The sequence below is a fragment of the Variovorax boronicumulans genome (assembly GCF_040544675.1).
GTDB lineage: Bacteria > Pseudomonadota > Gammaproteobacteria > Burkholderiales > Burkholderiaceae_C > Variovorax > Variovorax boronicumulans_D.
Window position 1 is genome coordinate 389,806 of record NZ_JBEPKK010000001.1, and the last position, 57,059, is coordinate 446,864.

Annotated in this window: 50 protein-coding genes, 1 tRNA gene and 1 pseudogene (2 of these 52 only partly in view); 33 read left to right on the forward strand and 19 right to left on the reverse strand. The window is 66.8% G+C overall.

The window, feature by feature from the left end; genetic code table 11:
• Positions 1–1,376: the 3' portion of a thiamine pyrophosphate-binding protein gene (locus ABIC90_RS01810; RefSeq protein ID WP_354352322.1), read on the forward strand. The gene continues 349 nt to the left of window position 1, outside the view; 1,376 of the gene's 1,725 nt are visible here — the last part of the coding sequence; its start codon lies off the left edge, out of view; its stop codon occupies positions 1,374–1,376.
• Here the strand turns inward: ABIC90_RS01810 and ABIC90_RS01815 are convergent.
• On the reverse strand, positions 1,342–1,635 hold the full coding sequence (locus ABIC90_RS01815) for a hypothetical protein (RefSeq protein WP_354352323.1): 294 nt from the start codon (positions 1,633–1,635) through the stop codon (positions 1,342–1,344). The genes ABIC90_RS01810 and ABIC90_RS01815 overlap by 35 nt on opposite strands.
• Before the next feature lie 103 nt (positions 1,636–1,738).
• On the opposite strand from ABIC90_RS01815, the gene ABIC90_RS01820 reads away from it, so the two are divergent.
• Positions 1,739–2,530, forward strand: coding sequence for a helix-turn-helix transcriptional regulator (locus tag ABIC90_RS01820; protein WP_354352324.1), 792 nt, complete (start codon positions 1,739–1,741; stop codon positions 2,528–2,530).
• Positions 2,531–2,556: 26 nt separating this feature from the next.
• Here ABIC90_RS01820 and ABIC90_RS01825 read toward each other — a convergent pair whose 3' ends face one another.
• Together ABIC90_RS01825 and ABIC90_RS01830 are read right to left on the reverse strand one after the other, a co-directional pair.
• The gene (locus ABIC90_RS01825) at positions 2,557–3,003 is read right to left on the reverse strand and encodes an SWIB/MDM2 domain-containing protein (protein WP_056579726.1); all 447 of its coding nucleotides are present in this window, start codon (positions 3,001–3,003) and stop codon (positions 2,557–2,559) included.
• 155 nt (positions 3,004–3,158) lie between these two features.
• Positions 3,159–4,022, reverse strand: a complete 864-nt coding sequence (locus tag ABIC90_RS01830) for a DMT family transporter (protein WP_354352607.1) — start codon at positions 4,020–4,022, stop codon at positions 3,159–3,161.
• 95 nt (positions 4,023–4,117) lie between these two features.
• On the opposite strand from ABIC90_RS01830, the gene ABIC90_RS01835 reads away from it, so the two are divergent.
• From ABIC90_RS01835 to ABIC90_RS01890, 12 genes are all read left to right on the forward strand, one after another.
• Positions 4,118–4,540 (forward strand): gamma-glutamylcyclotransferase family protein, encoded by a 423-nt coding sequence (locus ABIC90_RS01835; RefSeq protein ID WP_354352325.1) that lies wholly within the window; start codon positions 4,118–4,120, stop codon positions 4,538–4,540.
• Positions 4,541–4,747: 207 nt separating this feature from the next.
• Complete coding sequence (gene aceA, locus ABIC90_RS01840) at positions 4,748–6,067, forward strand: isocitrate lyase (protein WP_354352326.1); 1,320 nt, start codon at positions 4,748–4,750, stop codon at positions 6,065–6,067.
• Positions 6,068–6,404: 337 nt separating this feature from the next.
• Positions 6,405–8,312 (forward strand): threonine--tRNA ligase, encoded by a 1,908-nt coding sequence (gene thrS / locus ABIC90_RS01845; protein WP_354352327.1) that lies wholly within the window; start codon positions 6,405–6,407, stop codon positions 8,310–8,312.
• Between the two features lie 101 nt (positions 8,313–8,413).
• Positions 8,414–9,037, forward strand: coding sequence for a translation initiation factor IF-3 (gene infC / locus ABIC90_RS01850; RefSeq protein ID WP_354352608.1), 624 nt, complete (start codon positions 8,414–8,416; stop codon positions 9,035–9,037).
• 152 nt (positions 9,038–9,189) lie between these two features.
• Positions 9,190–9,393, forward strand: coding sequence for a 50S ribosomal protein L35 (rpmI, locus tag ABIC90_RS01855; protein ID WP_007832497.1), 204 nt, complete (start codon positions 9,190–9,192; stop codon positions 9,391–9,393).
• Between the two features lie 24 nt (positions 9,394–9,417).
• Positions 9,418–9,777, forward strand: a complete 360-nt coding sequence (gene rplT / locus ABIC90_RS01860) for a 50S ribosomal protein L20 (protein ID WP_007832499.1) — start codon at positions 9,418–9,420, stop codon at positions 9,775–9,777.
• Positions 9,778–9,890: 113 nt separating this feature from the next.
• Complete coding sequence (gene pheS, locus ABIC90_RS01865; protein WP_354352328.1) at positions 9,891–10,967, forward strand: phenylalanine--tRNA ligase subunit alpha; 1,077 nt, start codon at positions 9,891–9,893, stop codon at positions 10,965–10,967.
• Between the two features lie 38 nt (positions 10,968–11,005).
• Positions 11,006–13,447 carry a phenylalanine--tRNA ligase subunit beta gene (pheT, locus tag ABIC90_RS01870; RefSeq protein WP_354352329.1) on the forward strand — a complete coding sequence of 814 codons (2,442 nt, stop codon included), beginning with the start codon at positions 11,006–11,008 and terminating at the stop codon, positions 13,445–13,447.
• A gap of 2 nt (positions 13,448–13,449) precedes the next feature.
• Entirely contained in the window at positions 13,450–13,824 is a 375-nt protein-coding gene (locus ABIC90_RS01875; protein WP_354352330.1) for an integration host factor subunit alpha, read from the forward strand.
• Positions 13,825–13,897: 73 nt separating this feature from the next.
• Complete coding sequence (locus ABIC90_RS01880; protein ID WP_354352609.1) at positions 13,898–14,353, forward strand: MerR family transcriptional regulator; 456 nt, start codon at positions 13,898–13,900, stop codon at positions 14,351–14,353.
• Positions 14,354–14,379: 26 nt separating this feature from the next.
• A tRNA-Pro gene (locus ABIC90_RS01885) sits at positions 14,380–14,456 on the forward strand.
• 186 nt (positions 14,457–14,642) lie between these two features.
• Positions 14,643–15,515, forward strand: coding sequence for a glucose 1-dehydrogenase (locus tag ABIC90_RS01890; protein WP_354352331.1), 873 nt, complete (start codon positions 14,643–14,645; stop codon positions 15,513–15,515).
• Here ABIC90_RS01890 and ABIC90_RS01895 read toward each other — a convergent pair.
• Entirely contained in the window at positions 15,508–16,128 is a 621-nt protein-coding gene (locus ABIC90_RS01895; protein ID WP_354352332.1) for a cysteine hydrolase family protein, read from the reverse strand. The two genes, ABIC90_RS01890 and ABIC90_RS01895, sit on opposite strands and share 8 nt — an antisense overlap.
• 184 nt (positions 16,129–16,312) lie before the next feature.
• Here ABIC90_RS01895 and ABIC90_RS01900 point away from each other — a divergent pair, with 184 nt between their 5' ends.
• Entirely contained in the window at positions 16,313–16,798 is a 486-nt protein-coding gene (locus ABIC90_RS01900) for a DUF421 domain-containing protein (protein WP_354352333.1), read from the forward strand.
• A gap of 18 nt (positions 16,799–16,816) precedes the next feature.
• On the opposite strand, the pseudogene ctaD reads toward ABIC90_RS01900, so the two are convergent.
• The 3 genes and pseudogenes from ctaD to ABIC90_RS01915 all read right to left on the reverse strand — a co-directional run bounded on the left by ctaD (position 16,817) and on the right by ABIC90_RS01915 (position 20,690).
• A pseudogene (gene ctaD / locus ABIC90_RS01905) lies at positions 16,817–19,360 on the reverse strand (cytochrome c oxidase subunit I).
• Positions 19,339–20,274: a cytochrome c oxidase subunit II gene (locus tag ABIC90_RS01910; protein WP_354352334.1), complete on the reverse strand. Its 936-nt coding sequence runs from the start codon at positions 20,272–20,274 to the stop codon at positions 19,339–19,341. Before ABIC90_RS01910 ends, ctaD begins: the two are co-directional and overlap by 22 nt.
• Positions 20,271–20,690, reverse strand: coding sequence for a c-type cytochrome (locus ABIC90_RS01915; RefSeq protein WP_354352335.1), 420 nt, complete (start codon positions 20,688–20,690; stop codon positions 20,271–20,273). The genes ABIC90_RS01910 and ABIC90_RS01915 overlap by 4 nt, the downstream gene beginning before the upstream one ends.
• A 74-nt stretch (positions 20,691–20,764) precedes the next feature.
• Between ABIC90_RS01915 and ABIC90_RS01920 the strand changes: the two genes are divergently transcribed.
• Positions 20,765–21,628, forward strand: coding sequence for a c-type cytochrome (locus tag ABIC90_RS01920; RefSeq protein ID WP_354352336.1), 864 nt, complete (start codon positions 20,765–20,767; stop codon positions 21,626–21,628).
• Between the two features lie 48 nt (positions 21,629–21,676).
• Here the strand turns inward: ABIC90_RS01920 and ABIC90_RS01925 are convergent, their stop codons facing one another.
• From ABIC90_RS01925 to acs, 4 genes are all read right to left on the reverse strand, one after another.
• On the reverse strand, positions 21,677–22,114 hold the full coding sequence (locus tag ABIC90_RS01925) for a PPC domain-containing DNA-binding protein (RefSeq protein ID WP_354352337.1): 438 nt from the start codon (positions 22,112–22,114) through the stop codon (positions 21,677–21,679).
• Positions 22,115–22,327: 213 nt separating this feature from the next.
• Positions 22,328–22,525, reverse strand: a complete 198-nt coding sequence (locus ABIC90_RS01930) for a YgaP family membrane protein (protein WP_436318159.1) — start codon at positions 22,523–22,525, stop codon at positions 22,328–22,330.
• 15 nt (positions 22,526–22,540) lie between these two features.
• Positions 22,541–22,969 (reverse strand): universal stress protein, encoded by a 429-nt coding sequence (locus ABIC90_RS01935; RefSeq protein WP_354352338.1) that lies wholly within the window; start codon positions 22,967–22,969, stop codon positions 22,541–22,543.
• A 6-nt stretch (positions 22,970–22,975) separates the two neighbouring features.
• Complete coding sequence (acs, locus tag ABIC90_RS01940; protein WP_354352339.1) at positions 22,976–24,952, reverse strand: acetate--CoA ligase; 1,977 nt, start codon at positions 24,950–24,952, stop codon at positions 22,976–22,978.
• 135 nt (positions 24,953–25,087) lie between these two features.
• On the opposite strand from acs, the gene ABIC90_RS01945 reads away from it, so the two are divergent.
• Entirely contained in the window at positions 25,088–25,408 is a 321-nt protein-coding gene (locus ABIC90_RS01945; RefSeq protein ID WP_354352340.1) for a DUF485 domain-containing protein, read from the forward strand.
• 17 nt (positions 25,409–25,425) lie between these two features.
• Positions 25,426–27,132, forward strand: a complete 1,707-nt coding sequence (locus ABIC90_RS01950; RefSeq protein WP_354352341.1) for a cation acetate symporter — start codon at positions 25,426–25,428, stop codon at positions 27,130–27,132.
• Between the two features lie 74 nt (positions 27,133–27,206).
• Here the strand turns inward: ABIC90_RS01950 and ABIC90_RS01955 are convergent, their stop codons facing one another.
• Positions 27,207–27,467, reverse strand: coding sequence for a hypothetical protein (locus ABIC90_RS01955; protein ID WP_354352342.1), 261 nt, complete (start codon positions 27,465–27,467; stop codon positions 27,207–27,209).
• 318 nt (positions 27,468–27,785) lie between these two features.
• Here ABIC90_RS01955 and ABIC90_RS01960 point away from each other — a divergent pair, with 318 nt between their 5' ends.
• Both ABIC90_RS01960 and ABIC90_RS01965 read left to right on the forward strand, forming a co-directional pair.
• Entirely contained in the window at positions 27,786–27,941 is a 156-nt protein-coding gene (locus tag ABIC90_RS01960) for a hypothetical protein (protein ID WP_354352343.1), read from the forward strand.
• Positions 27,938–28,243, forward strand: a complete 306-nt coding sequence (locus ABIC90_RS01965; RefSeq protein ID WP_354352344.1) for a high-potential iron-sulfur protein — start codon at positions 27,938–27,940, stop codon at positions 28,241–28,243. The genes ABIC90_RS01960 and ABIC90_RS01965 overlap by 4 nt, the downstream gene beginning before the upstream one ends.
• A gap of 29 nt (positions 28,244–28,272) precedes the next feature.
• Here ABIC90_RS01965 and ABIC90_RS01970 read toward each other — a convergent pair whose 3' ends face one another.
• On the reverse strand, positions 28,273–28,461 hold the full coding sequence (locus ABIC90_RS01970; RefSeq protein ID WP_354352345.1) for a hypothetical protein: 189 nt from the start codon (positions 28,459–28,461) through the stop codon (positions 28,273–28,275).
• Positions 28,462–28,907: 446 nt separating this feature from the next.
• Between ABIC90_RS01970 and ABIC90_RS01975 the strand changes: the two genes are divergently transcribed.
• Positions 28,908–29,114, forward strand: a complete 207-nt coding sequence (locus ABIC90_RS01975; protein ID WP_354352346.1) for a hypothetical protein — start codon at positions 28,908–28,910, stop codon at positions 29,112–29,114.
• 34 nt (positions 29,115–29,148) lie between these two features.
• On the opposite strand, the gene ABIC90_RS01980 is transcribed toward ABIC90_RS01975, so the two are convergent.
• From ABIC90_RS01980 to ABIC90_RS01995, 4 genes are all read right to left on the reverse strand, one after another.
• Positions 29,149–30,345 carry a glycoside hydrolase 100 family protein gene (locus ABIC90_RS01980; RefSeq protein WP_354352347.1) on the reverse strand — a complete coding sequence of 399 codons (1,197 nt, stop codon included), beginning with the start codon at positions 30,343–30,345 and terminating at the stop codon, positions 29,149–29,151.
• Positions 30,346–30,412: 67 nt separating this feature from the next.
• Positions 30,413–31,702 carry a phospholipase D-like domain-containing protein gene (locus tag ABIC90_RS01985; protein WP_354352348.1) on the reverse strand — a complete coding sequence of 430 codons (1,290 nt, stop codon included), beginning with the start codon at positions 31,700–31,702 and terminating at the stop codon, positions 30,413–30,415.
• A 31-nt stretch (positions 31,703–31,733) separates the two neighbouring features.
• Complete coding sequence (locus ABIC90_RS01990; protein WP_354352349.1) at positions 31,734–32,366, reverse strand: response regulator transcription factor; 633 nt, start codon at positions 32,364–32,366, stop codon at positions 31,734–31,736.
• Positions 32,367–32,565: 199 nt separating this feature from the next.
• A complete protein-coding gene (locus tag ABIC90_RS01995) occupies positions 32,566–32,802 on the reverse strand; it encodes a hypothetical protein (protein WP_354352350.1) in 237 nt (78 codons plus the stop codon).
• Between the two features lie 197 nt (positions 32,803–32,999).
• On the opposite strand from ABIC90_RS01995, the gene ABIC90_RS02000 reads away from it, so the two are divergent.
• The 12 genes from ABIC90_RS02000 to ABIC90_RS02055 all read left to right on the forward strand — a co-directional run bounded on the left by ABIC90_RS02000 (position 33,000) and on the right by ABIC90_RS02055 (position 55,009).
• Positions 33,000–35,429, forward strand: coding sequence for a catalase (locus ABIC90_RS02000; RefSeq protein WP_354352351.1), 2,430 nt, complete (start codon positions 33,000–33,002; stop codon positions 35,427–35,429).
• Between the two features lie 161 nt (positions 35,430–35,590).
• Positions 35,591–35,917: a hypothetical protein gene (locus ABIC90_RS02005; RefSeq protein ID WP_354352352.1), complete on the forward strand. Its 327-nt coding sequence runs from the start codon at positions 35,591–35,593 to the stop codon at positions 35,915–35,917.
• Positions 35,918–36,113: 196 nt separating this feature from the next.
• Entirely contained in the window at positions 36,114–38,009 is a 1,896-nt protein-coding gene (glgB, locus tag ABIC90_RS02010; protein WP_354352353.1) for a 1,4-alpha-glucan branching protein GlgB, read from the forward strand.
• On the forward strand, positions 38,009–40,099 hold the full coding sequence (locus ABIC90_RS02015) for an alpha-1,4-glucan--maltose-1-phosphate maltosyltransferase (protein WP_354352611.1): 2,091 nt from the start codon (positions 38,009–38,011) through the stop codon (positions 40,097–40,099). The genes glgB and ABIC90_RS02015 overlap by 1 nt, the downstream gene beginning before the upstream one ends.
• 12 nt (positions 40,100–40,111) lie before the next feature.
• Positions 40,112–43,432, forward strand: a complete 3,321-nt coding sequence (treS, locus tag ABIC90_RS02020) for a maltose alpha-D-glucosyltransferase (protein ID WP_354352354.1) — start codon at positions 40,112–40,114, stop codon at positions 43,430–43,432.
• A gap of 34 nt (positions 43,433–43,466) precedes the next feature.
• Entirely contained in the window at positions 43,467–44,225 is a 759-nt protein-coding gene (locus ABIC90_RS02025) for a mechanosensitive ion channel family protein (RefSeq protein ID WP_354352355.1), read from the forward strand.
• Positions 44,226–44,281: 56 nt separating this feature from the next.
• A complete protein-coding gene (gene glgX, locus ABIC90_RS02030; protein ID WP_354352356.1) occupies positions 44,282–46,444 on the forward strand; it encodes a glycogen debranching protein GlgX in 2,163 nt (720 codons plus the stop codon).
• Entirely contained in the window at positions 46,441–48,294 is a 1,854-nt protein-coding gene (gene treZ, locus ABIC90_RS02035) for a malto-oligosyltrehalose trehalohydrolase (protein ID WP_354352357.1), read from the forward strand. The genes glgX and treZ overlap by 4 nt, the downstream gene beginning before the upstream one ends.
• The gene (locus ABIC90_RS02040; protein ID WP_354352358.1) at positions 48,287–53,473 is read left to right on the forward strand and encodes a malto-oligosyltrehalose synthase; all 5,187 of its coding nucleotides are present in this window, start codon (positions 48,287–48,289) and stop codon (positions 53,471–53,473) included. The genes treZ and ABIC90_RS02040 overlap by 8 nt, the downstream gene beginning before the upstream one ends.
• Positions 53,474–53,603: 130 nt before the next feature.
• Positions 53,604–53,900 carry a proteophosphoglycan ppg4 gene (locus ABIC90_RS02045; protein WP_354352359.1) on the forward strand — a complete coding sequence of 99 codons (297 nt, stop codon included), beginning with the start codon at positions 53,604–53,606 and terminating at the stop codon, positions 53,898–53,900.
• 37 nt (positions 53,901–53,937) lie between these two features.
• A complete protein-coding gene (locus ABIC90_RS02050) occupies positions 53,938–54,570 on the forward strand; it encodes a L,D-transpeptidase (protein ID WP_354352360.1) in 633 nt (210 codons plus the stop codon).
• A 55-nt stretch (positions 54,571–54,625) separates the two neighbouring features.
• On the forward strand, positions 54,626–55,009 hold the full coding sequence (locus tag ABIC90_RS02055) for a response regulator (RefSeq protein WP_354352361.1): 384 nt from the start codon (positions 54,626–54,628) through the stop codon (positions 55,007–55,009).
• Positions 55,010–55,049: 40 nt separating this feature from the next.
• On the opposite strand, the gene ABIC90_RS02060 is transcribed toward ABIC90_RS02055, so the two are convergent.
• A complete protein-coding gene (locus ABIC90_RS02060; RefSeq protein ID WP_436318160.1) occupies positions 55,050–55,943 on the reverse strand; it encodes an amidohydrolase family protein in 894 nt (297 codons plus the stop codon).
• A 5-nt stretch (positions 55,944–55,948) separates the two neighbouring features.
• A protein-coding gene (locus tag ABIC90_RS02065) for an alpha/beta fold hydrolase (RefSeq protein WP_354352362.1) crosses the window boundary here: on the reverse strand, positions 55,949–57,059 show its 3' portion. Its footprint extends 590 nt past the window's final position; only the last 1,111 of its 1,701 coding nucleotides appear in the window; its start codon lies off the right edge, out of view; it ends in the stop codon at positions 55,949–55,951.

Sequence of the window (57,059 nt, forward strand, 5' to 3'; positions counted from 1 at the left end):
AGGTGGACTACGGCAGCTTCTTCGGCCCGAGCACCAAGGGCTTTGCCAAGCGCGTCGAGCGCATCGACGATGCGGACCGCATTCCGGAGTACATCGCGCGGGCCTTTGCCACGGCAATGAACGGCCGGCCGGGGCCGGTGGTGCTGGTGCTGCCCGAAGACATGCTGCGCACGCAGACCTCAGCGCGGCCGTTGCCGCGCGTGGAGGCGGTGCAGCCGTGGAGCGATCCGGGTGCGCTGCGCACCTTGCGCGAGCTGCTGCTCAAGTCCGAGCGGCCGCTGGTGATCGCCGGCGGCGGTGGCTGGACCACCCAGGCCGCGCAGGCGCTGCAGCGCTTCGCCGAGAACTGGCGCCTGCCAGTGACCAACGCCTTCCGCTACCAGGACACTTTCGACAATCACCATCCGCTGTATGCGGGCGATGTCGGCATCGCGATCAACCCGAAGCTCGCGCAGCGCGTGAAGGATGCGGATCTGATCCTCGCCATCGGCCCGCGCCTGGGCGAGATGACGACAGGTGGCTACACGCTGCTCGAAGCGCCGAAGGCCAGGCAGGTGCTTGTGCACATCCACGCGAGCGCCGAGGAACTCAATCGCGTCTACCAAGCCGACCTGGCGATCAACGCCGGCATGAGTGCAGCGGCGCGCAGCCTGGAGGTGCTGAGCGCGCCGCCCACCTTGCCGTGGGAAGCGTGGGCCGCGCAGGCGCATGCGGACTACGAAACCAACCTCGTGCCGCAGGCGCTGGCGGGCATGCCGGCCGAGATGCCGCGCGGCCCGGTCGACATGGCCGAGGTCGTCGCGCTGCTGCAGAAGCACCTGCCGCCGGATGCGGCCATCACCAACGGCGCCGGCAATTTCGCGAGCTGGGTGCATCGCTACTTCCGCTATCACGGGCTCACCAAGGGGCACAAGACGCAGCTGGCGCCGACCAGCGGTGCGATGGGCTACGGCGTGCCGGCCGGCATCGCGGCGAACCTGGCGACGGGGCGCGTGGCTTTCACGATCGCGGGCGACGGCGATTTCCTGATGACCGGGCAGGAACTGGCAACGGCGTCGCAGCACGGCGGCAAGAGCATCGTGCTGCTGCTCAACAACGGCATGTTCGGCACGATTCGCATGCACCAGGAGCGCGAGTACCCGGAGCGCACCAGCGGCACCGCGCTGCGCAACCCCGATTTCTGCGGTCTCGCCCGCGCCTACGGCTATGCCGCCGAGCGCGTGACAGAGACGGAGCAGTTCGAAGCCGCGTTGCTGCGCGCGCTGGCGGCCGATACCGGCACGCTGATCGAGATTCCGCTGGACCCCGAGGTGATCACCACGCGCGGCACGCTGGCGTCGATCACGCGCTCGGCGAAGCAGCAGGCGCGCGGCTGAGCGCGGCGCGATGACGGGCCACCTCGTCGCGCAACGTGGGCGAGCGCAACTCGAACACGTCGAACAGGCCCAGCGCTTCGAGGGCGGGCAGCAGGGCGATCAGGTCGCGCTCGGCGGCCTGCTTCGCATCTGCGCTGGCGTTGGGGTCCTGCAGCAACTGCGCGTTGATGAGGAAGGCGCCGACCGATCCCTTGCGCAGCGCGAGTCCGTTGCGGACGACGAAGTCCTGTCCGTCGGGCAATACATCCTGGGCTTGCATGAGCGGTCCTTTGAAGTCGTTGTGAAGAGGAGGCCGATGCTAGGCAGCAGGGCGCTTCCCGGCTTGCGGCGCGGGGCCAATCGATACCTCTGGCAGGCCAGCCATGCGTGCTGAGGCACCGATCGCGCTGTGGATCAACGCCTACGAGGCGCCGCGCGTGACGGGCTATCACGTGCACGAGGAAGGCCAGTTGTTCGCCTTGCGTGAAGGCTTGCAGGTCATAGAGACGCCCGCCGGGCGCTGGGTTCAGCCCCCGGGCTGGATCGGCTGGATCGCACCGCGCTGCGCGCATGCGGCACAGAGCTTTGGCGCCACGGCGGGCTGGAGCCTGCACATCGAGCCGGGCATGGCAGCTGGGTTGCCCGACGGGCCGCATGTGTTTGCGACGACGCCGCTGATGCAGGGGCTGATCGACAGGCTCACGTCGCTGGAGTCAGCGTCTGCTGGCTTCGAGGAGCGCCGGGCGCGCCTGGTCGGCGTGCTGCTCGACGAGCTCGCTGCGAGCACGAAGCCATCGCTGCATCTGCCGATGCCGCAGGACAAGCGCCTGGCCGCGATGGCCGCTGCATTGGCGAGCGACCCCGCAATGCACTACACCATCGACCAGTGGGCCGATCGCATCGGCATGGCAAGAAGGACCTTGACGCGGCGCTTCGCTGCAGAAACCGGCCTGAGCTTTGCGCAATGGCGGCAGCAGTCGCGCCTGCTCAAGGCCATCGAATTGCTGAGCTTGGCCGAGCCCGTGACGGCGGTGGCATTGACCGTGGGCTACAGCTCGGTGAGTGCGTTCATCGAGACCTTCCGCAAACACTTCGGCTGCACGCCGGCGCGTTTCCTCGACAGCCGCATGGCTCTGCCGCAGGCAAAAAAAAGCCGGCGTGAGCCGGCTTCTTGATTCAGGAGCGCAAGGCCCCTGAGCGCTTACTTGACGTGCTTGCCAATCAGCGCGGCCAGTTCGAACATCGACACTTGGGCCTTGCCGAAGATTTCCTTCAGCTTGGCGTCGGCGTTGATGTTGCGCTTGTTGGCCTTGTCTTGAAGATTGTTCTTCTTGATGTAGTCCCACAGCTTGCTCACGACAGCGGTGCGCGGCAGAGGCGTCGAGCCGACCACAGCGGCGAGTGCCGGGCTGGGGGTCAGGGCCTTCATGAACGCAGCGTTGGGGGTGCGCTTCTTGGCGGGAGCGGCCTTCTTCGCGGGAGCAGCCTTCTTTGCGGGAGCTGCCTTCTTGGCCGGTGCGGCCTTCTTTGCAGGAGCCGCAGCCTTCTTGGCCGGTGCCGCCTTCTTTGCCGGAGCCGCAGCCTTCTTGGCGGGAGCGGCCTTCTTTGCCGGAGCTTTCTTGGCCGGAGCCTTCTTTGCAGTTGCCATGGTTGATTTCCTTTTTTGATTGAACATTCACCAATGAAAAACTTGCGTCTCCAGTGGCAATGCGGATGCTAAAGGAGAAAAAACGCGTTTCCAAGGGGAAAAACGGTTTTTTCATTGGGAGCTGTTGTTTTTTCAGAGGGGAGAAGCGGTGTTTTTCACGTCCGACGTCCGGGCCACGTCGCGAGCACCACGCCCACGAGTGCGATCGCGAATGCAAGCAGCTGCGGCCCGGAGAGGCTTTCTCCGAGCACGAGCACACCGACAAGCGCTGCGCTCAGAGGCAGCAGCACAGCGAAAACACCGGCCTGCGCAGCGGGGACATGGCGCAATCCGGTCATCCAGAGCCACACCGTCCAGATACTCGCGGCGAGTGCGTAGACCACGAGCAGCGCCCAGATGCCGCCGCGCACGGCACCGAAGTCGAACGACAACGCGAACCAGATGCCGAAGGGCATCGAGAGCACGAACCCCCAGAGGTTGATGAGCGACGCGATGCGCTTGGGCCCCAGTCGTCCGGTGAGCGACTTGCCGATCACCGCATACGCGGTTTCGCAGAGCACCGCGCAGAACACCAGCAGGTTGCCCAGCCATGGCATCGACGCAGTGGCGTTGCCGGGCGATGCGGGCGCATGGGCGGGTGTGAGCGCCATCAGGCCGATGCCGAGCGCGGCACACGCGATGGCCAGGCCGATGCGGAGCGTGATGCGTTCGCGCAGGAACATCCAGCTCGCCACCGCGACCACCGCGGGGATCGACGCCATGATCACGCCCGCCGACACCGCGCTGGTCATGCTCACGCCGAACAGCATGCAGATCGAGAACAGGAAGTTGCCGAGGAAGGATTCGAGAAACACGAGCCAGCGCGTGCGCGCGGTCATGGGCGGCTCGTCGGCGCCGCGCTTGAGCCAGTGCGGCATCGCCAGCGCCGCGATGCCGAAGCGCAGCCACGCGAGCAGGAGCACCGGAAAGGCGGCGACCAGGGGCTTGGAGAGGGCGACGTAGCCGCCGACGAGCGACATGCTCAAGGCAAGGCAGCCATAGGCCACGAGGCGGCCAGATGCGGGGGCGGCGGAGTTCAATAGACTGAAGTTTTGTGTTTCGGAAAGCGGATTCGATGATGCCCCACGTTTTTGTCTACGGCACGCTGCGGCGCAATGGACGCAACGACATCGCGCGCTATCGACCCTTGCCTGTGTTCGTGGGCGAGGCGCACATTGCCGGGACGCTGCACGACCTTGGGAGCTATCCGGGTGTGGTGCTGGGCGGGGCGGGGCGCGTGAAGGGCGAGGTGTACCGCATCGAGCCGGCGGTCGAGGCGGCGCTCGACAAGCTGGAGGAAGTGGCCGAGGACGATTCGGGCGAGTACATCAGGCGAAGCGTGCGCGTCCAGGTCGGTGCGCACTGGATCGATTGCCTAGTCTACGAGATCCATCCTTCGCGGATCGGTGGGCGGCCGGTGATCGGCAGCGGCGATTGGATTGCACACGCAGAGCGCGGAGGGTGCGGATCGGACGGGTTTTCATCACTGAAAGACTGATTGCACATCGTGGAAGACGCACGTGTTGCGGCGCAATATTTTTTCTCAATACGAGAAAAATAATTTTGCATTGAGAAATACGACTATAAGTTGTTGATTTTATTGAGTGAAAAATATGTCTTCTATAAGACATAAGAGTCTGCGATCCGATTACAGTTGATCCCAAGGCCGCAGCGCCCAACCCTCAATCAACCTCACGGAGTGACCATGCCCCAGACCCTCACAGAACAACTGAGCCGCGAACAGCAGATTGCCGCCCTCGAAAAAGAATGGGCCACCAATCCGCGCTGGAAGGGCATCAAGCGCGGCTACAGCGCCGCCGACGTCGTGCGCCTTCGCGGCTCCTTTCCCATCGAGCACACGTTGGCCCGCCGCGGCGCCGAGAAGCTCTGGGAACTGGTGAACAACGAGCCCTACGTCAACTGCCTCGGCGCGCTCACCGGCGGCCAGGCGATGCAGCAGGTCAAGGCCGGCGTGAAGGCCATCTACCTGTCGGGTTGGCAAGTCGCCGCCGACAACAACAGCTACGCCTCGATGTACCCCGACCAGTCGCTGTACCCGGTGGACTCGGTGCCGACCGTGGTCGAGCGCATCAACAACACCTTCCGCCGTGCCGACGAAATCCAGTGGTCCAAGAACGTGAACCCCGGCGACAAGGGCTACGTCGACTACTTCGCACCCATCGTGGCTGATGCCGAAGCCGGCTTCGGCGGCGTGCTCAACGGCTTCGAACTCATGAAGGCCATGATCAAGGCCGGCGCCGGCGGCGTGCACTTCGAAGACCAGCTCGCTTCGGTCAAGAAGTGCGGCCACATGGGCGGCAAGGTGCTCGTGCCCACCACCGAAGCGGTGCAAAAGCTCATCGCGGCGCGCATGGCTGCCGACGTTTGCGGTACCCCGACGCTCGTGATCGCCCGCACCGACGCGGAAGCCGCCGACCTCATCACCAGCGACTACGACGAGAACGACAAGCCCTTCCTGACCGGTGAGCGCACCGCCGAAGGCTTCTACAAGACGAAGAAGGGCATGGACCAGGCCATCAGCCGTGCAGTGGCCTACGCCTACTACGCCGACCTGGTGTGGTGCGAAACCGGCACGCCCGACCTCGAGTTCGCCCGCAAGTTCGCCGAAGCCGTGCACAAGGTGCACCCGGGCAAGATGCTGGCCTACAACTGCTCGCCGTCGTTCAACTGGAAGAAGAACCTCGACGACGCCACCATCGCCAAGTTCCAGAAGGAACTGGGCGCCATGGGCTACAAGTACCAATTCATCACGCTGGCCGGCATCCACTCGATGTGGTTCAACATGTTCGACCTGGCGCAGGACTACGTGGCACGCGGCATGTCGGCCTATGTCGAGAAGGTGCAGGAGCCCGAGTTCGCAGCACGCGACCGCGGCTACACCTTTGTGTCGCACCAGCAGGAAGTGGGCACGGGTTACTTCGACGAAGTGACCACCGTGATCCAGGGCGGCAAGTCCAGCGTCACCGCACTGACCGGCTCGACCGAAGAAGAACAGTTCCACTGATCTGCCGACGGCAATTTGCCGTCACGCTCGATCAAGCCCGGCTTCGTGCCGGGTTTTTTTGTGGGCGCCCTCCAACGAGGCAGCCAAGCCGGAGAAGGTCCGAGCCCGCGCCCAAGGCGGGCAGAAGTTAGAATCGCCGCCTCTGCACTCAACAAGAGCGAGAAAGGCACCTTGGTTATGACACCGCGAACTACTCCGCAAGGATTCAGCGGCTTTTTCCTCTTCGAAGCGGTCGAAGGAAAGAGCCGGTAGCCCGCGCTCGCTGGTTTCTTCCAGCTTCCAACCAAGCAAAGCGCGGCATCCACCGCGCTTTTTTGTTTTTCTCCCGAGGTTTCACATGATCCAGATCACGCTCCCCGACAACTCGCGCCGCGAGTTCCCAGGCCCGGTTTCGGTGGCCGAAGTGGCCCAGTCCATCGGCCCCGGCCTTGCCAAGATGACGGTGGCCGGCAAGATCGACGGCCGGCTCGTCGATGCCAGCGACTTCATCGACCATGACGCCAAGCTTCAGATCATCACGCCCAAGGACGAAGAGGGCCTGGAAATCATCCGGCACTCGACGGCCCACCTGGTCGGTCACGCGGTCAAGCAGCTCTACCCGACGGCCAAGATGGTGATCGGGCCTGTGATCGACGAGGGCTTCTACTACGACATCTCCTACGAGCGCCCTTTCACGCCCGAGGACATGGTCGCCATCGAGGCCCGCATGCGCGAGCTGATTGCGCAGGACTACGACGTGGTCAAGAAGATGACGCCGCGTGCCGAGGTGATCGAGGTCTTCACGTCGCGCGGCGAGGACTACAAGCTGCGCCTGGTCGAGGACATGCCCGACGAGCAGGCCATGGGCCTCTACTACCACCAGGAATACGTCGACATGTGCCGCGGCCCGCATGTGCCGAACACGCGCTTCCTCAAGGTCTTCAAGCTCACGAAGCTGGCCGGCGCCTACTGGCGCGGCGACGCCAAGAATGAGCAACTGCAGCGCATCTACGGCACGGCCTGGGCCGACAAGAAGCAACTCGACCAGTACATCCAGCGCATCGAAGAGGCCGAGAAGCGCGACCACCGCAGGCTGGGCAAGGAACTCGACTTGTTCCATATCGATGAAGTGGCGCCGGGTGTGGTGTTCTGGCACCCCAAGGGCTGGGCGGTCTGGCAGCAGGTCGAGCAGTACATGCGCGGCATCTACCGCGACACGGGCTACTGGGAAGTGAAGGGTCCGCAAATCCTGGACAAGAGCCTCTGGGAGAAGACGGGCCACTGGCAGAACTACCGCGACAACATGTTCACGACGGAGTCGGAAAAGCGCGAGTACGCGCTCAAGCCGATGAACTGCCCGGGCCACGTGCTGATCTTCAAGAGCGATCTGCGCAGCTACCGCGACCTGCCGCTGCGCTACGGCGAATTCGGCCAGTGCCACCGCAACGAACCCAGCGGCGCGCTACACGGGATCATGCGCGTGCGCGGCTTCACGCAGGACGACGGGCACATCTTCTGCACGGAAGACCAGATCCTCGATGAATGCATCGCGTACACGGAGCAGTTGCAGAAGGTCTATGCCGACTTCGGCTTCACGGACATCCTCTACAAGGTCGCCACGCGGCCCGAGAACCGCGTGGGCTCCGACGAGCTGTGGGACAAGGCCGAGCATGCGGTGATGGAATCGCTGCGGCGCTCGGGCGTCGACTTCATCATCTCGCCCGGCGACGGTGCCTTCTACGGCCCGAAGATCGAGTACACGCTGCGCGACGCCATCGGCCGCCAGTGGCAGTGCGGGACGATGCAGGTCGACTTCAACACGGCCGAGCGCCTGGGCGGCGAATACGTCACGGAGTCGAGCGGCCGCGCCCACCCCGTGATGCTGCATCGCGCGATCGTGGGCAGCCTGGAGCGCTTCATCGGCATGCTGATCGAACACCATGCCGGGGCGATGCCCGCATGGCTCGCTCCAGTGCAGGTGGCAGTGCTCAATATCAGCGAAGGGCAGGCCGATTACGCTGCGCAAGTTGCGAAAACGCTGCAAAATCAAGGGCTTAGGGTTCAGCTTGACCTGCACAACGAGAAGATTACGTATAAAATACGGAAGCATTCGTTGCAAAAGCTCCCTTACATCCTCGTCGTGGGCGACAAGGAAAAGGAAGCAGGTGCCGTCGCAGTGCGCGCCCGGGGAAATCAAGACCTCGGAGCAATGTCCCTCGAATCGTTCGTGCAACGGCTCGTCCAGGACGTTGCAGACAAGCGTTGATTTGCCTCTGAAACACCCCATATGTTTCCCAGCCAGATCGTGCCGCTTGTTCGCGAGGACTGACCGGCGTTCGCTACAGATTTTGTAGCAAATTTTGAAGGATTCTGACCATCGCTACTGCATTTCGCGACCGCCGCCACCGCGAGGAACGCCAACACCGCCTGAACCGGGAAATCATGGCCCCGGAAGTCCGCCTTGTAGGCCCGGAAAACGAGCCAATGGGTGTTATGAGTCTCTCCGAGGCCTTGCGCCTCGCTGGCGAGGCCGATGTGGATCTGGTGGAGGTCGTCGCGGCGGCCAACCCGCCGGTATGTCGCCTGATCGAGTACGGCAAGTTCAAGTACCACGAGCAGAAGAAAGCGGCCGAGGCGAAGTCGAAGCAGAAGGTCATCGAGGTCAAGGAAATCAAGTTCCGGCCCGGTACCGACGACGGCGACTACAACATCAAGATGCGCAACATCAAGCGCTTTCTTGATGAGGGCGACAAATGCAAGATCACGCTGCGCTTCCGCGGCCGCGAGATCACGCACCAGGAGCTCGGTCTGGCACTCTTGCAGCGCATTCGCGACGAACTGGGCGACCTGATCATGGTCGAGCAATTCCCGAAGCTGGAAGGCCGGCAGATGATCATGATGATCGCGCCGGGCCGCAAGAAGGCCGGTGGCGGAGCGCCCAAGCCGGCAGCAGATGCTGCGCCGGCAACGGCACCCGCTGCAACCGCCTGAGGCGTTAGCAGCAGTTGAGGTTTTGAAGGGTTTCGCCGTTGCCGGCGCTTTGAAAGAAGCGCAGGCAGGGGCGAGATAAGAAGTGTCTCGGGGCCAACAAGTCCGTGGAGTATCCGCGGCGCCTCACGAGCACAAACTAAAGGAGCATTCACATGCCCAAAATGAAGACCAAGAGCAGCGCGAAAAAACGTTTCCGCGTTCGTCCCGGTGGCACCGTCAAGCGCGGTCAAGCCTTCAAGCGTCACATCTTGACGAAGAAGACCACCAAGAACAAGCGTCACCTCCGTGGTGCAGTCGCAGTGCATGAGACCAACATGGTTTCTGTCGCCGCCATGCTGCCCGGCCGTGGCATTTAACTCAGACGAACAAGGAGTACACACATGCCTCGCGTCAAACGTGGTGTAACGGCTCGCGCCCGCCACAAGAAAGTTCTCGCACTCGCCAAGGGTTTCCGCGGTCGCCGCGGCAATGTCTTCCGCGTCGCCAAACAGGCGGTGATGAAGGCGGGCCAATACGCCTACCGTGACCGCCGTACCAAGAAGCGCGTGTTCCGTCAGCTGTGGATTGCGCGTATCAACGCCGCCTCGCGTGAACTGGGCCTGACCTACAGCCAGTTCGCCAACGGCATCCGCAAGGCCGGTATCGAGATCGACCGCAAGATGCTTGCGGACATCGCCGTGCACGACAAGGCCGCTTTTGCCGGCATCGTGGAGCAGGTCAAGGCCAAGCTGGCTGCTTGATTCTGCACAGCAGGGGTGCTGCCTCCGGGCAGCTTCCTGCGCCCACGGCTCAAGGGCTGGCGCTTGAAAAGGCTCCAGCTCTTTTTTATTTCCCCTCGAAGATTTTTGTTGCCATGAACGAGTTGGACTCCCTTGCAGCCACCGCACGCGCCGCCTTCGCCGAAGCGAAAACGCCCGCCGAGCTCGAAAACGCCAAGGCCCAGTTCCTCGGCAAGTCGGGCCGCATCACCGAGTTGATGAAGGGCATGGCCGCGCTGAGCGTCGAAGAGAAAAAGTCCCGCGGCGCCGCAATCAACGTGGCCAAGCAGGCCATCGAGTCCGCATTGACCGATCGCCGCCAGCAACTGGCCGACGAAGAACTCTCCCTCCAACTGCGCGCCGAAGCGCTCGACGTGAGCCTGCCCGGCCGTCGCCATGCCTCAGGCGGGCTGCACCCCGTGAGCCGCACCCTGGAGCGCATCGAAGAGATCTTCTCGAGCATGGGCTTCGACGTGGCCGACGGCCCCGAGATCGAGAGCGACTGGCACAGCTTCACCTCGCTCAACAACCCGCCGAACCATCCTGCGCGTTCGATGCAGGACACCTTCTACGTCGACATCCACGGCGAAGACGGCATTCCCTACAACCTGCGTCCGCACACCAGCCCGATGCAGGTGCGCTATGCGCATCAGCACATCAAGAAGCACGCGGCCGAATTCGCAGCTGCTGCCGCCGACACCACCGGCACCGCCAAGGCGCCCGAGATCCGCGTGATCGCGCCCGGCCGCACCTACCGCGTCGACAGCGACGCCACCCACTCGCCCATGTTCCACCAGTGCGAAGGCCTGTGGCTCGGCGAGAACGTGAGCTTCAAGGACCTGAAGGTGGTCTTCACCGACTTCTGCCGTACCTTCTTCGAGCGCGACGACCTCGTGCTGCGCTTCCGACCCAGCTTCTTCCCGTTCACCGAGCCCAGCGCCGAGATCGACATCCAGTTCGCCAGCGGTCCGCTGGCCGGTCGCTGGCTCGAGGTCGCGGGCTCGGGCCAGGTGCATCCGAACGTCGTTCGCAACATGGGGCTGGACCCCGAGCGCTACATCGGCTTCGCCTTCGGCATGGGCCCCGACCGGCTCACGATGCTGCGCTACGGCGTGAACGACCTGCGCCTCTTCTTCGACGGCGACCTGCGTTTTCTCTCGCAGTTCCAGTAAGCACCCATCCATAAAAAAACCAGATCGAGATCGAAGAGATGCAATTCCCGGAATCCTGGCTGCGCGAGTTCTGCAACCCGCCCCTCGACAGTGCCGCACTGGCCGAAACGCTCACCATGGGCGGCTTCGAGGTCGAAGAGCGCCGCCCGGTGGCGCCGCCTTTCACGCGCATCGTGGTCGGTGAGATCAAGGAAGCGGTGCAGCACCCCAACGCCGATCGCCTGCGCGTGTGCCAGGTCGATGCGGGCCAGGGCGAGCTGCTCAACATCGTGTGCGGCGCACCCAACGCGCGCGTCGGCATCAAGGTGCCGTGCGCACTCGTTGGCGCAGAGTTGCCGCCGGGTGAAGACGGCAAGCCCTTCCTCATCAAGCTGGGCAAGCTGCGCGGCGTCGAGAGCCAGGGCATGCTGTGCTCGGGCAGTGAACTGAAGCTGAGCGAAGACCACGGCGGCCTGCTCGAACTCGACGCCGACGCGCCCATCGGCGCCGACGTGCGCGATGTGCTCAAGCTCGACGAAGCGCTGCTCACGCTCAAGCTCACGCCCAACCTCGCGCACGGCCTCAGCGTGTACGGCGTTGCGCGCGAACTCGCGGCGCTGACCGGCGCGCCGCTCAAGACGCCGGCCATCGCGCCCGTGGCCACGTCGTTCAACGACGTGCTGCCGGTCAAGGTCGAAGCGCCCGAGCTCTGTGGCCGCTTCTCGGGCCGCATCGTGCGCGGCGTGAACACCCAGGTCGCCACGCCGGCCTGGATGGTGGAGCGCCTCGCGCGTTGTGGCCAGCGCAGCGTGACGCCGCTGGTGGACATCTCGAACTACGTGATGTTCGAGTACGGCCAGCCCAGCCACATCTTCGACCTCGACAAGATCCATGGGGGCCTCACGGTGCGCTGGGGCAAGGCCGGCGAGCAGCTCAAGCTGCTGAATGGCACGACCATCACCGTCGACGACAAGGTGGGCGTGATCGCCGACGACCGCGAAGTCGAATCGCTCGCCGGCATCATGGGCGGCGATGCCACCTCGGTGTCCGACGACACCCGCAACATCTACGTCGAGGCGGCGTTCTGGTGGCCCGAAGCCGTGCAGGGCCGTTCGCGCCGCTTCAACTTCTCGACCGACGCAGGCCATCGCTACGAGCGCGGTGTCGATCCAAGCCGCAGCGTTGAGATCATCGAGCGCATCACGCAGCTCGTCATCGACATCTGCGGCGGTGAAGCCGGCAAGATGGACGACCAGACGCTCAATGTGCCCGCGGCCGTGCCTGTCACGCTGCGCGTGGCGCGCGCCGCACGCGTGATCGGCATGCCGCTGACGCAGGCGCAATGCGCCGATGCGCTGAGCCGTCTCGGCTTCGACATCACCGAAGGCGAAGGCACGTTGACCGTGACCCCGCCGCCGCACCGCTTCGACCTGCTGATCGAGGAAGACCTGATCGAGGAAGTCGCGCGCCTGATCGGCTTCAACAACCTGCCGACCACCGCGCCGCTTGCGCCCATCACCGCCCGCGTGCGGCCTGAAGCGCAGCGCAGCCGATTTGCCGTGCGCCGCAGCATCGCGGCACTGGGCTATCAGGAAACCATCAACTTCAGCTTTGTCGAAGCGCACTGGGAGCAGGACCTCGCCGGCAACGCCAACCCGGTCAAGCTGCTGAACCCCATCGCCAGCCAGATGAGCGTGATGCGCTCATCGCTCATCGGCTCGCTGCTGCAGGTGCTCAAGTTCAATCTCGATCGCAAGGCGCCGCGTGTGCGCGTGTTCGAACTGGGCCGCGTGTTCATGCGCGACGACAGCGTCGTCACCACCGACAGCACCGTGCGCGGCGTCAACCAGCCGATGCGCGTGGCGGGCCTCGCATGGGGCGATGCCGGCGAGTCGCGCTGGGACGGCAAGGGCCAACGCGTGGATTTCTACGACGCCAAGGGCGACGTCGAAGCGCTGCTCGCACCGCTGGTGCCGAGCTTCGAGCCGGCCGAGCATCCTGCGCTGCACCCGGGCCGCTCGGCTTGTGTCCTCATCGACGGCAAGCGCATTGGCTTCGTCGGCGAACTGCATCCGCGCTGGCGCCAGAAGTGGGACTTCGCGCAGGCGCCGGTGCTGTTCGAACTCGACCTGGACGCCGTTGCCGCACGCCCGGTGCCTGTGGCACAACCGGTGCCCAAGCACCAGGCGGTGGAGCGCGACATCGCCATCGTGGTCCCCGAGGCCGTCACGCACGATGCGTTGATGCAGACCATTCGCGCCGTCGTGCCGGCGCAGGGCCTGCTGCGCGACGCGGCGCTGTTCGACATCTACCGTCCGCAGCCACTGCGCGATGGCGCCGTCGCGGCACCCGGCGCATTGGCGCAGGGCGAGAAGAGCATGGCGGTTCGCTTGAGCTTCCAGAGCGACAGCGCCACCCTGACGGACGAGCAGGTCGAGCCTGCGGTCCGCGCAATCGTCGAACAATTGGGCGCCAAGCTGGGCGGCCGCTTGAGGGGATGAAGATGAACGCCGCCGAATTCACGCTCGAAGCCCTCGAAACGCCGGCGCTTACCAAGGCGCATCTGGCCGACCTGCTGTTCGAGCAGATCGGCTTGAACAAGCGCGAGTCCAAGGACATGGTCGAGGCCTTCTTCGAGCTCGTGGCCGGCAGCCTGATCGAAGGCACCGACGTGAAGATCTCGGGCTTTGGCAACTTCCAGATCCGCGTGAAGGCGCCGCGGCCCGGTCGCAATCCGCGCACCGGCGAAGCCATTCCGATCGGCGAGCGCCGCGTTGCCACCTTCCATGCGAGCGCCAAGCTCAAGGAGCAGATCCATGGAAGCATCGAGCAGCAGGGTGGCCCTTCGGAAGTCGAGTGGAGCCTGGGCGCCGAATAGTGCTTGGTGCTCGGCGGTTGCGTAGAGTAATCTCTCAGGTTTGCCGCGCACCGTATTGATTTCAATGGAAATAATGGAGAAAGCGCTCCCGCCGATTCCCGTCAAACGCTACTTCACCATCGGTGAGGTCGGCGAACTCTGCGGCGTCAAGCCGCATGTGCTGCGCTACTGGGAGCAGGAGTTCACGCAGTTGCGGCCGATGAAGCGTCGCGGCAACCGTCGCTACTACCAGCACCACGAAGTGCTCATGATCCGCCGCATCCGCGACCTGCTCTATGACCAGGGTTTCACGATCAGCGGCGCACGCAACAAGCTTCAGGAATTGGCGCAGGGCGAGCGCGATCGCCGCAAGGCGGGCGAAGTGCCGCTCGAAGGCATGGAAGCGATCGAGATCGACCAGGAAGAATTCGAAGCCGCTTTGCACGACAACCCCGACCAGGGTGCGCCGCGCACCGTCGATCTGTCGCAGTTGTTGCACCTTCGGCGCGAACTCTTTGAAATTCGTGAGCTGCTGACCGTCGGACACTGATTTCCGCCGGCTATAATTGCGGGCTTCGGTGTGTGGCGCAGCCTGGTAGCGCACTTGCATGGGGTGCAAGGGGTCGAAGGTTCGAATCCTTTCACACCGACCAATGATTGACAGGGGTTAGCAGCGTAATAGTTGCTAACCCCTTTGTCGTTTTTGACATCCGGCGCTTTCGGCGTTTCGTCGAACCTCGCGGACAGTCGGGCATTTGTCCGACTGAAGCATGCCGCTCGGTGCGTAGTTTTCAACGTTCGACTTGTTATAGAAATCGACCACTGAAACGGAGCGCACCATGACAGAGCCCCTGCACGCAGGCCCCCGGCCGCCATTCGATACGCCCGAACAATCGCCACCCGGCCTGGAGTCGGAGATGAACCCCCGCCCGGATTTCGGCGAGTCCTCCTATGTCGGCACCGGCAAGCTCAAGGGCAAGGCCGCGCTCATCACCGGCGGCGACAGCGGCATCGGGCGGGCTGTGGCGCTCGCCTTCGCGCGAGAGGGGGCGGACATCCTCATCTCCTACCTGCCGGAAGAAGAGTCGGACGCGCAAGTCTGCAAGCAGCTCGTCGAGGCGGAAGGGCGCGTGTGCGTCGCGGTGCCCGGCGACATTTGCGAAGAAGCGCAGTGCAACCGCCTCGTGGCCACCGCGATCGAGCGCTTCGGCAAGCTCGACGTGCTGGTGAACAACGCCGCCTTCCAGATGTCCCACAAGGACCTGGGCGAGATCACTGCCGAGGAGTTCGACCGCACCTTCCGCACCAACGTCTACGCCAACTTCTTCCTCTGCAAGGCGGCATCGGCGCACATGCAGCCGGGCAGCGCGATCATCAGCACCGCGTCGGTCAACGCGGACAAGCCCAATGCCACGCTCGTCGCCTACGCGGCGACCAAGGGCGCCATCCAGAACATGTCGGGCGGCATGGCGCAGTTGCTGGCGGACAAGCGCATCCGCGTGAACTGCGTGGCGCCGGGGCCGTTCTGGACGCCGCTGATTCCCTCGACCATGCCGCCGGAAAAGGTCAAGGAGTTCGGCACGCAGACGCCCATGAAGCGGCCCGGCCAGCCGGCAGAGCTGCAGGCGGTGTATGTGCTGCTCGCGTCCGATCAGGCGAGCTACATCTCGGGCGCGACCATTCCGGTGACGGGCGGTGTGCCGTTCATTTGAGGCCGCGTGACCGGCGTGGAACCAGCCGGATGCGAGACCCGGGCGTCGTGGGCAGCTTCTGGAACTGCTCGATCTGGCGCAGCACGGTGTCGTTCCGCGCCACCGATTGCGACGCCACGCAATCGCGCGGTATCACGACCGCGTAGTCGCGCATCACCGCCTCCATCGCTGTCGCCAGCACGCACTGGTCGCTGGCCACGCCGGTAAGGATCAGGCGGCGCGCATCCAGGTGCTGCAGCAGCAAGTCGAGCGGCGTGCCGAAAAAGGCAGAGTGCTTGGGCTTCAGCACGAAGTAGTCGTCCGCATCGGGCTGCAGCGAGCTGGTGATCGCCGCGCCCGCGCCGCCTTGGCCCAGCGACAGGCCCACCAGCGCCGGAAAGTCCGAGCGCCACCGGCCGCGGTTGTCGTTGGCGTAGATCACGGGCACGCTCGCGCTGCGGCAGCGGGCCTTGAGCGCGGCGATGCGGGGTGCAATGGCCGCCGCGCGCGGCAGCAGTTTGTCGGCATCGGGAAAGTCCCAGCAATTGATCATGTCGATGATCAGCAGCGCGGTGTGGCCCGCTGCGTTTTCGGGGGCGAGCATGCCGGACGAACTGGAAGGACGGGAAGCCATGCGCCGTATTTTTCCATCGGCGATGTCGCGGCGGGGCTTCGTGGGCGCATCTTGCGGTGCCGTCCGACAGCGCAGCCCGCGTCAAAGGATTCCTGCCTGAGTGGGTCAAGCCGGCCGACAGCCAGCCCCCTGCGAGCGCCGCAAGGTGTGCAGCTTCGCGAAGAGAAGAAAGCGGAGGTCGCCCATGGATTCCTTGTCAGAGCTTTTTCGCATGGAGATGGATCCCTGGCACATGGTGCTCAGGGGCACATTGATCTACTGGTTTTTGTTGCTTGTGTTCCGCTTCCTGTTGCGGCGCGATGTAGGTTCTCTGGGCGTGGCAGACCTGCTTTTCGTGGTGCTGGTCGCGGATGCCTCCAGCAACGCCATGCAGGGCGAATACAGGACGGTCACGGACGGCGTGGTGCTGATCTGCACGCTGGTGGGCTGGAACTACCTCATCGACTGGGCCAGCTATCGCTCGCCCACCGTCTGGCGCATTCTTGAACCGCCACCCCAGCCCTTGGTGAAGCACGGACGCATCGTTCATCGAACGCTGCGGCGGGAGCTGATCACGGTGGATGAGTTGATGTCCAAGCTCAGGGAGAAGGGCATCGCCGAGCTGTCCGAAGTGCGCCTGGCAATGCTCGAAAGCGACGGCGAGTTGAGCGTTCGGAAGTACGGGCGTTGAGCGATGCGGGGTTCTCGATCAGCCGAGCACGACCGGTACAAGCTGCACCGTGAGCGCGCCGATGAGGCCCTGCGCGGTGACGCAGTGCCACATGAGCGCGGTGTTATCGAGCGTGGCGCGTGCCGTGGGCTGCAGCCTGCCGGTCCATGAACGCGCCAGCACGTAGCCGCCCATGAGCATCAGCAGGGCGACGTGAAAGGCCTGGTAGCCGAGCAGCATGCCGACCGTTGCACTCCAAGCCTGGTCGCGCGGGTCCAGGCCGGCCTTCCAGTGGCCCGCGAATTCGAATGCCAGCGCGCACGCCGCACAAAGCATGGCAAAGGCCACGAGCAGCCGCACGACACGCTGGCCGCCGTGGCAATCGCGTCCGCCGGGCGGAGGCCGTCTCAGCGTCCGCACCGCCACCGCCATGCCGGCAGAGCCCAGCAGCAGCAGCAGCATCGACGCAAGCGGCCAGCGCAGCGGCGGGAGCGCCGCGCCCGGCGGCGGGCACACCTCGGCCGCCATCGACAGGTGGATGTGCGCGAACAGGAAGGACACGAAGATCGTCATGTCCACCGCGATCAGCACGATCACGGCCCACCACGAATGCGAGGCGCGCCCCGTGGCGCCGACCGGGAGCCGCACGCCGTGTCCCACGTCGGCGGTGGCCGTCGGCGGCGGTTGGTCGGAGCCCCACAGCCAGCGAAGGATGGCGACGATGGCCAGCAGCCCGAAGGCGAACGCGAGCACCACCTGCGACGCGGTCAGGAGCAGGAAGAACCCCGCGGTGCCCACGGCCGCCACCACCGGCCACCAGCCGTCGGTGGGCAGCCTCAGCAGGTGCATCGGCCGCGCATCGCGCATGCTGGTGACCAGCGTCTCGCGTCCCCCGAACACGGTGCCCGGCAGCCAGTGCCGCCCGGCCTCGACCTGTTGCGGCAGGTCGGGCTCGCGCCACAGCGGGTAGAGCGAATCGACCTGGGGAATGCTGCGCACGCCGTAGTCGCGCGCGGGCAGCCATTCGAGCGTGCCCGCGCCCCAGGGGTTGCCGTGGTCCTTGTCGGGGCGGCGCAGGGTGCGCACCGCGTCGATGAGGAAGAGCAGCACGCCGGCCGCGAGCACGAAGGCGCCCACGGTCGAGGCCATGTTCAGCCCGTTCCAGCCCAGGTCGTCCGGGTAGGTGTAGATGCGGCGCGGCATGCCCATGAGCCCCGCGATGTGCATCGGAAAGAACGTGAGATTGAAGCCGCCGAACATCAGCCCGAACACCCAGCGGCCCCAGCGCTCCGAGAGGCGATGCCCGTTGAACACCGGTGCCCAGTAGTAGAAGCCCGCGAACACCGGGAACACCATGCCGCCGATCAGCACGTAATGCAGATGGGCCACGATGAAGTAGCTGTCGTGCGCCTGCCAGTCGAAGGGCAGCACCGCCACCATCACGCCGGTGAGCCCGCCCAGCACGAAGATGAAGTGAAAGCCCAGCAGGAACAGCGTGGGCGCATCGAGCGTGACGCGGCCGCGCCAGAAGGTGGCGATCCACGCGAACACCTGCATGCCGCTCGGAATGGCCACCATGAAGCTGGCCGCCGACACCACCAGCATCGAGACGTTGCCCAGCCCCGTGGTGAACATGTGGTGCGCCCACAGCAGGAAGCTCACCACGCCCACGCCGATGAGCGCCATCACCACCGCGCGGTGGCCAACGAGCGGCGTGCGCGCGAGCGTTGCCACCATCACCGAGACCATGCCTGCGGCGGGCAAAAAGATGATGTAGACCTCCGGGTGCCCGAAGAACCAGAACAGGTGCTGCCACAGCACCGGATCGCCGCCGCGCGCGGGAATGAAGAAGGGCCAGTCGAAGGCGCGCTCCATCTCCAGCAGCGTGGTGGCCGCGATCACTGCCGGGAACGCGAACACGATCATCAGCGCGCTCACCAGCATCGCCCACGCGAACACCGGCATGCGCATGAGCGTCATGCCCGGCGCGCGCGTGAAGAGGATGCCGATGATCAGCTCGATGGCCCCCGCGATGGCCGAGATCTCGATGAAGCCGATGCCCAGCAGCCACCAGTCCGCGCCCCGGCCCGGCGAGAACTACTTGCTCGTGAGCGGCGGGTACATGAACCAGCCGCCGTCGGGCGACTCGCCGAAGAAGATCGTGCAGAAGAAGGCCAGGCCGCCGATCGCATAGGCCCAGAACGCATAGGCCGAGAGACGCGGAAACGGCAGGTCGCGCGCGCCCAGCATGCCCGGCAGCAGGTAGACCGCGATGGCCTCGACGATGGGCACCGCGAAGAGAAACATCATCACGGTGCCGTGCATCGTGAAGAGCTGGTTGTAGGTTTGCGCGCCGATGAGGTCGTTCCCCGGCACCGCGAGCTGCGCACGCATCATCAGCCCCAGGATGCCGGCCAGCACGAAGAAGAGCATCGCCGTCGCGATGTAGAAGACGCCGATGTGCGTGTTGTTGACCGCCGAGAGCAGGCGCCAGCCGCGCGGCGCGCGCCACGCGCGTTCCAGCGCTTCGCGTTCGCCTTCGGGGCGTTCGGTGGAATCGGTCATTTCAGTTGGACTAGCCATGCGGCAATGGACTGCAGGGTCGCCGCGTCGATGCGGCCGCTCGACGAAGGCATGCGCGCGCCGGGCTTGAGCTGCTGCGTGTGGGCGACCCAGGCGGCGAGCTGTTCGGGTGTGTTGGGCACCGTGCCCGCGCCCAGGTACAGGCGGCTTCCGATGTGGGTGAGGTCGGGGCCGAGTCGGCTCTCTTCGCTCACGCCGCGCACCGTGTGGCAGGCATTGCAGCGGTTCGCGAGAAAGGCTTCGCGGCCGCGTTCGATGTCGGGGGAGGGCGGCGGTGCCGCGGGCCTGGCCTGCGCGGCCAGCCATGCATCGAAGGCCGCGGGCTCTTCGGCCACCACATGCAGCGCCATGCGCGCATGCTGCTCGCCGCAGTATTCGGCGCACTGCCCGCGGTAGGTGCCGGGGCTGCCGGCCTGCAGCAGCAGGTGCTGCACGCGGCCGGGCAGCATGTCCATCTTGCCGCCCAGCGCGGGCACCCAGAAGCTGTGGATCACGTCCGCGCTGCCGAGGCCAAAGTACACCGGCCGCCCGACGGGAATGCGGATCTCGTTGGCAGTGGCGATCTCGGCGCCCGTGGCTGGGTCGCGGTAGCGCACCTCCCACCACCACATGTGCGCGGTGATGCCGACGATGAGCGCATCCTTCGGCGGCACGGCCCGCCATGTCGGGCGGTGCCACTCGCTGTACGCAAACAGCGCCACCAGCACCACCACCGGAAAGACGACCCCGCCGCCGATGACCCACAGGCGCGCGTTCAAGGTGCCGGCATGCCTGCGGGCCGCCAGCGCGAGCAGCGCCATCACGCCAATGAAGATCACCGTCGCACCCACGACGAGCACGCCGGTGACGCCCAGCAGCGTGTCGGCGACCGGCCCCGCGGCCTGGAGTGCGGATTGCGAAGGCGAGTTGCTCATTCGAGCGCCAGCAGGTAGGCCGCCATGTCGCGAGCGTCGGCGGGAGACACGCCCATGGAAGGCATCACGGTGCCGGGCACCAGCGAGGCGGGCGCAACGATCCAGTGGGCCAGCGTGTCCGGGCGGTTCGGCACGCGGCCGGCGATGTAGCTGCGCCGCCCGAAAGCGGTGAGCGGCGGGCCGGCCGCGCCCTGTGCGATCGGCACGCCGGGAATGGCATGGCAGCTTCCGCACTGGTATTGCCCGAGCAGCCGCTGGCCCGCGATGCGTTGCGCCGAGGATGCGCCGCCGTACGGCAACGCGCGCTCGGTGAGTTCGCAGCCGCTCGCGAAGGCTGCGAGCAACAGCACGGCAGACACCGGAAGCGCCCGATGCATGAGCGGGGCACCGGTGACGGCGGCGGCGTAGAAGGCCATCTTCAGATTCTGCGAGCGCGGACGCGGCTTGCGCCGACACGGATGCGCTGGTCCGCGTCAGACAATGCCGCCAAATGGGCACGCCCAAGACCATTCTTCTCACCGTCGCGGCGCTCGGCCTGGCTGCGGGCGCGGGTGCGGCATGGATGGTGTGGGGCGGCCTCTACAACGTCTCCGCAACAGTGCAGCACACGCAGCCGGTGTACTCGCTGCTGGAGACGGCGATGCGGCAGTCGGTTCGCCTGCGGGCGCGCGGCATCGAGCCACCGAAGCTCGACGACGACGGGATGGTGGTGCGCGGCGCCGCCTGCTACCGCGAAAAGTGCGTGCAATGCCATGGCGCACCGGGCGTGGCCCAGGGCGACATCGGCAAGAGCATGCAGCCGCTGCCCGGCCCGCTCGTGGATGCACGCCAGCGCTGGAATGCGCGCGAGCTCTACTGGGTGACGAAGAACGGCATCAAGATGAGCGGCATGCCCGCATGGGAGTACCGCCTGTCCGACGAAGACCTGTGGACGCTGGTCGCATTCGTCGAACGGTTGCCCGACATGACGCCAGAGCAGTACGCGGAAGCGAGCGCGCCCATGGTGCCATCGGGGCAGGGCGCTCCCACCGGGCCGGCGTGCGGACCGGGGCCGCGCGCTGCCGGCGATGCACACGACAGCGTACGCCGCGGCCAGCGCGCCCTCACGCAATACGCCTGCAACGCGTGCCACACGATTCCCGGCACCACGGGTTCTTTTCCCAACGTCGGGCCGCCGCTGGACGGCATGGCCAGGCGCGCGATGATCGGCGGCAAGCTCGCCAACACGCCGGACAACATGGTGCGGTGGTTGCGCCACACGCGCACCGTCGATCCACTCACCGCCATGCCCGAGATGGGCGTGACCGAGCAGGACGCGCGGGATATTGTGGCCTATCTGGCGACGCTCGACTGACGCTGCCGGTTCCGCACGACGTCGCTGTCTGCTGCCTTTCCGGCCCGCTCAGGCGTCGATGTCGATCAGGGCCAATCCGGTTTCGCGGTTGCAGGTCTTTCGCAGATAGCCCGGTGACTCGATCAGCAGCACCTCGAGCGTCGGTCGCACGGTGGCCTGGAGCAGATGCCCGCCGACCGTGCTGCCGTCGCGCCGCCCAAGGACCACATGCGCATGCACCGTCGGCTGATCGCCATCGAGCGCGATGTCGCCGTTGAGAGAGAGCACCTCGACCTGCTCGTCGACGGCGATGCGGTCGTAGTCTTTTCGCTCCCAGTCGAAGTAGCCGAGCACCGCTGTCTGCAGCGCACCGATTGCGCTGAAGCGGCTGGCCGACAGCGCATGCTCCTTCGCGAATTGCTCGAGGATGGGGACGACCTCGTCTCCCTTTTCGAACACCAGAGCGATGGTTCGCTCGGGCCCCTTGTTGAGAATCTTGGATTTCATCAGGACGAGTTCCTTTGGTTTCGAGCGCGTGCAGATTGCAGGTCTATTCTTCTGCGGGCGCCGATGTGTAGGACAAGGTCCAGAAAGCCGGTGGTGCAAACAAGGCGTTGACCTGTGAAGTGTCGCGGCGGCGCGTGGCTGCAAGAACGCGCTCCATGACCAGCACACGATGCCCCGCGATACGACCATGGAGGCCGTATCCGATCTACAGCCTCACCTGCGCGCGCAGGTGCTGAAGCCAAGCAGCGAGTAGGCCGGGCAACTGCCAAGCACGCCTGTCAGCAGCGGCACCACGCCGATGTAGCCCCATGGACCGACGATCTCCATGGCGGCCAGCCCGATCAGCAAGACACCCCCGCCGATGCGCAAAGCGCGGTCGAGGGTTCCGACGTTGTTCGACAGGAAGGACATGGTTTTTCTCCGTATTCACTTGACGATCACGACGGGCTGCTTCGCGTTCGCGAGCACGCGTTGCGCTACCGAGCCGAGCAGCAGATCCGCCACGGCGCTGCGGCCCTTCGAGCCCAAAACGATCATGTCGAACTTGCCTTGATTGGCGCAGTCGACGATCTCCTGCGCCACGTGGCCGGTGCGGATCTCCATGTCATAGCCGATGCCGTCGGCCTTCAGCAGCTTTCTGGCAGGTTTGAGTTCCTTCTCGCTGAGCTCGCGCAGATAGTCCGCGACCTCCGCCTTGCCGACGAAGGCCCTGGCATGGCGCAGGCCGGTGTCGTCATGCACGCTGATGAGCGTGATCTTGTTCGACGCGGTGCGCAGCAGATGCGCGAGCCTGATCGCGTACTTGACGGCGCGCTGCGAGTTCCTGGATCCGTCGATCGCAACAAGTAATTTCATGAGTGCTCAATGCGCCTCGGTCAGTTGATCGAGGATCGCGGGGTTTTCCAGCGTCGAGACGTCCTGCGTGATCGCTTCGTCCTTGGCCACCGAACGCAGCAGGCGACGCATGATCTTGCCGCTGCGCGTCTTGGGCAGGTTGTCGGCAAAGCGGATCTCCCGGGGCTTGGCGATGGGGCCGATTTCCTTGCCGATCCAGGCGCGAAGCTCAGCCGCCAGGCGGTCGGCTTCCGCGCCTGTGGGGCGTGGCTGCTTGAGCACCACGAAGGCGCAGATCGCCTCGCCCGTGGTCTCGTCGGGCCGGCCGACCACCGCGGCCTCGGCCACCAGGGCGGTGCAGGCCACCAGCGCCGATTCGATTTCCATCGTGCCCATGCGGTGGCCGCTGACGTTCAGCACGTCGTCGATGCGCCCGCCGATGGTGAAGTAGCCGGTGGCCGCATCGCGCGCGGCGCCGTCGCCGGCCAGGTAGTAGCCGCGCAGCTCCGGCGGGTAGTAGCTCGCGCGGTAGCGCGCGTCGTCGCCCCACACTGCGCGGATCATGCTGGGCCACGGCTTCTTGATGACCAGGAGGCCGCTCTCGCCGTTGGGCACATCGTTGCCGGTCTCGTCGACGATGGCCGCGGCGATGCCGGGAAAGGGCAGGGTGCAGGAGCCCGGCACCAGATCGGTGGCACCCGGCAGCGGCGTGATCATGTGGCCGCCGGTCTCGGTCTGCCACCAGGTGTCGAGCACCGGGCAGCGGCCGCCGCCCACATGCTTGTGGTACCACTCCCACGCCGCCGGGTTGATCGGCTCGCCGACCGAGCCCAGCACGCGCAGGCTGCGCAGGTCGTAGCGGTCGGGGTGGATGGCCGAGTTGGATTCGGCGGCCTTGATGAGCGAGCGGATGGCGGTGGGCGCGGTGTAGAAGACCGTGACCTTGTGCCGCTCGATCATCTGCCAGAAGCGCCCCGCATCGGGGAAGGTGGGCACGCCCTCGAACACCACCTCGGTCGCGCCGATGGCCAGCGGGCCGTAGGCGATGTAGGTGTGGCCGGTGACCCAGCCGATGTCGGCCGTGCACCAGAACACATCGTCGTCGTGCATGTCGAAGGTCCACTGGGTGGTGAGCGCCGCATGCAGCAGGTAGCCGCCGCTGCTGTGCTGCACGCCCTTGGGCTTGCCGGTGGAGCCCGAGGTGTAGAGCAGGAAAAGCGGATGCTCGGCGCCCACCCATTCGGGCTCGCAGCTGTCGCCTTGCGCCTCGGTGACTTCGTGCATCCACACGTCGCGCGGCGTCCAGGCAATGGCTGCACCGGTGCGGCGATAGACGATCACCGAGGTCACCGCCTCGCAGCCGCCGAGCGCCAGCGCCTCGTCGACCATCGCCTTGAGCGGCAACTGCTTGCCCGCGCGCACTTGCTGGTCGGCGGTGATGACCACCTGGGCGCCGGTGTCCGCGATGCGGTCGCGCAGCGCGTGCGCCGAGAACCCGCCGAACACCACCGAATGCACCGCACCCAGCCGCGCGCAGGCCTGCATGGCCACCACGCCTTCGACCGACATCGGCATGTAGATGACGACGCGGTCGCCCTTCTTCACGCCGCGCGCCTTCAGCGCGTTGGCCATGCGGCAGGTCTGCGCGAGCAGCTGCGCGTAGGTGGTGCGGGTGACCTTGCCGTCGTCCGACTCGAAGACGATCGCCACCTTGTCGCCCTTGCCGGCGGCCACCTGGCGGTCCAGGCAGTTCCACGACACGTTGAGGGTGCCGTCCTCGAACCAGCGGTAGTAGGGCGCGTCGCTGCTGTCGAGCACCTTCGTGAACGGCGTTTTCCAACCGATGAATTCGCGCGCCAGGCGGGCCCAGTAGCCCTCGTGGTCGGCCTCGGCTTCGGCCGCCAGGGCGTCGTACGCGGCGCGGCCGGCGATGTGGGCGGTGCGGGCAAGTGCTTGCGGCGGGGCGTAGGTCGCAAGGCGGGACGGGAGATCGGGTGCGTTCATGTCTCGTGTCTTTCGTGGGGGTGATGCGATCTTGCCGGCATCGATGAAGAAAACATTGCGCCAGCGCAAGCTTCGGCGCGGAGGTGCCGTTCCTAATTCGGTGGACACCGTTCGACATCCACCAGGAAATACCCCATGCAAGACGATCTGGTCGCGCGCATTGCCGCGCATCCGCAATACAAGCAACTCAGGCGCCGGCGCGACCGCTTCGGCTGGACGCTGGCGGTGCTCATGCTCGTCGTCTACTACGGCTTCGTGCTGCTGGTGGCCTTCGACAAGGAGTTCCTGGCGCGGCGCATCGGCGACGGCGTCATGACGCTGGGCATGCCGGTGGGCTTCGGCGTCATCGTCTTCACCGTGGCCATCACCGGCTACTACGTGCGCCGCGCGAACGCGGAGTTCGACACGCTCTCCGACGCCGTGGTGAAGGCCGTTCAGAAGGCGGTCAAGCCATGAACGCCGGTCTCCTTCGCATGCGATCCGTGCTCCTCTTTCTCGCGCTGGGCGCTGCCTCGGCAGCGGCACTCGCCGCGGGCGCGGACCTGGGCCAGCTCCAGCGGCAGCCCACCAACTGGACCGCGATCGGGATGTTCTCGATCTTCGTGGTGGGCACGCTCTTCATCACCAAGTGGGCCGCGGCGCGCACCCGCTCGGCATCGGACTTCTACACCGCCGGCGGCGGCATCACCGGCTTCCAGAACGGCCTGGCGATTGCCGGCGACTACATGTCGGCGGCGTCGTTCCTGGGCATCTCGGCCGCGGTGATGGCCACCGGCTTCGACGGGTTGATCTACTCCATCGGCTTTCTGGTCGGATGGCCGGTGATCACCTTCCTCATGGCCGAGCGGCTGCGCAACCTGGGCAAGTTCACCTTCGCCGACGTGGCGGCCTTTCGCTTCAAGCAGGCGCCGGTGCGCATCTTCGCGGCCTCGGGCACGCTGGTGGTGGTGGCGTTCTACCTGATCGCGCAGATGGTGGGGGCGGGGCAGCTGATCAAGCTGCTGTTCGGCCTGGAGTACTGGATCGCCGTGGTCATCGTGGGCTCGCTCATGATGGTCTACGTGCTCTTCGGCGGCATGACCGCCACCACCTGGGTGCAGATCATCAAGGCCTGCCTGCTGCTGGGCGGCGCGAGCTTCATGGCCCTGTCGGTGCTGTGGCACTTCGGCTTCAGCCCCGAGGCGATGTTCGCGGGCGCCGTCAAGGTCAAGACCGACCTGGCGCTCAAGGACGGCAAGACCGCGCAGGTGGCCGCGAGCATCGGGCAGTCGATCATGGGTCCGGGCAACTTCGTGAAGGACCCGATCTCGGCCATCTCCTTCGGCATGGCGCTGATGTTCGGCACGGCGGGCCTGCCGCACATCCTGATGCGGTTCTTCACCGTGCCCAGCGCCAGGGAGGCGCGCAAGTCGGTCATGTGGGCCACGGGCTGGATCGGCTACTTCTACCTGCTGACCTTCATCATCGGCTTCGGCGCCATCACCTTCGTGCTGACGAACCCCGACTTCCTCGACGCCAAGGGCGTGCTTCAGGGCGGCGGCAACATGGCGGCGATCCACCTGGCCAATGCGGTGGGCGGCAATGTGTTCCTGGGCTTCATCTCGGCGGTGGCCTTTGCCACCATCCTGGCGGTGGTGGCGGGCCTCACGCTCTCGGGCGCCTCGGCGGTGTCGCATGACCTGTATGCCACCGTCATCAAGAAGGGCGACGCGGGCAGCGCGGCCGAGTTGCGCGTGTCCAAGATCACCACGCTGGCGCTGGGCGTGCTGGCCGTGCTGCTGGGCATCGTGTTCGAGAAGCAGAACATCGCCTTCATGGTGTCGCTGGCCTTCGCCATCGCCGCCTCGGCCAACTTTCCGGTGCTTTTCATGTCGGTGCTCTGGAAGGGCTGCACCACGCGCGGCGCGGTGATCGGCGGCTTCCTCGGGCTGGTGTCCTCGGTGGGGCTGACGGTGCTTTCGCCTTCCGTCTGGGAGGCCACCTTCGGCTACCCCGTGGGCTCGGCGCCGTTTCCGTACACCTCGCCATGCCTGTTCTCGATGAGCATCGCGTTCGTGGGCATCTGGCTGTTCTCGGTGCTGGACCGCAGCGCGCGCGCCCGGGTCGACCGCGGCGGTTTCATCGCCCAGCAGGTGCGCTCGGAGACCGGCATCGGCGCGCATGGCGCGAGCGGGCATTGAGCCCACGGCTGCCGGAACGCCGGCAGCACCATCCGTCGAGGCGCGCCAGGGGCGGCGTGTTTACCTCTGGCTCCTCAGCAGGCTCCCTGCGCAGCCGATATGCGTTCGGGCGCTGCCGTGGACGGTGCCAGTCCCGCGCTGCCGGTGTCGAACCAGCGGAAGATCGAGTCGCCGCCGATCCTGACGGGCTTGCGCTCATGCAGGAAGCCCCTGGCAGGCTCGCCGCTGCTGTCCAGCGGGACGCCGGCGGCCAGGAGCATGGCGGTGCGCCGCAGCTCCGTGGATCCGAAGGGAATGCGGACGGTGATGTCGGGCGTCCAGTAGTGCGGCTGCATTTTCTTCTCCTGGGTAGGAGCGACCCGTCCATGGCGGCGCCGAAGTGCGGATCGCGGTTGCGAACGGCAACACTCTAGAAGTGCGCGCAGCCGGCGGCCTTGCGCTGGATCAAGGTCGCGCGCCGGGCTTCGGCTATTGCGGGAGCGCCATCGGGGGGGCTTGCGCCGCATCCCGGTGCGCGAAGACGGGGGCAACGCTAGCGGCATTGATCCTGCGCAAGGTCTCACGGGGGCGAGCGTTCAAGAATCAATGAACGACCGAACGCCGTCCCGGAATTCCCCGGCGACGGATCGACGACCCCACTCCGAGGCTGTGCCATGAACATCACGTTGAACGCGACCCTCCAGCTCCTGGGCTTCAGCATCGTCACCTTGCTGGCGACAGGCGCTCTGGTGCTCGGCGGGCTGAACGAGCTCAACCCCGCATCGGACAGCCCGGTCTTCGTTTCGCACATCGACAAGGAACCACGATGAACACCAGCCGCCGTACTTTCATGATCACGCTCGTCGCGGCGGGGGCGTCCGCGTCCGCGACGAACTCGCTGGCGCAGGCAACGCTCGATGAAAAAAATCCGCAGGCCATGGCCCTGGGCTATGCCGTCGATTCGTCGAAGGTCGATGCGAAGAAGTACCCGAAGCATGACAAGGCCCAGCTGTGCAATGGCTGCGCCCTGTGGCAATCGAAGCCGACGGACGCGCAGGGCAACTGCCCCTTGTTTGCGGGCAAGCAGGTCAGCGCCAAGGGCTGGTGCAGCGCTTGGGCCAGGAAGGCCTAGCTAGCGGGGGCCGAAGCGCGCAGGGGTTCTCAGGCGCGGGACACCTCGGGCGCCGGGTCTGCGGGCGGACAAGTCCGCTCTTCGATCCAGTGGGTCCCTGCGCCGAACACCTCGTTGCCCACCTCGGCCATGATTTCCAGGTCCCGGCGCAAGGCGGGCGTCTCGGGTGCCCAGCTCGCCGCTGCCTGTATCTGGTGCTTGAGGTGACTGACTTCCATCGCCCAACCCAGACGGATCTCCTTCGTTCCCGGTCTGGCGAGCTCAGGCATGTCTGGGGCCCACCCGGCAGAACAGAGGCCGGCGTGTGAAACGCACGATGTGGGCGATGGGATGCGCCATCAGTGTCGGGTCCTCCGGGTGGGGCGCGGGCGCGCCCATGGTTTCTGCGCGCCAGTATGTCCCAACATGGTGCGCCGAACCCCATATGCACCTTCCGATGACGTGGCTGCGGCCCGCGTCACCGTCATCTGCGGGGCGGGCCCAATAAAAAGCCCGCACGAGGCGGGCAAAGGTAGCCCTGAGAAGGGAGGAGGGAGAAAACGGCGGGCTACCGAAATGAAGTCTAACGCACTACATTCCAAAATTGTCAATTCTTCGTAACTGCGTATACATAGCGGTTAATTAGCGCTTCCCATTTGCGTGAGATAGAGGCAAAGTTCGCAGAATGAACAGAGCAGATGTGGCGAAACGACTTTCCAACCTGGCCGGCCCCGAGGTCGCAAAACCTTCCGATGAGACTGTCGCCCATGTCGTGGCACTGATTGGCAGCCTGAATACACAGAGTCCCCTCTACCAGCCCAATGTCGAAACACTCCTGAGCCTGGAGGCCACGATCTGGGCGCGGGAATGCGGCGCCAAGCTGCAGAACTGACGGTAAGTACCCGGGCAAGCACCGCCAGTCGGCGCTACCAGCTCGCGCCGTCCTTCTGCAGGGCGCGCCGGGCCAGCAGAAAAGCAGCCGCATTCCAGCTCTGCCCCGCCATGCCCATCGGCGCCAGCGTGTGGCCGTGGAACCACTCGGTAAAGCGCCAGTCGTCCAGCGCATTGACGTGCGCCAGCCGCACGAGCTCCGACCAGGCCAGCGCATGCTCCCCCAGCGTGGCCAAGGCCATCACCCAGAAGCCGCCCACAAAAGGCCAGATGCCGCCGTTGTGATACTGGTGCACGCTGTTCTGCTGATGGCGCGCCATGTAAGGGCGCCACAGTTCGTGCTGGCGCGACAGCGGATGCAGCACCACGCGCACCGGGTAGGGCTGCGAGGCATTCGCCTCCCCGATGGTCTGCACGATGCGGCGTCCCATCTCCGCGTCGGCCAGGCCGCTCTGCACTGCCAGCACATTGCCGAACACATCCCCCTCGTCGCCGACGACGGCCAGGTTGACGAAGCTCAGGTACAGGCCCGGGTCTTGCCGGCCACGGCGCGCGTAGTGCCGCAGCAAGCGGGCCCGGTGATATTCGGGCAGGTCCTGCTGGAAGGGGTTGAACAGGTGGTTGAAGTGGTGCCGCGTCGCTTCGGCGTGGTCCAGCGCAAAGCGGCGCTTCACGTCGTACCAGAGCGCGTTGGTGTACAGCACATAGCCCGAGCGCGGCATGATGTCGGCCCAGTCGCTGGCCTCGTTCTGCTGCAGCAGGCGAAAGTGCTGGTGCTCCTGCGCCAGCAGCCAGCCGATGGCGCGGCCCACGCCGTCCTCCCAATGCGAAGGCCCCACGCCGCCGTGCCGGCGCACATGGTCCACCGCAATCAGCCACCACAGCGTGGCGTCGATGCAGCCCAGATACCAGAAGTCCGCGTCCAGGCCTTCGGGGTCCACGTACTTGGGAATCTGTCCGTTGGCCGCCTGCTGCGCCGCGAGCGCATCGAGGCTGGCCACCGCGCCCTGTTCGAGTGCGGGCACGCCGCTGCCGCACATCGCCATCACGCAGATCGCGGCGTCGCGTCCGAAGATGCGGGTATAGCGCCGCGCCACCGCCGCCTCGGTGCGGCTGGCCGCCAGGATGCCGTGCGGCGTCAGGTTGCTTTGCAGCAGCTCGAGCGACGCCCGTGAGCAGGCGTCGATCAGGGCGATGTCGGAGGCGGAGAGGGAAGCGTCTGGGTTCGTCATGAGTGGCGTGTCGCGTCTCGGTGCGGTTCTACACCGGCATTCTCGCGACACCCGGCCGGGCGCGGCCTCAGAGCTGCGCGGACAGCAGCGACGCCACGTTTTCCATCGCCTTCTCATGCAGCGGCCGGTTTTTCCAGGCCTCCAGCGTGAGCCGCTTCGATTGCTTGAGGTCCGCTTCGAACTGCGCCGTTTCCGCCGCCGCGAAGGCCTCGTCGTAGATGTTGAGGTTGGCCTCGTCGTTCAGGCGGAAGGAGCGGTTGTCGAAGTTGGTGGAGCCCACCGACACCAAAAGCCCGTCCACCACGAAGACCTTGCAATGGAACATCGTCGGCTGGTATTCGCTGATCTCGGCGCCGGCCTCCAGCAGCGGCCCCCAGCTCGCGCGCGAGGCGGCGCGCACTGTCTGCGAATCGATGATCGGCCCGGGCGTGATGATGCGCAGCCGCACGCCGCGCTGCATGGCGGCCACCAGCGCCCCCACGGTCAGGTCGTCCGGCACGAAGTAGGCGCTCGACAGGTCGATGGTCTTGGTGGCCGCCGCAATGGACAGCAGATACATCAGATGCATGCTCTCGCTGCCGCCCGAGGGCGAGCTGCTGAACATCTGAGCGCGACCCTCTGCCGCGGAAGCCACCGCGGGCAGCGGCGGAAAGTAGCGCTCGCCGTGCAGCACATCGCCCGACACCTTCACCCAGTTGTCCATGAACACCGCCTGCATCTGCGCCACCACCGGCCCTTCGGCCTTGTAGTGCGAATCGCGCCAGTGTTCGGGGTCTTGCGCATTGCCGGTCCACTCGGGGGCAATGCCCACGCCGCCGGTGAAGCCGATGCGCCCGTCGACCACCAAGAGCTTGCGGTGGGTGCGGTTGTTCATGCGCGCGATGTCGTACCAGTCGGGCTTGTGGAATTTGCGGATCTGCACGCCCGCGCCCTCCATCTCCCGGATGAACTCGTCGTCCACCTTGGCACTGCCCACCCAGTCGAGCAGCACATGCACCTTGACGCCGGCCCGCGCGCGTTCCGACAGCGCATCCGCAAATGCGCGGCCGATGTCGCCCGACCAGTAGATGTAAGTCTCGAAGGTGATGCTGTGCCTGGCGGCGCGGATGGCCGCGAGCATCGGCGGAAAGATCGCGTCACCGTTGTACAGCGCCTCGAAGCGGTTGCCGCCGGTGATGGGCGGGCCGAGCATCACGCCCAGCGCGCGCTGGTACTGCGCATCGTGCAGCGCGTACTCGCGGCGCACCTGCTCGTCGAGTTTTTTCTCGCCGCTCGCAAAGTTGAGCACCAGCAGCGTCGCCGCGACCGTCAGAACGAAAGTCCAGAAGATCGTCTTGAACGTTCCGCGGTGCCTCACTTTGAAACGGGCCGGGTGCTCGATCAATCGATCAATCGATCAGTTGGGTCTTGATGGCGTAGTAGGTCAGGTCGCTGTTCGTGGAGAGGTTCATCTTCTCCATGAGCCGCGTGCGGTAGGTGCTGATGGTCTTGACCGACAGCGACAGCGCCTCGCCGATGCTGCCAACCGATTCGCCCTTGGCCAGCTTCAGGAACACCTGGAACTCGCGCTCCGACAGGTGCTTGTGCGGCGGTTCGCTGTCCTTGCGCTCCAGCTGCCCCGCGAGCAGTTCGGCCACCGACGCCGAGATGTAGCGGCGACCCAGCGCGACCGTGCGGATGGCATTGGCGATTTCTTCCGGCGCGCATTCCTTGTTGAGGTAGCCCGAGGCGCCCTGGCGGATCAGGTTGACCGCGTAGTGCTCTTCCGGATAGCCGCTCAGGATCAGCACGCCCAGCTGGGGCGCCTTCGCGCGGACCATCGCGAGCGCGTCGATGCCGCTTTGTCCGGGCATCGAGAGGTCCATCACCAGCACGTCCATGTCCGTCGTGCGAACCATGTCGATCGCTTCGCGGCCCGTGCCGGCTTCCCCGACGACGCGGAAGTCAACAAAAGTGGAGAAGAAAGCCTTGAGGCCTGAGCGGACGACCGCGTGGTCGTCGACGATGCCGATCTTGATCATGGGTGGTTGCTCCAGTGGGTTGGCCGAGGAACCGCGTGGCGCGGGGAGGTCGGAACAATGCCACAGGGGAGAGGCGTTTCAACGCCGCCGGAACAACACGGGATGTTGTCCTGCGCGACCTTGCAGGGCCGTCCTCCATGCGCGTAGGAATCCCGCCCGCCTTGGCCGCAATCAACCTGAGATGAGCCCAGGAAGAGGCTCAGCTCTCGCCCAGCACGATTGCGCCCGATTCTATGAATCGGTCGAATTCGATCTTGGGAATCGCGGCCGTCATCGGCTGGTCTTCCTCGATCCAGGTGAGCACCGCGCTGTCGGCGTCGATGATGACCTGGCATTCGCCCTCGGGAATTTCCAGCAGCGGGCCGTCGCCCGCGCGAAATTCGACCTGGGAGGTGATGCGGGCGGTGATCTGGGTAGGGTTTGAAGACAAGTTCACACGATGCCACCGTCGCTCGGCGGGCGCGTGGGACGGGGCCGCTTCACGCTGCCATCAGCCTGCATTTTTTGTTGCCTGGGTGCGCCGCCGCGTCCGACATCGCAGCCACCGAGAAATTTGCTGCCGCGTCCTACAAAACCGCCACAGGCACGGGACTAGGTTGAAGTTTCCACCTCACGAACCCGGACGAATCCTTCATGGCCAAAACCCCCAAAGAACCCAAGACGAGCGCGGCGCCGACAGCCGCACTCGACGCCGCACGCGCGGCGGCACGCAACACCGACAGCGCACCCGCACATCCCGCGCCCGCCGCCGCAGGCAAGGGCGATGTGCCCGCCCAAAAGGCAATCGACACGCAGGCGCTCGCCGCGGCGATGCCCGCCAACACCAACAAGCCGATGGAGCACACGCCCGAGGCGCCCGTCGGGCTCATTGCGAAGCCGGCCTCGCGCTTGCCAGGCGGCAGCACGCTGTCGGAAGCGAACGCCTCCGACAAGACCGGCTCGGCGATTTCCGAAGGCGAGAACGCCACCATCGATACGCTGACCCGGGTGCGGGTCGACTCCGGCGGGCAACGCCTCACCACCAACCAGGGTGTCCCGATCGCGGACAACCAGAACTCGCTGAAGGCTGGCGCGCGCGGCCCGGTGCTGCTCGAAGACTTCATCCTGCGCGAGAAGATCACGCACTTCGACCACGAGCGCATTCCCGAGCGCATCGTGCATGCCCGGGGCTCGGGCGCGCACGGCTTCTTCGAGTGCTACGAGCCGCTGACGAAGCACACCCGCGCCGCGCCTTTCCAGGAGGCCGGCAAGGTCACGCCGGTGTTCGTGCGCTTTTCCACCGTGGCCGGCGAGCGCGGCTCCAAGGACACCGCGCGCGACGTGCGCGGCTTCGCCGTCAAGTTCTATACCGACGAAGGCAACTGGGACCTGGTGGGCAACAACATGCCCGTCTTCTTCATCCAGGACGCGATGAAGTTCCCCGACCTCGTCCATGCGGTCAAGCCCGAGCCGCACCACGGCATGCCGCAGGCCGCGTCGGCGCACGACACCTTCTGGGACTTCGTCTCACTCATGCCCGAATCGACCCACATGCTGATGTGGCAGATGAGCGACCGCGCCATTCCGCGCAGCTACCGGATGATGCAGGGCTTCGGTGTCCACACCTTCCGCCTCGTGAACGAAGCCGGAGAGTCGGTGCTCGTCAAGTTCCATTGGCAGCCCAAGCTGGGCACGCATTCGCTGGTGTGGGACGAGGCGGTGAAGATTTCGGGTGCCGACCCTGACTTCCATCGCCGCGACCTGTGGGAGGCCATCGAGGCCGGCGAGTACCCCGAGTGGGAACTGGGCCTGCAGATCTTCACGGAAGAGCAGGCCGAGCAGTTCAGCTTCGACATCCTCGACGCGACCAAGATCATTCCCGAAGAGCTGGTGCCGGTGCAGATCGTGGGGCGCATGGTGCTCAACCGCAACCCCGACAACTTCTTTGCCGAAACCGAGCAGGTGGCGTTCTGCACCGCGCATGTGGTGCCCGGCATCGACTTCACCAACGACCCGCTGCTGGCAGGCCGCATCCATTCGTACGTGGACACGCAGATCACGCGCCTGGGCGGCCCCAACTTCCATGAGTTGCCGATCAACGCGCCGATTGCACCGGTGCACAACAACCAGCGCGACGGCATGCATCGGCAGGCCATCCATCGCGGGCGCGTTGCCTACGAACCCAATTCGCTGGCCGGCGGCTGCCCGTTCCAGGCGGGTGCGGGGCAGGGCTTCGCGAGCATCGCCAAGCGCATCGACGCCAAGGAGAGCAGCGACAAGCTGCGCGTGAAGCCCGAGAAGTTCGCCGACCACTACACGCAGGCCACACTCTTCTTCGAGAGCCAGACGCCGGCGGAGCAGGCGCACATTGCCGCCGCCTTCCGCTTCGAGCTGTCCAAGGTGACGGTGCCCGCGGTGCGCGAGCGCGTGGTGGCGAGCCTGCTCAACGCTTCGCCTGCGCTCGCGGCGATGGTGGCAAAGGGGCTGGGCATGGAACTGCCGGCGCCCTTGCCCAAGGCGATGGAGACACCGGCCGCGCCCGAGGTCGACAAATCGCCTGCGCTGTCGCTGCTGGCCCGCCCCGGCGACGGCGGCATCCGCACGCGCAAGGTTGCGATCCTGGTGGCCGACGGTGTCGAAGGCGCATCCATCGGCAAGCTGGTGAGCGCGCTGGTGCAGGCAGGCGCCGTGCCGCGCCTGGTCGGGCCGCGCCTGGGTGCCTACAAGGCCGCCGGAGGCGAAACCCTGGAAGCCGACGCGAGCATGGAAAACAGCCCCGGTTTCCTGTTCGATGCCCTGGTGCTGCCCGACGGTCTTGCGGCGGTAGAGGCGCTGGCCGCCGATGGCCATTCGATGGAGTTCGTCAAGGACCAGTACCGCCATTGCAAGACCATCCTCGCGCTCGGTGCCTCGCAGGCGCTGCTGGCCGAAGCGGGCATTCCGATGAGCCTGCCCGACGGTTCGGACGACCCCGGCCTGATCCTCGCGGACGCCGCGCAGGCGGACGCTGCCGCGGTTGATTTCATCGCCGCCGTGGGCCTGCATCGCCACCCGGCGCGCGACACCGATCCGCCCCGCGTGTAGGCGCCAAGAGGTGCCGCGCGCCATGTCTGTAGGCCGATTCCTGCACGAACACGGGCGCACGTCCATCCCGGCACTCGCCGGGATGGGTGCTCAATGCTCACCGCACCGAATGGCGCGCGGGCGCGAATGAAACGGCGCACCACATAAGGACAGGAGACAACATGGATTTCGAAGGCATCTACTGTTTCGACACCGCGACGGTGCGCTTCGCCGTCTACCCCGACGGGCCGGGCGGCCCGCGCGTGGTGGCCCAGATTTCCGAGAACACGCTGCGCGACGAATTCGGCGCGCGCGAGGCGGGCGACCGGCTGCTGGACGTGTGCATCAGGCATTTCGACCAGATCGGTGGTGCGGCGATTGCCCGCTACCGCTCGCGTGCGCGGCAGCCGATCACGCTGACGCTCGACGATTTTTCCGTGCGGCGCGATGCCGCGCCCGCCATGCACCAGGCTGGCGCGGGCCTGCAAGCACAGCCGGCCTGCGCCTGATCCGGGCTGCGGCGCTGCACGCGGGCGCCCCGCGGGCCTGAGGTCGGGCACACGGGCCACACGGGCAACTCTCCGACACGGCGCGTCGGTGCAGACCGTAACCGCGGCCTGCGCCGGCCTTGCAAATTGATCTGGAGCCACGCGAGAGGCGGAGTCGTTCATTGAACAACCCCTCCGCTGGCCTTCAATTCAAGGAATGCCGGTGCCGTTGAAACATTCACTCCAGAGCGAGCAAGACGCTTATCTTTTCCGGGAGGGAACCCACTCCCGCCTTCACAACCTGCTGGGCTGCCATCCGTCTGAAGAGGGCGGCGCCCATTTCGCCGTCTGGGCGCCCAATGCGGAGTCGGTCAGCGTGGTGGGAGACTGGAACTACTGGTCCGGCGACGCCGATCCGCTGACGCCGAGTGCCGACGGCTCGGGCATCTGGCAAGGCCATGTGCCCCATGCCGCGATCGGCCAGGCCTACAAGTACCGCATCCGCTCGCGCCATGGCAACTACACGGTGGACAAGGCCGACCCCGTCGCCTTCAGCGCCGAGCCGCCACCCGCGACCGCGTCCCGCATCTGCGAGCTTTCCTACGAATGGGGCGATGCCGACTGGATGGCAACCCGCGCCGCGCGCAATGCGCTCGATGCGCCGCAGTCGGTGTACGAGGTCCACCTGGGCTCCTGGCGCCGCCGCGACGGCGAGTTTCTCGGCTACCGCGAACTTGCGCACCAGTTGGCCGACTACGCCAACAAGATGGGCTTCACCCATGTGGAGCTGATGCCCGTGACCGAGCATCCCTTCTACGGCTCCTGGGGCTACCAGACCACCGGCTACTTCGCGCCCACGTCGCGCTTCGGCTCGCCGCAGGACTTCATGTACATGGTCGACCACCTTCACCAGCAGGGCATCGGCGTGCTGCTGGACTGGGTGCCCTCGCACTTTCCGACCGACGAGCACGGCCTGGGCTACTTCGACGGCACGCACCTGTACGAGCACGCGGATCCGCGCCAGGGCTTCCACCCCGAATGGAGCTCGGCCATCTTCAACTACGGCCGGCCCGAGGTGCGCAGCTTCCTGGTGTCGTCGGGGCTTTTCTGGCTCGACATGTACCACCTGGACGGCCTGCGCGTGGATGCGGTTGCGTCGATGCTCTACCTGGACTACGCGCGCAAGCACGGCGAGTGGATTCCCAACCGCAACGGCGGCCGCGAGAACCTGGAGGCCATCGATGTCCTGCAGACGCTGAACCGCGCGGTCTACCGCGAGCACCCCGACACCCTCACCATCGCCGAGGAGTCCACCGCCTGGCCGCGCGTCTCGCGCCCCACCGACATGGACGGCCTGGGCTTCGGCGAGAAATGGAACATGGGCTGGATGCACGACGTGCTCGACTACATGGCCGAGGAGCCGGTGCACCGCAAGCACCATCACCACAAGCTGACCTTTTCGCTGGTGTACGCCTTCAACGAGAACTTCGTGCTGCCGCTCTCGCACGACGAGGTGGTGCACGGCAAGGGCTCGCTGATCAACAAGATGCCGGGCGACACCTGGCAGCAGTTTGCGAACCTGCGCGCGCTCTACGGCTTCATGTGGGCGCATCCGGGCAAGAAACTGCTCTTCATGGGCGGCGAGTTCGCCCAGCGCCGCGAGTGGACGCACGACGGCGAACTCGAATGGTGGGTGCTGGAGCAGGAAGGCCATGGCGGCATGCAGCGGCTGGTGGCCCAGCTCAACCGCGTGTACCGCGCCTCGCCCGCGCTGTACCAGCTCGACTTTTCTTCAGACGGCTTCGAGTGGGTTGCGGCCGACGAAGCCGACACCAGCGTCTTTGCGTTCTTGCGCAAGGCCAGCGACGGCAGCCCGCCCTTGCTGGTCGTGAGCAACATGACCCCGGTGCCGCGCACCAACTACCTGCTCGGCGTGCCGCTGGGCGGGCACTGGCGCGAGCTCATCAACACCGACGCCGCCGAATTCGGCGGCTCGGGCTGGGGCAATTTCGGGGGCGTCGAAGCGGCGCCCGTGCGTTCCCACGGACACAGGCATTCGGTGTGCATCACCTTGCCGCCGCTGTCCACGCTGATCCTGGAGCATCGTCCGTGATGAAGAATCTTTTCTCGACGAAGACCGCCGCCAACGCGGCGACAGACACCGGTACCGCTGCCGCTTCCACATCCAACGCCACCGCCGACATCCAGCTGACCAACGGCGCCGTCCGTGCCGTCATCGATGCGGTGCTGCCCTGCGTGGACAACGGCCGCTTCCCCGTGAAGTGCGTGGCCGGCGAGCGCGTGGTCGTGCGCGCCCATTGCTTCACCGACGGGCACGACGTCGTGCGCGTGCAGCTGTGTTGGCGCGCCCATGAGCAGGCCGAGTTCCGCGAAGTGCCGATGAAGCCGTTGGGCAACGACGTGTGGGAAGCCGCGTTTTCGCCACCGTCGCTGGGGCGCTATGTGTATTCCGCCGTCGCCTGGGTCGACCCCTTCGATTCGTGGCGCAGCGAGATGACGCGGCGCGTGGATCCCGACGACGTGCGCATCGCCGCGCAGGTGGGCGCATTGGAAATCGCCGCCGCCGCCGCGCGCGCCGAGGGCGCCGACAGCGCCGCGCTGCAGCGCTGGGCCACCGAGCTCGATGCGAGCGCCGCCAACCCGGCCGCGGACGTGACCTCGCTCAAGGCCCTGGCGCTGGACGACGAATACGCCGAGCTGGCCCGCCGCCATCCCGACCGCCGCCATGCCGTGCGCCACCCGGTCGAGCTGCCGCTGGTGGCCGACCGCGAGCGCGCGCGCTTCAGCACCTGGTACGAGCTCTTTCCGCGTTCCACCGGCGAGCCCGGCGTGCACGGCACCTTCCGCGACGTCGAAAAGCGCCTGCCGGCCATCGCCGCCATGGGCTTCGACGTGCTGTACTTCCCGCCGATCCACCCGGTCGGCCGCGTGCAGCGCAAGGGCCCCAACAACACGCTCGTGGCCGGCCCCGACGACGTGGGCAGCCCCTGGGCCATCGGTGCGGCGGAGGGCGGCCACAAGTCGATTCTTCCGGCGCTGGGCACCGCCGAAGACTTTCGCCACCTGGTGGCGAGCGCCGCCGCGCAAGGCCTGGAGATCGCGCTGGACATCGCCTTCCAGTGCGCGCCCGACCACCCCTACGTGAAGGCGCATCCCGACTGGTTCCGCTGGCGCCCCGACGGCACCGTGCAGTACGCGGAAAACCCGCCCAAGAAGTACCAGGACATCTACCCCTTCAACTTCGAGTGCGAAGACTGGCGCGGCCTATGGGCCGAGCTCAAGAGCGTGTTCGACCACTGGATCGGCGAGGGCGTGCGCATCTTCCGCGTCGACAACCCGCACACCAAGGCCTTCCCGTTCTGGGAGTGGGTCATCGGAGAGGTCAAGCGCGAGCACCCTGAAACCATCTTCCTGGCCGAAGCCTTCACGCGGCCGAAGGTGATGCACCGCCTGGCCAAGCTGGGCTTCTCGCAGTCGTACACCTACTTCACCTGGCGCAACACCAAGGAAGAGCTGCAGGACTACTTCACCGAGCTCTCCAGCGGCCCCGGCGTCGATTACTTCCGACCCAACGCCTGGCCCAACACGCCCGACATCCTGCACGAGCAGCTGCAGACCGGCGAGCCTTCGGTGTACATGTCGCGCCTGGTGCTGGCCGCCACGCTCGCGGCCAACTACGGCATCTACGGCCCGACCTACGAGCTGCGCGAGCACCTGCCGCGCGGACCGGCGAGCGAGGAATACCTGGACTCCGAAAAGTACCAGCTGCGCCACTGGAACCACGACGACCCCGCGAGCCTCGCGCCCTTCATCGCGCGGGTGAACCGCATCCGGCGCGAGAACCCCGCGCTGCAGTGGGACCGCGGCCTGCGCTTTTTGCATGTGGACAACGACAAGCTGCTGGCCTACGCCAAGGAATCGCCCGACGGCGAGAACGTGATCGTCACCGTGGTCAACCTCGATCCGCACACCCCGCAGTCGGGCTGGGTCGGGCTGGAGCCCGGCAGCGTGGGCGTGAAACCCGGCCAGGCGTTCCAGATGCACGACCTCCTGAGCGACCAGCGCTTTTTGTGGGAGGGCGACTGGCACTACGTGCGCCTGGACCCCCACAGCGCGCCCGCGCACATCTTCGTGGTCCGTCGCCGCCATGGCGACGAGCGCGACTTCGATTACTTTCTCTGAGGTCGATTGCCAATGAATGCACCCGTATCCCACATTGCCCTGGAAACCGTGGAGATCGACACCAGCGACGATCCGCTGTGGTACCGCGACGCGGTCATCTACCAGCTCAACGTCAAGGCCTTCTTCGACTCCAACAACGACGGCATGGGCGACTTCCAGGGCGTCACCGCCAAGCTCGACTATGTGAAGGAACTGGGGGTCAACACCATCTGGCTGATGCCTTTCTATCCGTCGCCGCTGCGCGATGACGGCTACGACATTTCCGAGTACGAAGACGTGCACCCGCAGTACGGCACGCTCGCGGACTTTCGCCAGATGATGGACGAGGCCCACAAGCGGGGCCTGCGCGTCATCACCGAGCTGGTCATCAACCACACCTCGAACGAGCATCCGTGGTTCAAGGCCGCGCGCCTGGCGCCGCCCGGATCGCCCGAGCGCGACTTCTACGTGTGGAGCGACACCGACCAGATCTACCAGGGCACGCGGATCATCTTCACCGACACCGAAACCTCGAACTGGACCTGGGACCCGGTGGCCAAGCAGTACTTCTGGCACCGCTTCTTCAGCCACCAGCCCGACCTGAATTTCGACAACCCGAAGGTGATGGAAGCCATCCTGAAGACGATGCGCTTCTGGCTGGACATGGGCGTGGACGGCTTCCGCCTGGACGCCATTCCCTACCTGGTGGAGCGCGACGGCACCAGCAACGAGAACCTGCCAGAGACGCATGCGGTCATCAAGCAGCTGCGCGCGGCCATCGACGCCGAATACAAGAACCGCTTTCTGCTGGCCGAAGCCAACATGTGGCCCGAGGACGTGCGCGAATACTTCGGCGACGGCGACGAATGCCACATGGCGTACCACTTCCCGCTGATGCCGCGCATGTACATGGCCATCGCGCAGGAAGACCGCCACCCCATCGTGGAAATCATGGCGCAGACGCCCGACATTCCCGAAGGCTGCCAGTGGGCCATTTTCCTGCGCAACCACGACGAGCTCACGCTCGAGATGGTGACCAGCAAGGAGCGCGACTACATGTACACCATGTACGCCGCCGACACGCGCGCGCGCATCAACCTGGGCATTCGCCGGCGCCTCGCGCCGCTGATGGAAAACGACCTGGACCGCGTCAAGCTCATGAACGGCATGCTGCTGTCGATGCCGGGCTCGCCCATCATCTATTACGGCGACGAGATCGGCATGGGCGACAACGTGTTCGTGGGCGACCGCAACGGCGTGCGCACGCCCATGCAGTGGAGTCCCGACCGCAATGCCGGCTTCTCGCGCGCCGACCCACAGCGCCTGTACCTGCAGCCCATCATGGACCCGATGTTCGGCTACGAAGCCCTCAACGTCGAGACGCAGGCGCGCGACAGCAGCTCGCTGCTGAACTGGACCAAGCGCATGCTCGCGGTGCGCAAGACCAGCCACGCCTTCGGCCGCGGCAAGCGCCGGTTCCTGAAGCCTGGCAACCGCAAGATCCTGGCGTACCTGAGCGAGTACGAAGGCGACGTGATCCTCACCGTCTTCAACCTCTCGCGCGCCGCGCAGCCGGTGGAGCTCGACCTGTCGGAGTTCAAGGGCTTCGTGCCCATCGAGATGCTGGGCCGCGCGCCCTTTCCGCCCATCGGCGAACTGCCGTATCTGCTCACGCTGGCCTCGTACGGCTTCTACTGGTTCAAGCTCACGGCCGAGGCCGATGCGCCCAGCTGGCACGAGCAGGGCGTGGCGCTGCAGGAGTGGCCCACGCTGGTGCTGTTCGACGGTTGGACCAGCTTCTTCCGCGAGCGGGTGATGCCGTGGCGCATCGGCATGTCCGAGCGCATGCGCACCCAGTTCGAGCTGGAGACGCTGCCGCGCCACATCGAGATCCAGCGCTGGTATGCCTCCAAGGGCACCGCCATCCGCCGCGCGCGCATCGTCGATCACGCGGTCTGGGAAGCGAACGGCCAGAGCTGGCTGCTGCCCTTGCTCGACCTGGAGCTGGACGGCTCGTCCGGCGGCGCCGCCTACTTCATGCCGCTCGCGCTGGCCTGGGAAGAGCGCGACGAAGAACGGATGGCCGGCGTGGCGCAGGCCGCGCTTGCCAGGGTGCGGCAACAGGCGCAGGTCGGCCTGATGGGCGACGCCTTCTACGACGAGGCCTTCTGCCGCGAACTGGTGCGCACCATCGGCACCGGCGCCGAACTCGCGACCAACGGCGGCAAGCTGGTCTTCAAGCCGACGGCGGCATTCGCGCAGATGGCGGTCGATGTCGATGCGCTGTCCGTCGGTCGTCCCAGCGGGGTGAGCAGCAACACGGTGCTCACGCTCGACGAAACCCTGTTCCTCAAGGGCTACCGCCACGTGCGCGAGGGCATCAACCCCGAGCTGGAGATGGGCCGCTTCCTCACCGAGGTGGGCTATCCGCACTGCGTGCCAGTATTGGGCGGTCTGGAGTATCTGAGCAACGACGGACGCACGATCACGCTCGCGATGGTGCAGAGCTATGTCGCCAACCAGGGCGACGGCTGGGACTACACGCTGGGCTACCTGGAGCGCTTCCTGCGCGACGTGGCCACCACCGACGGCGCCACGCCCGAGGGCACCGATGTGGCGGCCATGCACGGCGGCTTCCTGGCGCTCATGGCCACGCTGGGCCGGCGCACGGCCGAGCTGCACCAGGCGCTGGCCACCCGCACCGGCGCGGCCGCCTTCGACCCCGAGCCGCTGGCGGCCGCCGACTTCGCGGGCTTCAAGACGCATGCCGCGCACGACGCGACCGTCACGCTCGCGCTCCTGCGCGAACGCTTCGACCTGCTGCCGCCGGCGGTGCAGGCCGATGCGCGCACGCTGCTGGACGCGGCCGCCGCGCTGCAGGCCGGCATCGAGGCCCGGCGCCCGGCCGAAGGCAGCGGCACCAAGACCCGCTACCACGGCGACTACCACCTGGGCCAGGTGCTGGTGAAGGACAACGACTTCGTCATCATCGACTTCGAAGGCGAGCCCGCGCGCAGCTTCGAGGAGCGGCGCGCCAAGAGTTCGCCGCTGCGCGACGTGGCGGGCATGCTGCGTTCGTTCAACTATGCGCGCTGGTCGGCGCTGCGCCGGGTGGCGCAGAGCACCGACGAGGCCGAGCGGCTCGCCGCCCCGGCCATCGCCTGGGAGCAGGCCACGCGCGAGGCCTTCCTGGCGGGCTACGGCGCCGCCGTCGATACCGAACTGCTCGCGCTGTTCGAACTCGAGAAGGCCCTCTACGAGTTGCGCTATGAACTCAACAACCGCACCGACTGGGCGCAGGTTCCGCTGCATGGCGTGCTTGCGCTGATCCAGCAGCCCGCACACCGCGCCTGACGCCACCCACACCACATCGAGGACACAACACACCATGGAAAATTTCGGCATTCACCTGGAGCCGCTGCGCGCCATCCTCTACCAGGTCGGCGCATTCATCCCGCGCCTTCTGATCGGGCTGGTGGTGGTCTTTGTCGGCTGGCTCGTCGCCAAGGCGGCGCGCTTTGCGGTGACCCGCGCGCTGCGCGCCATCAACTTCAACGTGCTCACCGAGCGCGCGGGGCTGGACAACTTCTTGCGGCAGGGCGGCCTGGCGGGCGACACCAGCAGCCTCTTCGGCATCCTGACCTACTGGCTGGTGATCCTGGCTTCGCTGCTCATCGCCTTCAACGGCATGGGCCTGAGCTACATCGCCGACCTGCTGGGCCGCATCGTCTGGTTCGTGCCGAACGTGTTCGTGGCGCTGCTGGTGCTGGCCTTCGGCTCTTACTTTGCGCGCTTCGTGGGCGAGGCCGTGGGCAGCTATTTCCGCGGCGTGAAGGTGCATGACGCGGCGCTTTTCGGCAAGGTGGCGCAGTACGCGGTGATGGCCTTCGTGATCCTGATCGCGCTGGACCAGATCAAGGTGGGCGGCGACATCATCCGCGAGAGCTTCCTAGTGATCTTGGCGGGCGTGGTTTTTGCATTGGCCCTGGCATTCGGGCTGGCCGGCAAGGACTGGGCAAAGACGCAGATCGAGCGTTGGTGGCCCCGGCAGATCAAGGACAGCAAGACGCCCTTGCCGCCGCAGCCAACCGCCGCCACCCCCGTGGTCACGCCCACGCGATTCGACAACGACCGTCCACCGCGCTGAACCCGCCGCTGATACCCGCATACCCGACTTTCTCTCTTTTGAATCCGGCCACCTGAATGACACGAAAAACCAATCCAACGATCACGGCCGTCTGGCCCGGCAGGCCTTATCCGCGCGGCGCCACCTGGGACGGGGAGGGCGTCAACTTCGCGCTGTTCTCGCAGCACTCCGACAAGGTGGAGCTGTGCCTGTTCGACGAGCGCGGCCGCCATGAGCTGCAGCGCATCACCATGCGCGAGCGCACCGACGGCGTGTGGCACTGCTACCTGCCCGAGGCGCGCCCCGGCCAGGCCTACGGCTACCGCGTGCACGGACCCTACAAGCCCGAGGAGGGCCACCGCTTCAACGCCCACAAGCTGCTGCTGGACCCCTACGCCAAGGACCTGGTGGGCGACCTGCGCTGGGGCGATGCGCTCTACGGCTACACGGTCGGCAGCAAGCGCGAAGACCTGTCCTTCGACCGCCGCGACAGCGCCCCGCTGATGCCCAAGGGCCGCGTGCTGGAAACCGCCTTCACCTGGGGCGACGACCGCCGTCCCGCGGTGCCCTCGCAGGACATGGTGATCTACGAGATGCATGTGCGCGGCTTCACCATGACGCACCCCGACGTGCCGCCCGAGCTGCGCGGCACCTACGCCGCGCTGGGCTGCGCGCCCGTGGTCGACTACCTCAAGCGCCTGGGCGTGACCACGGTCGAGCTGCTGCCGGTGCACAGCTTCCTGAACGACCGCCACCTGGCCGAGAAGGGCCTGCAGAACTACTGGGGCTACAACACCTTCGGCTACTTCGCCCCCGAAATGCGCTACAGCGCCTCGGGCAAGGTGAAGGAGTTCAAGACCATGGTCAAGACGCTGCATTCCGCCGGCATCGAGGTGATCCTGGACGTGGTCTACAACCACACCTGCGAAGGCAACCAGCTCGGGCCGACGCTCTCGATGCGCGGGGTGGACAACGCCTCCTACTACATCATCAATTCGGACAATCGCCGCTACTACGACGACTTCACAGGCTGCGGCAACACCGTCAACCTGGAGCAGCCGCATGCGCTGCAGCTGGTGATGGACTCGCTGCGCTACTGGGCCGAGGAAATGCACGTCGACGGCTTCCGCTTCGACCTGGCCTCGGCGCTCGCGCGCGAGTCGGGCAAGGTCGAGAACCTCGGCGGCTTCTTCGATGCGATCCGGCAGGACCCCACGCTCAACAAGGTGAAGCTCATCGCCGAGCCCTGGGACCTGGGCCACGGCGGCTACCAGGTGGGCAACTTCCCGCTCGGCTGGGCCGAGTGGAACGACCAGTACCGCGACGGCCTGCGCGGCTTCTGGAAGGGCGACGGCGGCCTCATCGGCGAGGTGGCCAAGCGCGTCACCGGCTCCGAAGACCTGTACGGCTGGTCGGGCAAGCGGCCCAGCGCCAGCATCAACTTCATCACCGCGCACGACGGCTTCACGCTGCACGACCTGGTGTCGTACAACGACAAGCACAACGAGGCCAACGGCGAGGACAACCGCGACGGCAACAGCCACAACGTGTCGTGGAACTGCGGCGCCGAGGGGCCGACCGACGACCCCGAGGTGGTGAGCCTGCGCGAGCGCCAGAAGCGCAACCTGCTCGCGACGCTGCTGCTCTCGCAGGGCGTGCCCATGCTGCTGGCCGGCGACGAGCGCGGCCACACCCAGCAGGGCAACAACAACGTCTACTGCCAGGACAACGCCCTCGGCTGGCTGGACTGGACCTCCACCCCCGAGCGCCTGGCGCTCACCACCTTCGTGGAACGCATGATCGCGCTGCGGCGCTCGCACCCGTCGTTCCGGCGCCGCACCTTCTTCGCGGGCAAGCCCGCCAAGGGCGAGACCGTGACCGACGTGCTCTGGCTCAAGCCCGACGGCGCCGAGATGCGTGAAGAAGATTGGAGCGACACCAACGCGCGCTGCATCGCCATGTACATCCCCGGCGGCGGCATCGCCGACCGCGGTCCGCGCGGTGAGGCGCAGCACGACGACGACTTCCTGGTGCTCATGAACGCCCACCACGACGAGATCCCCTTCACGCTGCCCGCCACGCCCTACGGCACCTGGCGGCTGCTGGTGGACACCGCGAGCAACTCGCCACCGCCCACCACCGAGGACGCCGCCGCGCTGGCGCCCGCCTGGGCCGAACCCAGCTATCCGCTGCAGTGCCGCTCGCTCGTGGTGCTGAGCCGTCCGGACGTCCGGCCATGAGCGCCCGAACGCATCGCATGCCGTTTGGCGCCACCGTGCAAGCCGGCGCGGTGGACTTCGCGCTCTGGGCGCCTTCGACCGACGCGGTGGTGCTGGAGCACACGCCGGCGGGCGGCAAGCCTTCGGCGCTTCCGATGACGCGCGACGCGGATGGCTGGCACCGCCTGTCCGCGCCGGGCGCGGGGCATGGCGACAGCTACAGCTACCGCCTGCCCGACGGCACGCGCGTGCCCGACCCGGCCTCGCGCTGGAACCCCGACGACGTGCACGGCCCCAGCGTGGTGACGGACCCGCAACGCTTTGCCTGGACCGACGACGCCTGGCGCGGCCGGCCGTGGGAAGAAGCAGTGGTGTACGAGCTGCACATCGGCACCTTCACTGAAGAGGGCACATTCAACGCCGCGCGCGAGCGCCTGGGCGAACTGGCCGAGCTGGGCATCACCGCCATCGAACTCATGCCGCTGGCGGACTTTCCGGGCCGGCGCAACTGGGGCTACGACGGCGTGCTGCAGTTTGCGCCCGATGCCTCCTATGGCACGCCCGACGAACTCAAGGCACTGGTCGATGCGGCGCACGCGCTGGGCCTGATGGTGCTGATCGACGTGGTCTACAACCACTTCGGTCCCGAAGGCAACTACCTGCACGCCTACTGCCCCGAATTCTTCAACGCCGGCAAGCAGACGCCCTGGGGCGCGGCCATCAACTTCGACGGCCCGAACTCGCGCACCGTGCGCGACTTCTTCATTCACAACGCGCTCTACTGGATCGAGGAATTCCGCTTCGACGGCATGCGCATGGATGCGATTCACGCCATTCGCGACGAGACGCAGCCGCACATCGTGCGCGAGATCCGCGAGGCCATCGACGCCGGGCCGGCGCACGAGCGCCAGGTGCATCTGGTGCTGGAGAACGACACCAACCAGGCGTCGATGCTGGTGCGCAATGCGCGCGGCCTGCCCGAGGCCGGCACCGCGCAATGGAACGACGACCTGCACCACGCGGTGCATGTGCTGGCCACCGGCGAGCGCGACGGCTACTACGCCGACTACGCGGACGACCCGGTGAACCGCTTCGCGCTGGCGCTGGCCGAAGGCTTCATCTACCAGGGGCAGGCTTCGGCGTTTCGCCACGGCGAGTTGCGCGGCGAGCCCAGCAAGCGGTTGCCGCCGCAGGCCTTCGTGTCTTTCCTGCAGACCCACGACCAGGTCGGCAACCGCGCCTTCGGCGAGCGCATCCATGCGCTGGGCGATCCGGTGCTGGTGAGCGCCGCCATGGCCTGCCTGCTGCTCTCGCCGCATGTGCCGATGCTGTTCATGGGCGACGAGTTTGCGGCGTCCACACCGTTTCAGTACTTCTGCGATTTCGGTCCCGAGCTGGCAAAGGCCGTGTCCGACGGACGCCGCTCGGAGTTCGGCGGCTTCGCGGCGTTTGCGGACGAAGCCGCCCGCGCGCGCATTCCCGACCCGAATGCCGAGGCCACCTTCCTGGCGTCCAAGCTGCGCTGGCGCGAGCGCGGCACGCGCGCGCATTTTTCGCGGCTGTGCGAAGTGCAGAAGCTGCTGTCGCTGCGCCACCGTCTCATCGTTCCGCATCTGGCGGGCATGGCCGGCGCGGGCACATACAGCAGCGACAACGGCACGCTGCAGGTGCAATGGGACCTGTCGCCCGGCGCACAAGGTGCGCCGCCGATGCGGCTGCACATGCTGGCCCACTTCGGCGAGCAACCCGCGCAGGGCGTGACGATGCCGCCCGGCGAGGTGATCTACAGCGACGGCGCTGGCGGCCACCAAGGCACGCAGCATCTCGCGCGCGGCGCGGTGCATGTGACGCTGGAGGCGCTGCATGCTTGAGGCGAATCACGTCACCGAGCACGTTACCGACGACCTGGCACGGCTCTGCGCGCACTACGGCATTGCCACCGGTTACTTCGATGCATTCGGCCTGCGGCAGGAAGCCTCCGCGCAGAGCCTGATCGCGCTGCTGGCCGAGTTCGGCGTGCAGCTGAACAGCACAGCCGACGCGGGCCGCGCGCTCGAAGCGGCGCAACGCACGCGGCGCACCGAGGCGATGCCGCCGGTGCAGGTGGTGCAAGCCGCCGTGGCCGCATGGTCGGTGCCGCTGCGCTTGCCGACGTCGATGCGCCGGCTTCGCTGGAAGCTCAACGACGAGCAGGGCCGCGAGCAGGAGGGCGAGATCGAGGTCGATGCCTTGCCCGAAACCGGCCGCTTCGACAGCGACGGTGGCGTGCTCACCGAACGCACGCTGCACATGCCGTGGACGCTGGAGGCCGGCTACCACCGCCTGCGCATCGAAGGCCTGGCCGGCGAAACGCTGGTGCTGGCCACGCCCGGCCGCTGCTACCGGCCGCCCGCGGTGCAGGATGGCGGGCGCGTCTGGGGCACGGCGGTGCAGCTCTACAGCCTGCGCTCGCCGCGCAACTGGGGCATCGGCGATTTCAGCGATCTCGAAGAGCTGGCCGTGCAGATCGCCGCGCAGGGCGCCGACATCATCGGCCTCAACCCGCTGCATGCGCTGTTCGCCAGCACGCCGCTGCACACCAGCCCGTACAGCCCGTCGTCGCGCCAGCAGCTCAATGTGCTCTACATCGACGTGGAAGCGGTCGACGGCTTCGAGGCTTGCAAGGCGGCCGTGGACCGCGTGCGGTCGCCCGACTTCCAGGCACGGCTGGCCGCCTTGCGCGCGAGCTCGCTGGTGGACTACACCGGCGTGGCTGCCGCCAAGTTCGAAGTGCTGGAGCTGCTGTTCGAGAGCTTCCGCGCCCAGCACCTGCCGACCGACATCGAATCCAGCAAGCCCGGCGAGGCCACCGAGTTGGGCAGGGCTTTCCTCGCCTTCGTGGCCGAACGCGGCGAGGCCTTGCGCCAGCATGCGCTGTTCGAAACGCTGCAGGCCCACTTCCTTGCCACCGAGGGCGGCGCGTGGGACTGGCATGCCTGGCCCGACGCTTATCGCGATCCGGCTTCCGCCGAGGTCAAGGCCTTCGCGGCGGCGAATGCCGACCGCGTTCGCTACCACCAATACCTCCAGTGGCTCGCCAGCCGCCAGCTGGCGCGCGCGGGGGCGCGCTGCGACGCGCTCGGCATGGGCGTGGGCCTCTACGTGGACCTGGCTGTGTCGGTGGAACGCGCCGGCTCCGATGTGTGGGGCGCGCAGCAGGTGTTTGCACAGGGCGCCAGCGTCGGCGCACCGCCGGACGAGTTCAACCCCGCCGGCCAGCGCTGGGGCTTGCCGCCGATGCGGCCCGACCGGCTGCGCGCCGACGGCTACCGCTTCTTCACCGAGACCCTGCGCGCGAGCATGCGCGGCGCGGGTGCGCTGCGCATCGACCATGTGATGGGCCTCATGCGCCTGTTCTGGATCCCGCCGGCGCGCGGCGCGCACGAAGGCGCGTATGTGTACTACCCGCTGGACGAGATGCTCGCCATCGTGGCCATCGAGAGCCACCGCCACCGCTGCATGGTGGTGGGCGAAGACCTGGGCACGGTCGAAGACGCGGTGCGCGATGCGCTCGCCAGGGCCGATGTGCTGTCTTACCGCCTCTTCTACTTCGAGAAGCGGCAGGACGGCCTGTTCAAGCAGCCCGATGCGTATCCGCCCGCCGCGCTGGTCGCGATCAGCACGCACGACCTGGCCACCTTCGCGGGCTGGTGGACGGCCAACGACCTGCGCGAGCGGCTCTCGCTCGGCCTGTTCCCCGACCCCGCCATCTTCGACAAGCAGTTGATGGACCGAATGCAGGAGCGCATCGAGCTGATGCAGGCCATGCAGCAGATGGGCGTGCTGTCGCGCGAGGAAGTGGCCGAGGCCGCGGGCCTTGCGCTCCCCTCGGCCCGCATCGTCGAGGCGGCCCATGTGTTCCTGGCCTCCGCGCCTTCGGCATTGATGATGGTGCAGCTCGAAGACGTGGCCGGCGTGGTGGCGCAGGCCAACATGCCCGGCACGGTCGACCAGCATCCCAACTGGCGGCGCAAGCTGCCCGACACGGTGGCCGCACTGGCCGGGGGCGCGCGCATGCATTCGCTGGCCGAGGCCCTGCGCACTGCGCGGCCGCACCGTGTCGCCACCGCCGAGGGCAGCGCGCCGGCGGGCCTGGAAACCCGCGTGCCGCGCGCCACCTACCGCCTGCAGTTTCACAAGGACTTCGGCTTCGACGACGCGATCCGCGTGCTGCCCTACCTGGCCAGCCTCGGCGTGAGCCATGTGTACTGCTCGCCGATCCAGCGCGCCCGCGTGGGCAGCATGCACGGCTACGACGTGGTCGCGCACGCGGAGGTCAACCCCGAGCTCGGCGGCGAAGAAGGCTTTGCCCGCTTCATCGCGGCGCTCAAGGCCCACGGCCTCGGCCAGTTGCTGGACATGGTGCCCAATCACATGGGCGTGTTCGGCGCGGACAACGACTGGTGGATGGACGTGCTGGAGAACGGCCCCGCGTCGCTCTACGCGCAGCACTTCGACATCGACTGGCAGCCGCTCAACGTGGAGATCACCGGCAAGGTGCTCCTGCCCGTGCTGGGCGTGCGCTACGGCGAGGCGCTGGAGAGCGGCGTGCTGGTGCTGCACTTCGAGCACGAGCACGGCAGCTTTGCCATCCGCTATTTCGATCACCGGTTTCCGCTGGCGCCCGAGAGCTATCCGGTGGTGCTGGAGCGGGCCCTCGCGCGGCTCGCAAGGCCGGGCGATGCGGACGGCGGCGAAGCATCGGACCGCCTGGCGAGCCTCTCGTCGGCCTTTGCCCATCTGCCGGGGCGCGATGCCTCCTCGCCCGACCAGCTGGCCGAGCGCGTGCGTGACAAGGAGGTGCTCAAGGCCCGGCTCGGACGCCTGGCGCGGCAGCATCCTGCGGTCGCGCAGGCGCTTCTGGCGGCGGTGGCCGAGCTGAACCTCGCGCAGCCCGAAGCCCGCGACGCGCTGCACGCGCTGGTCGAGGCGCAGGCCTACCGGCTCGCGCACTGGCGGGTGGCGGCGGACGAGATCAACTACCGCCGCTTCTTCGACATCAACGACCTGGCGGCGGTGCGCATGGAGCGCGACGAGGTGTTCGAGGCCACGCAGTCCTTCGCGCTGGACCTGGCGGCCTCGGGCGTGGTCGACGGCCTGCGCATCGACCACCCCGACGGCCTCTACGACCCCGCCGAGTACTTCCGGAAGCTGCAGGAAGGCTACGCGCGCCGCGCAGGCCTGGTGCTGCCCACGCACGACGCCGACGGCCGGCCCGCGCGGCCGCTGTACGTGGTGGCCGAGAAGATCGCCGCCGGTCACGAGGAAGTGCCTGAAAGCTGGCATGTGCACGGCACCACCGGCTACCGCTTTGCGAACGTGGCCAACGGCGTGCTGGTGGACACCGCCGCCGAGGCCGACGTGCTGCACGCCTGGCAGCGCTTCACGGGCCAGACGGACGACTTCGCGTCGATCTGCCGCGCGGGTAGGCGCGAGGTGATGCGCAATGCGCTCTCGTCCGAACTGAACGTACTGGCCACCGAGCTGCTGCGCATCGCCAGGGCCGACCGCAGCACGCGCGACTACACGCTCAATGCGCTTCGGCGTGCGCTGTCCGAGGTGGCTTCGTGCATGCCGGTGTACCGCACCTACATCGTCGACGGGCCTTCCGCGCAGGACGAACGCTTCATCGACGAGGCCGTCGACGAGGCGGTGCGCCTGAGCGGCGATGCGGACCGCTCGGTCTTCGACTTCGTGCGCAGTGCGTTGCGCGCAGAGGCGGTGGCGTCCGCGCCGCCGGCACTGGCCGAACGGGTGCGGCGATTTGCCCTGCGCTTTCAGCAGTTCAGCGCGCCGGTGGCGGCCAAGGGCGTGGAAGACACGGCCTTCTACCGCTACTTTCCGTTGAGCGCGCTCAACGAGGTGGGCGGCGAGCCGGACCAGTTCGGCTTCGAGGTGGAACAGTTTCATGCGCTCAGCGCCGACCGCGCGCAGCGCTGGCCGCACACGATGCTGGCCACCTCGACGCACGACAACAAGCGCTCGGAAGACGTGCGCAACCGCATCGACGTGCTCTCCGAAATGCCCCAGGAATGGATGCTTGCGCTCACGCGCTGGCACGTCCAGTGCCGCGGCACCCGCAAGGCGCTGGAAGGCGGCGAGGCCCCGTCGCGCATCGACGAATACCTGCTGTACCAGACGCTGCTGGGCGCCTTGCCGCTGGGCGGGCTCGATGCGGAGGCCACGCCCGCCTACGCCGACCGCATCTGGCAGTACATGCAGAAGGCCGCGCGCGAATCGAAGCTGCGCACCCGCTGGACCCAGCCCGATGCCGACTACGAAGCCGCGCTGGAGAACTTCGTGCGCGAATTGCTCGGCGATGCGGGCGAGGGCGGCTGCCTGACGGGCATCCAGCGCATGGCGGACCGCCTGGCGTGGTTCGGCGCCTGGAACAGCCTCACGCTCACGCTGCTGAAGTACGGCTCGCCCGGCGTGCCCGATCTCTACCAGGGCAGCGAGCTCATCGAGCTGAGCTTGGTCGATCCGGACAACCGCCGGCCTGTGGACTACGCGCTGCGGCAGCAACGCCTGGACCACCTGCAAACGATGGCAGCGCAGGGCGGCCTGGCTGCGCGCGTGGGCGCGATGGCAGCGGCGCCGCACGACGGGCACGCCAAGCTGTGGTTCATCTGGCGGCTGCTGTCGTTGCGGCGCGAGCAGCCGCTGCTGTTCCGCGAAGGCAGCTACGAGGCGTTGACGGTCGAGGGACCGCTGGCCAGGCATGTGGTGGCCTTTGCGCGCCGGCATGGCGAGCAGGTGCTGTTGATCATTGCGGGGCGCTTGTTCGTCGGGCTCTCCAGCCAGGCCAGCGACGACGATGCCGTGCCAGCTTTGCCCGATGCGAATCGGTGGAGCGGCAACACGGTGCGCCTGCCCGCGGGGCTGGGTGCCGTGGCGCTCGACAACCTGCTGACCGGCGAATCGGTGCGGGTCGATGGCGATGCGCTGCAGCTGGGCGAAGCCTTTCGCCACATGCCGTGGGCGGCGCTGGTCATCGGTGCGCAAACCTGATGCGCGCTGCTGTTTTCGTACATCGGTCTCCTACGCCGAACCGCGCCGTACACCGACCCGGCGCGACGGCTGAGCCACTAGCTTGGGTTCAGTCGGGCAATCGCCCGGCACAACCTCAGGAGACATCACCATGAACCGCACTTCCCGCTTGATCGCAACCCTCAGCTTCGCTCTTGGCACTGCCGGTGCCGCATTCGCGCAGGGCACGCCGCCCACCACCGCACCTGCGAACCCTGCCACCGCCGCAGGCCAGCAGAACCCCGTGGGCGGCCCGATGGGCACCACCGGCACGACGCCGCAGGCCGCTCCGATGGCACCTGCTCCCGCACCGATGGCTCCGATGACGCAGAGCCCTTCCAGCAGCGGCAGTTCGACGATGGCCAGCGAGCCGGCCCCGATGCGTCAGGCCCGTGCCGACCGCAACTGATGCCAGCGGCCGCCATCGGATTGCAAGGGATGAATCGATGCGCGCGCTGACACGACGCGCAGGTGCCGCGGGCCCGCGGCTCGCCGCGCTTGCGTCATGCCTGCTCGCCGGGGCTTGCGCCACGGCCATGGCTGCCGAGCCCGATGCGCAACGGCTGGCCGATGCGGCTGTCGCTGCGGCCGACAACCGGGGCGAGGCCTTCGCCGTGGTCGACAAGAAAAAGGCGCGCGTCTACGTCTTCGATGCACAAGGCAGGCTCCAGGGCGATTCGCCCGTGCTGCTGGGCCTTGCACGCGGCGACGATTCGGTGCCCGGCATCGGCGAACGAAAGATGTCCGACATCAAGCCCGGCGAGCGCACCACGCCCGCGGGCCGCTTTGCGAGCGAGCCGGGACGCAACCTGCAGGGGGAAGACATCGTGTGGGTCGATTACGACGCCGCTGTCTCCATGCACCGCGTCCGCGCCAACAACAAGGCCGAGCGGCGCCTGCAGCGCCTGGCTTCGCCGAGCGTGGCCGACAACCGCATTTCCTATGGCTGCATCAACGTGCCGGCCAGCTTCTACGACACCCACATCCGGCCCGTGCTGGGCCAGCGCAAGGGTGTGGTCTATGTGCTGCCCGAAAGCGCGCCGATGCAGTCGCGCTTCAGCTTCAGCGGGCTGGAATAGCCGCCAGCGTCTCGAAAAATCAACGTTCTGTTCGCCGCGCCAGGAGCCCATCCCCATGCCGCTTGCCGTGTTCCTCGTCGAAGACGAGCCGACGATCCAGGACAGCCTGAAGGTCGTGCTCGAAGGTTATCTGCGCGCTGAAATCATCGGTACCGCGCCGTCGGAGGCCGAAGCGTCGGCTTGGCTCGCCGAGAACCCCGAGGCTTGGGACATTCTGGTGGTTGACCTGCTGCTCAGGCAGGGCTCCGGCCTGGGGGTGCTCGCTGCCGTGGCCGCGGCCGGCCGAAAGGGACGCAAGGGCTGCATGGTGGTGGCGCTGACGAACGCGGCATCCGCCGATAACCGCGCGCAGTGCCTGAGCCTGGGCGCGGATGCGGTCTTCGACAAGACCGAAGAGATCGACGAGTTCCTGGCTTTCTGCGCCGAAGGCGTGTCGTGAACCTGACGCAGGACCGCGCCCGCTCGCGAGGGCGCGAGTTCTACCGCACGCCGAACAGTCCGGCTGCGTTGCCCCACGCGACCCGTTGCGCCACCGCCGGCGGCAAGTCGGCGAGCCAGCCACGGTAGCCTTTCATGATGTCGTCGTAGGAGCTCCAGCGCTGGTTGATCCAGGTGTCCGAGCCCACGACGAAGCGGTCGGGAAACGCCAGGATCAGCTCGCGCCACGGCGCGCACAGCTTGCCGCCGTCGCAGGTGAGGCCGGGGCGGTAAGACAGCTCACCCATCAATCGCGGATAGCGCTCCAGCATCTGCCGAACACGCGCCACCGGTGTGCCGCCGATGCCGGTGTGCGCCCAGATGAGCCGCAGCTCGCGGCCTTGGGTCGGCGAGTGCGCCATCAACAGGTCGACGGCGTCGTCGTCCACATGCGCGAGCACCGCCAGCTGCCGCTGCTCGGCCAGCACCATGAGCTTTTTCGCGACCGGGCCGTTGGCGTTGGCGCTTTCGTAGAGGTGGAACTCGCCGATGCCGCGGTACGGGCCGCTCGCGGTGCCGCGCGCCAGTTCGGTCAGCACCATCTCGTGGATGGTCTCGTCGCGGAACCAGTTGGTGTAGTCGGCGCGGTTGCGGTAGAGGCGCACGAAGGGCACCACGGTGACGCCGGCTTCGCTGGTCTCGCGCGAGGCGGCCAGCGTGCGCGTGCCCTCGTTGGGCCGCGAGTTGCCGACGATGGCGCGCACGCCGTTGCGCTGCATGCGCGCCAGCGCCTCGGCCGGCGGAAAGGGACCGTTCGAGCCGTTCCACGCTTCCTCGTTGTAGTGCAGATGGGCGTCGAAGATGGGGCCGGTGTAGTCGGCCGCGTGAACCTGAACGTGAAAGGCGGCGGCGATGGCGGCCAGCGCCATGCCGCAGGCGAGGAGGGCGGTGCGCATCGTCATCATTGTTCCGTTGCTTTTTCCATGGTCCTTGGCCTGGACGAGGGCTCCCACGAATCCGGCGTGGTCGCCACCAGTCCCTTGAAGTCTTTCCACATCCGCTCCCGCGGCAAGCCCGGCACCGTGCGCCCGCCGACCACCACGGTTTTGGCGTAGGCCACCATGCGCTCGCGCAGGTAGCGACGGTCCGATTCAGGCCAAGTCTCTATCGAATGCGGTCCGCGCGCCAGCACGATTTCCTTCACGCCGCGGATGCGGTTGTAGGCGGCCACGGTGCCTTCGAGCGATTCGGCGCGGTCCCACAGGCCCTTGCCGAAGAAGGCGGCGGGCCAGCGGTGCATGCCCGCGAGGGTCTCGGAGGTGGGATAGAAAAGAATGTGGTGGTCCGCCGCCATGCCGCCCAGGAACAGGTTGCGGTCGGCCAGGTCGGGCGCGTCGCCCACGTAGCCCGCGCCGCTCGCGAACGACGACAGCAGGATCGCGCCGCGAATGTTGCGCAGGCCGCGTGGCGCCGCGCAGGTCACCTCGGGCAGGTCGAAGGTGCAGGAGGCGACGTAGTTGCTGGTCATGGCCCACGCGGTCGACATCGAGCCGCGGGAGTAACCGCCCAGCACCAGCGGGATCTCGTTGGCCTTCATGCCCGCCAGCAGCCGGCCGGCGGCCGCGTTGCCTTCGAGCACGTCGCCCGAGGGCGTCAGCATGCGCAGGCCCCGGCCGTTTTCCAGCTGGCCGAGCACGCGGAACACGTCCTCGCCCTGCTCCAGCGTGTTGGTGTCGCTGAAGCCACCCGAGAGCCCTTCGCCGCGCCGGTCGTAGGCGAGCACGTCGAAGCCCGCCTGGTTCAGCGCATGCAGGTTTTCGCGCCACCAGCGCTGGCCCATGGTCTCGGTGGTGGCGTTGGGAAATTTCAGCGATTCGGTCTTGCCGGTCTTCGCGTCGGTGCGCAAGGTCACTTCGTCCGGATGCTGGATGGCCGTGAGCTGCCCGCCGCCGCCCGGCGCCATGAGCGCGAGCGCGCGCACCTTGCCGCCCTTGCCGTCGTCCACGCCCGTGCCTTCGAGGTACCAGCCGCGCAGCTTGATCGGCGCGGTCTTCTTCAGGTCGATGCGCTCG

Bases quoted from the DNA above. Each gene is read 5' to 3' on its own strand.
- ABIC90_RS01815 (WP_354352323.1), bottom strand. From the start codon at position 1,635: ATGCAAGCCCAGGATGTATTGCCCGACGGACAGGACTTCGTCGTCCGC.
- ABIC90_RS01820 (WP_354352324.1), top strand. From the start codon at position 1,739: ATGCGTGCTGAGGCACCGATCGCGCTGTGGATCAACGCCTACGAGGCG.
- ABIC90_RS01825 (WP_056579726.1), bottom strand. From the start codon at position 3,003: ATGGCAACTGCAAAGAAGGCTCCGGCCAAGAAAGCTCCGGCAAAGAAG.
- ABIC90_RS01830 (WP_354352607.1), bottom strand. From the start codon at position 4,022: ATGTCGCTCGTCGGCGGCTACGTCGCCCTCTCCAAGCCCCTGGTCGCC.
- ABIC90_RS01835 (WP_354352325.1), top strand. From the start codon at position 4,118: ATGATGCCCCACGTTTTTGTCTACGGCACGCTGCGGCGCAATGGACGC.
- aceA (WP_354352326.1), top strand. From the start codon at position 4,748: ATGCCCCAGACCCTCACAGAACAACTGAGCCGCGAACAGCAGATTGCC.
- thrS (WP_354352327.1), top strand. From the start codon at position 6,405: ATGATCCAGATCACGCTCCCCGACAACTCGCGCCGCGAGTTCCCAGGC.
- rpmI (WP_007832497.1), top strand. From the start codon at position 9,190: ATGCCCAAAATGAAGACCAAGAGCAGCGCGAAAAAACGTTTCCGCGTT.
- rplT (WP_007832499.1), top strand. From the start codon at position 9,418: ATGCCTCGCGTCAAACGTGGTGTAACGGCTCGCGCCCGCCACAAGAAA.
- pheS (WP_354352328.1), top strand. From the start codon at position 9,891: ATGAACGAGTTGGACTCCCTTGCAGCCACCGCACGCGCCGCCTTCGCC.
- pheT (WP_354352329.1), top strand. From the start codon at position 11,006: ATGCAATTCCCGGAATCCTGGCTGCGCGAGTTCTGCAACCCGCCCCTC.
- ABIC90_RS01875 (WP_354352330.1), top strand. From the start codon at position 13,450: ATGAACGCCGCCGAATTCACGCTCGAAGCCCTCGAAACGCCGGCGCTT.
- ABIC90_RS01880 (WP_354352609.1), top strand. From the start codon at position 13,898: ATGGAGAAAGCGCTCCCGCCGATTCCCGTCAAACGCTACTTCACCATC.
- ABIC90_RS01890 (WP_354352331.1), top strand. From the start codon at position 14,643: ATGACAGAGCCCCTGCACGCAGGCCCCCGGCCGCCATTCGATACGCCC.
- ABIC90_RS01895 (WP_354352332.1), bottom strand. From the start codon at position 16,128: ATGGCTTCCCGTCCTTCCAGTTCGTCCGGCATGCTCGCCCCCGAAAAC.
- ABIC90_RS01900 (WP_354352333.1), top strand. From the start codon at position 16,313: ATGGATTCCTTGTCAGAGCTTTTTCGCATGGAGATGGATCCCTGGCAC.
- ABIC90_RS01910 (WP_354352334.1), bottom strand. From the start codon at position 20,274: ATGAGCAACTCGCCTTCGCAATCCGCACTCCAGGCCGCGGGGCCGGTC.
- ABIC90_RS01915 (WP_354352335.1), bottom strand. From the start codon at position 20,690: ATGGCCTTCTACGCCGCCGCCGTCACCGGTGCCCCGCTCATGCATCGG.
- ABIC90_RS01920 (WP_354352336.1), top strand. From the start codon at position 20,765: ATGGGCACGCCCAAGACCATTCTTCTCACCGTCGCGGCGCTCGGCCTG.
- ABIC90_RS01925 (WP_354352337.1), bottom strand. From the start codon at position 22,114: ATGAAATCCAAGATTCTCAACAAGGGGCCCGAGCGAACCATCGCTCTG.
- ABIC90_RS01930 (WP_436318159.1), bottom strand. From the start codon at position 22,525: ATGTCCTTCCTGTCGAACAACGTCGGAACCCTCGACCGCGCTTTGCGC.
- ABIC90_RS01935 (WP_354352338.1), bottom strand. From the start codon at position 22,969: ATGAAATTACTTGTTGCGATCGACGGATCCAGGAACTCGCAGCGCGCC.
- acs (WP_354352339.1), bottom strand. From the start codon at position 24,952: ATGAACGCACCCGATCTCCCGTCCCGCCTTGCGACCTACGCCCCGCCG.
- ABIC90_RS01945 (WP_354352340.1), top strand. From the start codon at position 25,088: ATGCAAGACGATCTGGTCGCGCGCATTGCCGCGCATCCGCAATACAAG.
- ABIC90_RS01950 (WP_354352341.1), top strand. From the start codon at position 25,426: ATGCGATCCGTGCTCCTCTTTCTCGCGCTGGGCGCTGCCTCGGCAGCG.
- ABIC90_RS01955 (WP_354352342.1), bottom strand. From the start codon at position 27,467: ATGCAGCCGCACTACTGGACGCCCGACATCACCGTCCGCATTCCCTTC.
- ABIC90_RS01960 (WP_354352343.1), top strand. From the start codon at position 27,786: ATGAACATCACGTTGAACGCGACCCTCCAGCTCCTGGGCTTCAGCATC.
- ABIC90_RS01965 (WP_354352344.1), top strand. From the start codon at position 27,938: ATGAACACCAGCCGCCGTACTTTCATGATCACGCTCGTCGCGGCGGGG.
- ABIC90_RS01970 (WP_354352345.1), bottom strand. From the start codon at position 28,461: ATGGAAGTCAGTCACCTCAAGCACCAGATACAGGCAGCGGCGAGCTGG.
- ABIC90_RS01975 (WP_354352346.1), top strand. From the start codon at position 28,908: ATGAACAGAGCAGATGTGGCGAAACGACTTTCCAACCTGGCCGGCCCC.
- ABIC90_RS01980 (WP_354352347.1), bottom strand. From the start codon at position 30,345: ATGACGAACCCAGACGCTTCCCTCTCCGCCTCCGACATCGCCCTGATC.
- ABIC90_RS01990 (WP_354352349.1), bottom strand. From the start codon at position 32,366: ATGATCAAGATCGGCATCGTCGACGACCACGCGGTCGTCCGCTCAGGC.
- ABIC90_RS02000 (WP_354352351.1), top strand. From the start codon at position 33,000: ATGGCCAAAACCCCCAAAGAACCCAAGACGAGCGCGGCGCCGACAGCC.
- ABIC90_RS02005 (WP_354352352.1), top strand. From the start codon at position 35,591: ATGGATTTCGAAGGCATCTACTGTTTCGACACCGCGACGGTGCGCTTC.
- glgB (WP_354352353.1), top strand. From the start codon at position 36,114: ATGCCGGTGCCGTTGAAACATTCACTCCAGAGCGAGCAAGACGCTTAT.
- ABIC90_RS02015 (WP_354352611.1), top strand. From the start codon at position 38,009: ATGAAGAATCTTTTCTCGACGAAGACCGCCGCCAACGCGGCGACAGAC.
- treS (WP_354352354.1), top strand. From the start codon at position 40,112: ATGAATGCACCCGTATCCCACATTGCCCTGGAAACCGTGGAGATCGAC.
- ABIC90_RS02025 (WP_354352355.1), top strand. From the start codon at position 43,467: ATGGAAAATTTCGGCATTCACCTGGAGCCGCTGCGCGCCATCCTCTAC.
- glgX (WP_354352356.1), top strand. From the start codon at position 44,282: ATGACACGAAAAACCAATCCAACGATCACGGCCGTCTGGCCCGGCAGG.
- treZ (WP_354352357.1), top strand. From the start codon at position 46,441: ATGAGCGCCCGAACGCATCGCATGCCGTTTGGCGCCACCGTGCAAGCC.
- ABIC90_RS02040 (WP_354352358.1), top strand. From the start codon at position 48,287: ATGCTTGAGGCGAATCACGTCACCGAGCACGTTACCGACGACCTGGCA.
- ABIC90_RS02045 (WP_354352359.1), top strand. From the start codon at position 53,604: ATGAACCGCACTTCCCGCTTGATCGCAACCCTCAGCTTCGCTCTTGGC.
- ABIC90_RS02050 (WP_354352360.1), top strand. From the start codon at position 53,938: ATGCGCGCGCTGACACGACGCGCAGGTGCCGCGGGCCCGCGGCTCGCC.
- ABIC90_RS02055 (WP_354352361.1), top strand. From the start codon at position 54,626: ATGCCGCTTGCCGTGTTCCTCGTCGAAGACGAGCCGACGATCCAGGAC.
- ABIC90_RS02060 (WP_436318160.1), bottom strand. From the start codon at position 55,943: ATGCGCACCGCCCTCCTCGCCTGCGGCATGGCGCTGGCCGCCATCGCC.